Annotated in this window: 34 protein-coding genes and 1 pseudogene (1 of these 35 running past the window's edge); 12 read left to right on the plus strand and 23 right to left on the minus strand. The window is 69.0% G+C overall.

All coding sequences use genetic code 11. From position 1 onward, the window contains the following. The 7 genes from AC060K_RS09495 to AC060K_RS09525 form a co-directional block, all read right to left on the minus strand. Positions 1 to 1,529, minus strand: the 5' portion of a protein-coding gene (locus tag AC060K_RS09495) for an AAA family ATPase (RefSeq protein WP_483765190.1). The gene continues 1,954 nt to the left of window position 1, outside the view; 1,529 of the gene's 3,483 nt are visible here — the first part of the coding sequence; it begins with the start codon at positions 1,527 to 1,529; its stop codon lies beyond the left edge, outside the window. 700 nt (positions 1,530 to 2,229) lie between these two features. Then, positions 2,230 to 2,949 (minus strand): hypothetical protein, encoded by a 720-nt coding sequence (locus tag AC060K_RS09500; protein WP_483765191.1) that lies wholly within the window; start codon positions 2,947 to 2,949, stop codon positions 2,230 to 2,232. A gap of 3 nt (positions 2,950 to 2,952) precedes the next feature. Further along, complete coding sequence (locus tag AC060K_RS09505; protein WP_483765192.1) at positions 2,953 to 3,600, minus strand: hypothetical protein; 648 nt, start codon at positions 3,598 to 3,600, stop codon at positions 2,953 to 2,955. Continuing rightward, complete coding sequence (locus tag AC060K_RS09510) at positions 3,590 to 4,405, minus strand: TIGR04255 family protein (protein ID WP_483765193.1); 816 nt, start codon at positions 4,403 to 4,405, stop codon at positions 3,590 to 3,592. Before AC060K_RS09510 ends, AC060K_RS09505 begins: the two co-directional genes overlap by 11 nt. A 494-nt stretch (positions 4,406 to 4,899) precedes the next feature. Then, positions 4,900 to 6,315, minus strand: coding sequence for a hypothetical protein (locus tag AC060K_RS09515; RefSeq protein WP_483765194.1), 1,416 nt, complete (start codon positions 6,313 to 6,315; stop codon positions 4,900 to 4,902). Continuing rightward, the gene (locus AC060K_RS09520) at positions 6,315 to 8,390 is read right to left on the minus strand and encodes an ATP-binding protein (RefSeq protein WP_483765195.1); all 2,076 of its coding nucleotides are present in this window, start codon (positions 8,388 to 8,390) and stop codon (positions 6,315 to 6,317) included. The genes AC060K_RS09515 and AC060K_RS09520 overlap by 1 nt, the downstream gene beginning before the upstream one ends. Further along, complete coding sequence (locus AC060K_RS09525) at positions 8,387 to 9,559, minus strand: DNA adenine methylase (protein ID WP_483765196.1); 1,173 nt, start codon at positions 9,557 to 9,559, stop codon at positions 8,387 to 8,389. Before AC060K_RS09525 ends, AC060K_RS09520 begins: the two co-directional genes overlap by 4 nt. Positions 9,560 to 9,884: 325 nt before the next feature. Between AC060K_RS09525 and AC060K_RS09530 the strand changes: the two genes are divergently transcribed. The 11 genes from AC060K_RS09530 to AC060K_RS09580 all read left to right on the plus strand — a co-directional run bounded on the left by AC060K_RS09530 (position 9,885) and on the right by AC060K_RS09580 (position 23,332). After that, positions 9,885 to 11,015 (plus strand): HAD family hydrolase, encoded by a 1,131-nt coding sequence (locus AC060K_RS09530; RefSeq protein ID WP_483765197.1) that lies wholly within the window; start codon positions 9,885 to 9,887, stop codon positions 11,013 to 11,015. Between the two features lie 477 nt (positions 11,016 to 11,492). Continuing rightward, on the plus strand, positions 11,493 to 14,705 hold the full coding sequence (locus tag AC060K_RS09535; RefSeq protein ID WP_483765198.1) for an NB-ARC domain-containing protein: 3,213 nt from the start codon (positions 11,493 to 11,495) through the stop codon (positions 14,703 to 14,705). Next, complete coding sequence (locus AC060K_RS09540; protein ID WP_483765199.1) at positions 14,702 to 15,889, plus strand: damage-control phosphatase ARMT1 family protein; 1,188 nt, start codon at positions 14,702 to 14,704, stop codon at positions 15,887 to 15,889. The genes AC060K_RS09535 and AC060K_RS09540 overlap by 4 nt, the downstream gene beginning before the upstream one ends. Positions 15,890 to 16,099: 210 nt before the next feature. Then, positions 16,100 to 16,636, plus strand: coding sequence for a DUF4254 domain-containing protein (locus AC060K_RS09545; RefSeq protein WP_483765200.1), 537 nt, complete (start codon positions 16,100 to 16,102; stop codon positions 16,634 to 16,636). Further along, positions 16,633 to 18,498, plus strand: coding sequence for a hypothetical protein (locus tag AC060K_RS09550; protein WP_483765201.1), 1,866 nt, complete (start codon positions 16,633 to 16,635; stop codon positions 18,496 to 18,498). Before AC060K_RS09545 ends, AC060K_RS09550 begins: the two co-directional genes overlap by 4 nt. Further along, positions 18,495 to 19,055, plus strand: coding sequence for a phosphoribosyltransferase (locus AC060K_RS09555; RefSeq protein WP_483765202.1), 561 nt, complete (start codon positions 18,495 to 18,497; stop codon positions 19,053 to 19,055). The genes AC060K_RS09550 and AC060K_RS09555 overlap by 4 nt, the downstream gene beginning before the upstream one ends. A 125-nt stretch (positions 19,056 to 19,180) precedes the next feature. Beyond that, the gene (locus AC060K_RS09560) at positions 19,181 to 20,098 is read left to right on the plus strand and encodes a glycosyltransferase family 9 protein (protein ID WP_483765203.1); all 918 of its coding nucleotides are present in this window, start codon (positions 19,181 to 19,183) and stop codon (positions 20,096 to 20,098) included. Positions 20,099 to 20,104: 6 nt separating this feature from the next. Then, positions 20,105 to 21,229: a hypothetical protein gene (locus AC060K_RS09565; RefSeq protein WP_483765204.1), complete on the plus strand. Its 1,125-nt coding sequence runs from the start codon at positions 20,105 to 20,107 to the stop codon at positions 21,227 to 21,229. After that, positions 21,226 to 21,972 (plus strand): SDR family NAD(P)-dependent oxidoreductase, encoded by a 747-nt coding sequence (locus AC060K_RS09570; RefSeq protein WP_483765205.1) that lies wholly within the window; start codon positions 21,226 to 21,228, stop codon positions 21,970 to 21,972. The genes AC060K_RS09565 and AC060K_RS09570 overlap by 4 nt, the downstream gene beginning before the upstream one ends. Then, positions 21,969 to 22,574, plus strand: coding sequence for a phosphoglycerate mutase family protein (locus AC060K_RS09575; RefSeq protein WP_483765206.1), 606 nt, complete (start codon positions 21,969 to 21,971; stop codon positions 22,572 to 22,574). Before AC060K_RS09570 ends, AC060K_RS09575 begins: the two co-directional genes overlap by 4 nt. Continuing rightward, entirely contained in the window at positions 22,571 to 23,332 is a 762-nt protein-coding gene (locus AC060K_RS09580; protein ID WP_483765207.1) for a TylF/MycF/NovP-related O-methyltransferase, read from the plus strand. Before AC060K_RS09575 ends, AC060K_RS09580 begins: the two co-directional genes overlap by 4 nt. 11 nt (positions 23,333 to 23,343) lie before the next feature. On the opposite strand, the gene AC060K_RS09585 is transcribed toward AC060K_RS09580, so the two are convergent. The 16 genes and pseudogenes from AC060K_RS09585 to AC060K_RS09660 all read right to left on the minus strand — a co-directional run bounded on the left by AC060K_RS09585 (position 23,344) and on the right by AC060K_RS09660 (position 43,392). Then, positions 23,344 to 23,820, minus strand: a complete 477-nt coding sequence (locus AC060K_RS09585; RefSeq protein ID WP_483765208.1) for an NUDIX hydrolase — start codon at positions 23,818 to 23,820, stop codon at positions 23,344 to 23,346. A gap of 177 nt (positions 23,821 to 23,997) precedes the next feature. After that, positions 23,998 to 24,519: a hypothetical protein gene (locus AC060K_RS09590; RefSeq protein ID WP_483765227.1), complete on the minus strand. Its 522-nt coding sequence runs from the start codon at positions 24,517 to 24,519 to the stop codon at positions 23,998 to 24,000. Between the two features lie 138 nt (positions 24,520 to 24,657). Then, positions 24,658 to 24,903 (minus strand): annotated as a pseudogene (locus tag AC060K_RS09595) (competence protein CoiA family protein); the annotation flags it as partial. After that, entirely contained in the window at positions 24,900 to 25,574 is a 675-nt protein-coding gene (locus tag AC060K_RS09600) for a hypothetical protein (protein WP_483765209.1), read from the minus strand. The pseudogene AC060K_RS09595 and the gene AC060K_RS09600, both read right to left, overlap by 4 nt. 72 nt (positions 25,575 to 25,646) lie before the next feature. Further along, the gene (gene mobF, locus AC060K_RS09605; protein WP_483765210.1) at positions 25,647 to 29,339 is read right to left on the minus strand and encodes a MobF family relaxase; all 3,693 of its coding nucleotides are present in this window, start codon (positions 29,337 to 29,339) and stop codon (positions 25,647 to 25,649) included. Positions 29,340 to 29,356: 17 nt separating this feature from the next. Further along, positions 29,357 to 29,800, minus strand: coding sequence for a hypothetical protein (locus tag AC060K_RS09610; RefSeq protein ID WP_483765211.1), 444 nt, complete (start codon positions 29,798 to 29,800; stop codon positions 29,357 to 29,359). Between the two features lie 203 nt (positions 29,801 to 30,003). Continuing rightward, a complete protein-coding gene (locus AC060K_RS09615; RefSeq protein ID WP_483765212.1) occupies positions 30,004 to 30,231 on the minus strand; it encodes an excisionase family DNA-binding protein in 228 nt (75 codons plus the stop codon). A gap of 93 nt (positions 30,232 to 30,324) precedes the next feature. Beyond that, entirely contained in the window at positions 30,325 to 31,644 is a 1,320-nt protein-coding gene (locus tag AC060K_RS09620) for a tyrosine-type recombinase/integrase (protein ID WP_483765213.1), read from the minus strand. A 364-nt stretch (positions 31,645 to 32,008) separates the two neighbouring features. Then, positions 32,009 to 32,989, minus strand: a complete 981-nt coding sequence (nrdF, locus tag AC060K_RS09625; protein WP_483765214.1) for a class 1b ribonucleoside-diphosphate reductase subunit beta — start codon at positions 32,987 to 32,989, stop codon at positions 32,009 to 32,011. Between the two features lie 17 nt (positions 32,990 to 33,006). Continuing rightward, positions 33,007 to 35,127: a class 1b ribonucleoside-diphosphate reductase subunit alpha gene (gene nrdE / locus AC060K_RS09630; RefSeq protein WP_483765226.1), complete on the minus strand. Its 2,121-nt coding sequence runs from the start codon at positions 35,125 to 35,127 to the stop codon at positions 33,007 to 33,009. 38 nt (positions 35,128 to 35,165) lie between these two features. Continuing rightward, a complete protein-coding gene (nrdI, locus tag AC060K_RS09635; RefSeq protein ID WP_483765215.1) occupies positions 35,166 to 35,615 on the minus strand; it encodes a class Ib ribonucleoside-diphosphate reductase assembly flavoprotein NrdI in 450 nt (149 codons plus the stop codon). Between the two features lie 110 nt (positions 35,616 to 35,725). Next, complete coding sequence (gene nrdH / locus AC060K_RS09640; RefSeq protein ID WP_483765216.1) at positions 35,726 to 35,968, minus strand: glutaredoxin-like protein NrdH; 243 nt, start codon at positions 35,966 to 35,968, stop codon at positions 35,726 to 35,728. Positions 35,969 to 36,155: 187 nt separating this feature from the next. Next, positions 36,156 to 37,628 (minus strand): serine hydrolase domain-containing protein, encoded by a 1,473-nt coding sequence (locus AC060K_RS09645; RefSeq protein WP_483765217.1) that lies wholly within the window; start codon positions 37,626 to 37,628, stop codon positions 36,156 to 36,158. Next, positions 37,629 to 39,056 (minus strand): GH1 family beta-glucosidase, encoded by a 1,428-nt coding sequence (locus AC060K_RS09650; RefSeq protein WP_483765218.1) that lies wholly within the window; start codon positions 39,054 to 39,056, stop codon positions 37,629 to 37,631. Further along, entirely contained in the window at positions 39,053 to 41,392 is a 2,340-nt protein-coding gene (yicI, locus tag AC060K_RS09655; RefSeq protein WP_483765219.1) for an alpha-xylosidase, read from the minus strand. The genes AC060K_RS09650 and yicI overlap by 4 nt, the downstream gene beginning before the upstream one ends. Next, positions 41,389 to 43,392: a beta-galactosidase gene (locus tag AC060K_RS09660; RefSeq protein ID WP_483765220.1), complete on the minus strand. Its 2,004-nt coding sequence runs from the start codon at positions 43,390 to 43,392 to the stop codon at positions 41,389 to 41,391. Before AC060K_RS09660 ends, yicI begins: the two co-directional genes overlap by 4 nt. A gap of 256 nt (positions 43,393 to 43,648) precedes the next feature. Between AC060K_RS09660 and AC060K_RS09665 the strand changes: the two genes are divergently transcribed. After that, positions 43,649 to 44,606, plus strand: a 958-nt coding sequence (locus AC060K_RS09665) for a glycoside hydrolase N-terminal domain-containing protein (protein WP_483765221.1), incomplete at its 3' end; no start/stop codon positions are given.

Genomic DNA, 44,606 nt, shown 5'->3' on the forward strand with positions numbered 1-44,606 from the left:
GGCGCGTCGCGGATGTAGAGGAGCTCGGCGGCCAGGCACAGGACGCCGTCGGACGCCCCCTCGAGCTGGTGGCTCAGGCGCTCGGCAAACCCCTGGCCGCTCGGACCGCTGCGCAGCCGCGCAGCGAGGTCGCGCGCCGTCTCGACGGACCAGCTACGCACGCCGCTGACGACGGCCGAGGTCTCGCCACGCAGGCCTGCGCCGAGCACTTCCCATGCTGCCGCCTCCATGGTGGGGCAGGTGCCCTTGCCACGGTCGACGCGCACCTCGCCCTCTCGACCGTCGCGCCAGTGCCGAAGCTCCGCGCGCTTCATCGGTGACCAGCTGTCCGGCGGGGTCCACTTCATGACGAGCCACGCGAGGCCTTGCGCATCGAGCCTGTCGCGCAAGGCAGGTTCCTGGTCGTGCCATCGTTCGAGCAGCCCGTCGCAGAGCGAGAGCAGTGCAGCGTAGCGCTCGCGTGGGGTGCTCCCTGCGGGTTCTCCGACGCGTTCCGCCCACGTCTTGCCGAGGGCTGGGCGATACGGAACGAACGACGACGGGTTGGTTCCAAGCAACATGCACGACGCGAACACCGTTCGGTCGCCTGGGCTGACGTACTCGCCCCAGCTGCCCAACCGCTCGCCGAACGCCTCCACGGCCTGAACGGTCCCTGCCGTGTACAGGTCCCCGAAGGCCCCGCGCACCTCGTCCGGATGGTCGACGATCCGGTTGCGCAACCAGGTCTGGGCGAACGCGTCGACAAGGTTCCCCGCGCCGCTCGCCTGCTTGAGGCGCTCGCCCCAGTCCGGCGCTCCGGTCGCACACGCCTCCCCGGCAGCCGCCCACTTGTCCGCAGCCTTGAGCTTGTAGTCGCGCTCCTCCGCGTCAAGGTCCACGGACTGCACGAGTTCCTGGGCCCAGAGCAGGAAGGGGTCCCAGCCGACCGACTGCGACACCCCTTCGCGCCTGGTGGCGGTGTACCGGCGGGAGATCTCGAGCCAGAGGTCGTCGCCGGAGAGTTCCTCAAGCGCTTCCGCGCCACGGTCGGTGAGCGAGTACGCGCCACTGTCGTCCCGAGCGAGCCAGCCCGCGGACGTGGCACGGGACAATGCCGTGCTTGCCGCTGTTCGCCATCTCTCCTGGCCGCTCGCATTGGTGCTCAGCTCTTGATCGGTGAGCTGGAGCCGCTCCCGGATCCCGGCCAGGACGGTGCTCGACTGGAGCGGCGCGTTCCCCTCTGCCACCACCTTCAAGGCGGTACGGGTGAGCAGGCCGCGGCGAACGCCCTCGGCGTCAGCGGCTGGGTGAGCAGAACCCGAACGGGCTACCGGCAGGCGGTAGGCGCCATTGCCCAGAAACTCCACGAGCCCCTCGTCGCGCAGGTTCTGAAGGACCCTCTGTGCAGACTCCGCCAGCGTACGGTTCTCCGGAAATGCCCGCTCGAAGGCCGGCATGCTCACGCGCAGCCACTCACCACGGGTGAACACCTCACCCGGATGCCAACGGCGCCGGATCTCGGTGAGCACAAGGTCACGCCAGCTGGTCATCGCTACCCATCCTCGTCATGTCAATGCGGTGGCCGACGGCCGTCGCCACTGCGTCCTTGGCTCGCGGGAACGGGCTCAGTCGCGAGAGGCGGCCGCAGGCATCACCGTCACGGTAACCGGGGGACGCCGCGCAGGCGAGGACTCCGATGGCTGCAGGCTCACCGCTCGGAGCACCTCGCACGCCTCCGTAGCAACCGCGGTAGCGAGGCTGGCGGGCGCTCCGCCTGCAGGATGTGACTATGACGATCCCGACGAACCCGACACGGAGGCACGCAAAGAGGCCCGGAACCGCAGAATTCCGCGGTTCCGGGCCCCTCACCAGCCCTTACGGGCTACAAGCCTCCGACGAGAACTAGAAGTCCCAGTACTTGCCCGGAGGGGGCGGGAGGGACGGAATCCTGCGGATTCTAGGGTGGACGCCTGGCACCGTGCCCTCTGCGTGCCACTCGTGTTTGAGTACGGCCCGACAAGCCACCGCCGGCCTGAACTAGCAGGATAATGTTATCCCTCAGCGGCCATTGCCGCCTCATCCCAACCGCTATTCGGTTGGCCGCAAGGACGCAGGAATGGTGGCAGTTCTTGCGCCTCAGCTCTGCGGGCACTCCAGGTTGGGTAGCGCGCGTCCCTGCTGAGGCGCGGTGTGGGGTAAATGCCTGCGTCGCGCGAATCCGTGATACCAGTTGCTGGGATCCGCAACCTCCTAGTTGGGCTGGACAGCATCGCGGTTCTCAGCTGAGGGGGTACCAACGAGCTCGATCCAACCGGACACTTGCGCCCGAATAGCCCTTCGAATGGTGCTGCGGTGTTGCGGATCATGCAGAAGGTCCCGTCGCTTCTCTCCTCGCCGCCCCTCGTCCAGCCAGGCCTCCACCTTCGCATGAGCCAGCGCTGCGTCCATTCCGCGCTCAACGAGTTCGATAACAGCGTCGCCGAGCAAGTCTGCCTCATCGAACTGCCCTGAGATCATCTGATTGATACGAGATGTGGGAACCACCACGCGAGTTAGATGGAAGGTCCAGCGCTGGACCAGGATGTTGACGCCTGGCTGAGAGAGAATTGCCTCGCGCGTGGCAGACCTAGCTTCGTCAGACTCGACGAGTTCGATTTCGTCGAACTCGATGGTCCAGTTCCCTTGCCCATCGAGGTTCGGTAGGAACATGCGGCGCGGGTGCTTGGTCCAGTCTGAGGGCACGCCGGCGGTCCAAGACTTGACCTCGGCGGCTAGCAGTCTGGAAACAAGCTCAGGTCCACGCCGCATCGAGCAGGGATGCTGCACCAACGCGACCATACGGTCGCCTGTGAGGCGCAGAACGTCGCCCGTGAAGAGCGGTCGATGAACGAGGACGCCGACCTCGTCGCCGCGGGCCTGGAAGAGGTCGTCCGCGTCCTCTGGACCCTCCAACTTGTGCTCGACAGTCAACCGTCACGCCCTTACACGGATGGATGGGATGCCGTCGTCAGCAATGAAGACCTCGAACTGGTCGTCTACTCGGGTCGTATGCCAATCCGGATCGAACTCATCGAGGACTTGAGTGGTGGTCTCTACGGACGCATGCTCGTCGTTGCCGAGTTCGAGGACCAGGTCGTAGCGCCGGGCGATCAGGAGGTCCATGGCGGAGACGGCCACACCTTCCCTCAAAGGAACTTCAAGCCACGAAACCGGTTCGCTGATCATGTTGTCCTGCAGGTACTTAAGCAGCGCGACGATGCCAGCCAACTTCAACCGGTTCGCGCCGGTGATACCCTCCCCCCGACGCCACTTCTGCACCGCTGGCACGCTAACACCTACGAGCCGCGCGACGTCCCGCCAAGCAAGTCCCTGGTTGCCAAGCTCCTCAAGTAGGGAACGTCCATCTCGAGCAGCCTCCGTATGCTGGCGCTCCTCCCAGACACGCAGGAGCGTGTCTCTGCGGAGGCCAGCAGCGCGAGGGCCGAGATCGCGAACGGTCCTGTGGAGTTGCGTAACCTCCGCCAAAACAGCGGCGCTCTCAGTCCGGCGGATTCGAACGCCCGAGAACGTTGCGACGGCACCAGTCTGAACGTCACCGATCAGATTCGTGTCACTCTGCATTGAGCACCTCCCTGCGTAGACGTTCAGTGAGCGATGCCTCGAACAACTGCTTGACGTGATTGTGAAGCGTGTCAGCCTTGGTGAGTACCGTACCCGGTTCGAGTGCCGGAACCTCCGCGCCAGCATTAGGGCTCCACGCGGCGTCGCTGTCCACTAGAAAGAACGGCCCGGGCGAAGGGACGTCAGGCCTGGCTAAGGCTGACTCGCGGACCGAGGTCGGGCCGACGAGGGCACCGTAGCGATGCGTGACCAGGACTTCTGGGTCCTCGGTCGCATACTGGATTGTCGCCTGCTGCTGCTGTGCTCGGAGCCTCCCTCCCAGGCCTTCCAACATCGGGGGTGCCAACTTCGGCTCTACCCACCTCGACCAGTCCGGCACAGCGTCAGGCACCCGGACTTCATCGATGTACCTGAGACCGATCCGCTCGACACCGTCGACCGGCGAGATGTCCATGCGGGCAGCCAGCACAACTTCGGCCAAGGCCCGAAGCCCCTCCCAAGTGTCATACTTTGTGGTCTCTAGAGTTATCGAACTGGGTCCGAACGTGACACCAGTGCGCTTGTCGCGGGTAGTGAAGCGCAGGATCGGGTCTGAGCGCACCTGGGACGTTGGCTCTCCAACGCCGACAACCCCAACGACCTCGACGCGGTTGATGGCCTCCTTGAAGGTCAGTGGCAGGACCTTCACCAGCGCCGCCTTGAGCCCAGCCTCTTCACCACGGCTAAGGGGTGGTGCGACCGGATGCGAAACCTGGAGGATGACGAGCATCAGGGGGGGGTTCCGGTACTTCGTAGTCTCCGTCACACCCTCCACGATACCGAAACAACAACCAAAGTAAATACTTGAGGCCCGTGGCCGGTGGGCGGTCGGAGCGACGGGCCGGTGCATGCGATGGCAAACCGCGCCCTGCGGGGCTGTGCACGCGTTCTCACACGACAGGGCCATGCCAGAGGTCGTCTCCCGGTCGAGCGTTCGCCTGGCGGGGCATTGCAGCAGCAAGTGTCGTGCAAGGCACCTCCAAGGACGCGTCCCTGGCTAACGCGTCGCGTCGTCCCCGTGCCGGTGCAGGCGTGGTTGCGAGTCAACCGTGACAACGAACCGGCGAGCTTGCACATCCTGGGTGCCGGGGCCGACTTGGCCAGCCCGGAACGCCTCAAGGGCAGTCCGGAGCATGCCCGGGAGTCCTCTGCGAGTAGCGACGCATCCTGAAAGCGGGAAGATCCAGCCTGATCCTGGTCGCCTGGCCGGGTAGGTGGCCTCGCGCGCCTTGAGGAGTTTGGCCCATTGGCCTCTCCGGGTCAGCGTCGCGGCACCGTGAACACAGGCTCGGACCGGATGGTCCGGTGCGGCAGCTTTAGACGTTCCTGGGTCATCATCTGCAGGACCGAATGCCCCACGCCGAGCGGCAGTGACGCAGTCGAGTGCGCCAGCGCCAACGGCATCACAGCGTTCTCGTACATGCGCGTTCGCAGTCCGTCGAGGACCTCGCAAACAATCCGCAGGGTCGGGTACGCCTCGAACGACTCGGCCGCGCCCTTGGCCTCGTAGGGCTTGACGTCTGGTGCTGGCGGCACAGTGATGACCAGGGTGCTGCCAGTGGCGGTCTTGTAGACGAAGCGGCGGCCGTAGAACTCGTCGGTGCCGTACTGATGGGACTCGGGAAGGCCCTGGATCCGGTTGATGTACTGGTTGGTGAGCCGCATGACCGACCGGGCGGGCAGCGCGTCGGCGATCATCGCCGCGTGCTCGACGAACGCGCCTGACTTCTCGATCCCGACCAGGAACGGGCCGGCCTTGCCCTTCTCGGCCGCGGCCTGCGCGACGCCTGCGTGGTAGTCGATCAGGCTCCTGGACAGCGGGGCGGTGGTGCCGTGGATCGCCAGGGGGCCGTCAGTGACGAAGAGTGTCTGCTCCAGCACGTCGAACCGCCCCTTGGTGAAGAAGTGGTCCATATAGCACAGCGTCATGAGCCGTTCGGCCATGTTCATCAGCCGTGTCAGCGGGGTCGTGTTCGACCCTTCGGGCTTGTACTCGTCGTGGGTGCGCAGCACGTCGGCGAGGTAGAGCCGGGTCTGGCAGCGCGGGCAGGTGCCGCCCGCCTTAGTGACGAGCAGCTCGTCGCCCTTCTTCGTGGAAGCCTCGCAGTCGGGCGCCGGGCAGACACCCAGCCGCACGGGACGGACCGGCTGGCCCGCTCCGGCGATCATCTGGAGCAGCGCATCGGCGATGGTACGTGAGTCCTCGTCGTCGAACCGGGTCGTCTGCAGGAACGCGTCGACCTCCGAGCGCCAAGTGTCGACCCCGGTCATCCCCGGCTTGATCAGTCGGGCGCCGGGCAGGGCCGCGTCGAACGCGTAGGAGTTGTACGCGTTGCGCAGCCGTGCGGGGTCGACGAACCGTTCGGTGCTCAGGGACCGGTACTCCTCGAGGTTGACCATGGACCCAGCGACCCGCAGGTAGCCGACCTTGACCGACGGGTACTCCCGGGTCGCGACAACCTCGGTGTCCGAGCCATCGACTGTGATGGAGAACAGCACGTTGTCGATCGGCGCGACCAGGGGGAGGTCGTCCAGCGAGGTCACGAGCGGGTCGATGACCTCCGACGGAGGTGGGGCGACGGTGACTTCCCACCGTTCGAGGGCCTGGGCGACCTTCTCGTTATTGACGGTGGGGATGTGACCGATGCGTGAGGCGCGCTCGCCAGCGAACGGCATCAGGCCTCCTCGTCGAAGACGTGCTCAGGCAGCCCAGCCGCGACCCGCGCCTCGTTGACCATCGAGTGGTCGAACTTGGCGACCTGGACCGGCACGATGTACGGGCTGGAGTAGGTCTTCAGGCGCACGAAGCCGACATCCTCGACCTTGGTCAGCTGCCGGGCGAACGTGCCGAAGTCGTAGTAGTGCGACAGCTCCTTTGTCTCGATGTCGGAGTTCAGGTGCGCGATGAGCCAGTTCGACGTGTTCGACAGGATGCGCTTGTCGACCGAGGAGACCTCCTGGGTCGCATAGATCAGGCCCATCTTGTACTTCGCAGCTTCCTTGGACAGGCGGACCCACGGGTCGTCGGCGACGTTCTTTCCCGCGCTGCGCTCGAATAGGTTGTGCGCTTCCTCGACGATCACCTGCATGCGAACAGGGTCCTTGCCGTCACGGAACCGGCCTCCGGCACGCTCGAGCACCGCAAGCACGATCCGCTCGGACATGAGTTTGGCGACGCGGTCCGATCCCGACGACAGGTCGACGATCGACAGGCGACCGAGGCTCATGTCGTCCCAGACCTGCTCGATGATGTCACCGCTGGCCAGCGGGCTGTGGAACTCCCGGACAGCCTTTACAGCCGCGATCACGCCGGTGCCGCCGGTGCGACCCTTCAGAAGATCTGCGAACTGGACGTCGTCCACCCACTTCTGGAGCAGCTTCTCCGGCCGACCGGTCTCCTTGTCCTTCTTCGACGGGTGGTCCTGCCCGAGGTTCTCGACGATCCAGTCGAGCAGGTCTGAGGCGACCTTCGAGTCCGGGACGCGGACCTGCCACGACTTGGGCCCCTCGCCCAGACCTCGCACAGCGCTTCGTGCCATGGTCGCCGCCTCGTTGTTGAGCGTCACTACCAGTCCCCGCCAGCCCTTGCGGCTGTCGGTGATGGGACCGTCGACCGCGGCCTGGTGGAGCAGGCCGTAAACAAAGAGCTTGTACCGCTCGAGTTTGGCGATGCCGCTGTAGTCGCTCGGGTCGGGCTCCTCGACCGAGACGGTCTTGAATCCCTGGATGTAGTTAGCGTTGGAGGACACCCCTTCGAGGATCTGGCCCTGGACCAGGGACCAGACCATCTGGAAGACGGCCAGGTCGAAGAAGTTGATCTGCAGGGCGCGTTCCTGCGGCGTGTCCGGGTCCGGTCGCATCTTGTAGATCCGCACCGAGGTCTCGTCACCGAGGAGTCGCAGACCCGTACCGTCCTGCTCGTTGATGTTCGCGTACTCGCCCTGCGGGTCGAAGATCAACTGACCGATGCTCTGGCTGTTCTCTGAGGCGTACCGGTGCACGGCGGTCACGAGCGTCTTGATCGTGTTCGACTTACCGGTGCGGGTCATCCCGAACACGGCAGTCTTGCGTCCGATGAAGTCCGAAACGTGCACCCGAACCGGGGCCCGGTCGGTGCCGGCGAGCTGAGCCTTGCGCCGGGTGGAAGCGAAACGCACGGTGCCGATCGAGATGCGGTCGCGGTCGTCCTCCGGGTCGGGGTACGACGCGATCCGCGAGAGCGTGTCCTGGGAGGGCAGGAAGACCTGGTACTGCGCCGAGGCGACGACGTTGTCTATGTCGGCGCCGAACTTCACCGTGGCGTCCAGGTCGTCGGACTCGGTGTAGAACGTGCCCAGCACGTCGCATTTAAACGCCGACTGCTGCAAAGCGTTGCGAGTCCAGGTGTCCTCGCCGATGATCGCGTCGAACCCGACACCGTTGACCCCGGCGTCCCGCACGACCTCCAGGCGTGTCTGGGTCAGCTCGGACTCGTTTGGCAGCGGGGTCGTGTCGGCCACGCGCAGGAGGATGACCTCCTGGTCCTCCAGCACGTAGGTACCGTTGACGTGCTTGCACGCGGCAGCGAGCAGGAACCCGCCGCGGGGGATGCCGCCGGCCTGGGACTTCTTGTAGTCGTCGGTGAGCACGACGGCCGAGTCGTAGTCGAGGTGGTAGATGCCCCCGACGACGTGTGCGCCGTCGTTGATCAGCTTCGTCAGCGGCTTACGTGCCTCGGCGGAACTCGACACCAGGGAGGTAATGCTGGTCATGAAGGTGACTCCTCGCTCGCGGTGGTGCTGGGCGCTGGCAGGTTGGTGAACAAGACCTCACGGCCGGGCTGCGGCTCGGTGCGCCCGCCGCCCTTGGCGGTATAGGTGTGCAAGGGCCGGAACCAGCGCACACCCCGGTGGGCGCGGTAGACCGCGACGAACGCGGGCACCTCGTCGTACGACAAGATCCACCGGTGCTCCTTCTCCGAGCACAGGTATTTTGCAAGTTCCTGGTGGTCGTCCTTGGTGAACGCCAGGTTGTACAGCCGGTCCGCCTTCTCGAAGTACGGCGGGTCCAGATAGATCAACGTCGACTTCGCCGGGTACGCAGTCGCCGTTGTGTCGAGCTTCTCCAACGTCTCCTTCCAGCTCGCCTGCCAGACGTCCAGGATCTTGCCGGACTCGCGCAGGCTGCGGATTGACAACAGCTGACGCTCGAGCTGGTCCTTGTTGAACCGACAGTCGATCTTGTAGTTCGACGTCTGCGCCCGTCCGCCGATGGGGCCGGCGCGGCCGTGGAGGATGCCGGAGAACGTCGTGCGGTTCAGGAACAGGCACTTCAAGGCGTAGTCGCGCTCGTTGTCCGGTTCCGCAGCCCGCCAGTAGTCCCACCGCTCGACGCTGATCTCTTCGGCTTTCATGGCCTCGATCAGCCAGTCGGTGTCATCGGCCGCGACCTTCCAGAAGGACGCAATCAAGGGGTCAAGGTCTGCCAGGATGACGTTCGATACGACCCCGAGCTCCAGGAGGCGCAAGGAAACCGAGCCACCGCCGGTGAACGGCTCGACAAACAGGGAGGGAGAGGGGCTGCTCGCATTCATGAGTGCCTGCAGGGCGGGCACCATCCGTCGCTTGGAACCCGGATACCGCAGCGGGGACATCGCATCTCTGGACCTAGGTGCGGGTGGGGCCTCATCCAGGGGCTCTGGCTCATCCGTGAGTTGTGCAACGGGCACGCTTGAGTCCGTCGTCACTCGGATAAGCTCCTTCGCCGGTATACGGTCTCGGCTGTCTGCCTGAGACGTATCCGCGCAGGCCAGACGGGTAGGAGCCCATGCTAGTCGATCATTTGTGCTATGGCGCGCAGCCCACGCGCCCGACAGCCGATCCGCACCTTGACGGCGACCAACGCCTCGCTGACGCGACCGCATCGCACGCCCCAGTGACATGAGCCGCACAGTACTCGTAGAGACTGACACCGACGCCCGAAGTGGGCAAATCTCACCCTCCCGCGCCGAATTGGTTCCATTGATGACGTCGCGCTACCTCGTTCCTCCGTGGGCGTGACACCTCGCCCCGCGTCAACCACAGGTCCGCCGAGCTCTGACGGCTGCGATTCCACTGCCCTGCGCCCAGACGAGTCGATTCAGCACCCTGCCGACGGGCGTTCGACGCCCGGCCATTTCGAACCGCCTCCACACCAGTCCAGCCTGGGGAAGCCCAGCCGGACGGTACTGCTCCGACGGGCACGACCACCGGCACGGAGGCGACACCATGAACAGGACCAAAGCTCGCACGTCGACGAGGGCGCTCGTAGCTCTCGACATCGACGGCACCCTTGTCGATGGCCAGGGGCAGGCTTCCCCCGCGACATGCGGCGCTCTCGGCCTGGCACGCGCGTCCGGCCACGAACTTGTACTGGCGACGGGTCGGTCACTGGCAGGGCTTCTCCCCGTCGCGCGGCAGCTCGACCTCGCTGATGGCTGGGCCGTCGCATCGAACGGGGCCATCCTGGTGCGCTTGGACTCGAGAGCGCCTGGCGGTTACCTCCTCGAGGACGTCCACCTCTTCGATCCCCGCCGGCTCATCCGCCGCGCCCATGAACTCCTTCGCGGGGTCGTCGTCGCGGTGGAGGACGTCGGTGTCGGGTGGCGTGTCTCCAGGCGTCTACCGGACTGCGCGCTCAATGGCGAACAGCGCATGGCGTCGCTCGCCGAACTGTGCGCCGCACCCGCCTCACGGGTTGTTCTCGTCGCGCCCGGCATCCGCCGCTTCACGGACGCCCTTGCGGCAACCGGAGTGACCGTGACTCCGGCCGGCTCCGACTGGCTCGACGTCGGCGGGCCTGGGGTGTCCAAGGCGGCCACGCTCGAAGTCGTGCGTCAGCGTCTCGGTATAGCTGCCGCGGAGACCGTGGCCGTGGGCAACGGCGTGAACGACATGTCCATGCTGCGATGGGCGGCCACGTCGTACGCGATGGGAGACGCTCCCGCGATCGTGCGCCATTCCGCAGGTTCGATGTGCGGGACTCTGCAGCAGGACGGAGCAGCCGACGTCCTACGCGCCCTCGTCCCAACCGCAGCCCTGGAGCCGAACCTGTCTCCGCTGGCGGCGCAGCTTGTAGCAGCCGTCGATACGGCGCCCTCCGGTGTCACCTTGCGCGTGTGGCACGGTACAGGGGCCGCCCTGACCAGCGTCACCGCCTGGCTGCTCGACGATGGGCCCTGGCGCGTCCACACCGCCGTCCCGGCAGGCGTCGGCACCTCGATGCGAGACATCGAGAACGCAGCGCGCGACGCCGGGCTCGGGTACCCCTACGGCGATCTCGGCCTCAACGCGCGCTGGAGGCGCACCACCCTCACGGATGGACCGACGTCCTACGAACTGCCGGTCTGGCGCCCCTGACCGAGCACACGTCGGCGGCGAGTTCGACATCTGTTCGGCACCGAGGCGTTCCACTGCGCCCGTGTACCGTTTCATGATGGTGCCGCAGGTCATCAGCCTGATGACTCGACCACGTTGCCGAGACGTTCGGATGTTCCGTCATGGTTGTTCGCTGCAGGTTCGGTCAGACGCGCACCACCGCAAGGACGCGAGGCGTGAGGGGGACGCATGCCCGGGACTGTCCAGAGGTGGACAGGCAGAGAGTCGCGCGCGCTTCGCCAAGCCATGCGGCTGAGCGTGCGCGCGTTCGCGTCGCACCTCGGCGTCACCGACCGGGCAGTGTCGAAGTGGGAAGCGGGCAACCGTGATCGCGTCCCTGGCCCGGAATCCCAAGCGATCCTCGACACCGCATTCGATCACGCGGACGAGAACACTCGTGCTCGTTTCTGGGAGGAGCTCGGCCTCCGACCGTCGCAGCGTGGTCGTTGCATCGCCATCGTGCCCGACGTGGACCCGGCCATGATTGCCCGGCCCGACGACCTCGAAGCCATGATCGACGTCGTCCTCGAGGCCAGCAGGGCCGCAAGCGGCCAGCTCGTCGCGATCGCCGGCCCCGGCGGGTTCGGGAAAACGACTCTCGTCACCCAGGCGATCCACGACGAGCGCCTCACGGAGCTGTTTTCACAGATCCTCTGGGTCGAGACAGGTGAGGACTGCTCACCCGCGCGCGTTGCCCAGCTGATCTCCGACTTGTGCGTCCACCTCGACGGCACGAGGCCAGAGCTGACCGACCCCGACCAGGCGGGGTATCACCTCGCCCGGGTGATCGGCGACCGCAAGGTTCTCCTGGTCATCGACAATGTGTGGTCCGGAGCCGACCTCTCGCCGTTCCTGATGGGCGGACCGCACTGCCTGCGCATCGTGACCACCCGCAACGTGCGCGTCGCACCGAGCAGCGCTCGGGTGATCCGACTGGGCCCCATGCGCCACGACGAGGTCGCCGAGCTGCTGCGGCGAACCGTCCCCGAGGCGCCGCCGTCCATGCTCGGGCAGGTCGCAGCTATGTGCGGAGGCTGGCCACTGCTTGCCACCCTCGTCGGCGCGAGCGTCAACGGCGACGTCTCTGCGGGCGCGACAGCGCAGCAAGCCCTGGACATCGCGAGCCGCGCGCTCCGCTCCCACGGACCGCAGGCATTCGACGTCTGGGACACCGACCAGCGCAAAGTTGCGATCGGTCACGTCATCTCCACGACGCTTCGCGCTCTGGACGACAGCGTGCGGATCCCCGGCGCCGACAACCTCAGCGAGCGCTACCTGTCCCTGGCGGTCTTCCCGCCTACCACCCCGATCCCGCTGGACGTCCTGACTCAGTGGTGGGGCGCGACTCACGGCTGGAACGCGGTAACAGTTCGGCAGTTCTGCAAGGTACTGGCAGACCGGTCGCTCCTGACCGCCTATCGAGCCGACACCGACCTGATCGTCCTGCACGACGTGTTCCGCGCTTACCTCCGCACCCTGGTTGCCCACACCCTGCCCGAGCTCCACCGATCTCTGCTCGATGCGCTGCGCCCGGCCTCCGGATGGACGGAGCTCGCTCCGTCCCGGACCTTCGAGTGGACGCATCTCGCGTACCACCTCGCGGAGTCTGGAGACGTCCAGCAGCTGGCAGACGTCCTCGGCAATGCGCAATATGTCATCGGTAAGGCGACCGTCTGCGGGGCTCACACGCTGCGCGCCGACCGCGACCTGATCACCGCAGCCCGCGACACCGCGGCGAGCACCTCCGCCGTCTCCGCACTCGACCGGGCCTATCGGATGACGTCCCAGGGCTACCTCCTGCACGGTCAGCAGAACGCCCCGGACATGGCAGCCACACTCCAGATCGCCCTCGCTCGGGCGAGCAACGAGGACCCGGGGATCCTCGAGGGCATCACGGATCGCACTGGGATGGCCTACAGCTGGGTGCTCCCGGTCGACGACGCCGGGAGCGTCGGCCACGTCGGCACCGTCGTCTCTGTAGCGGCTCACGGGAATCTGCTCGTGTCCGGCGGCGAGGACGGTCTCGTCCGGCTCTGGGATCTGGGCACCCGGGAGCTCGTCCGATGGCTGCGCGGGCACACTGGATGGGTCCACGCGGTGGCGATCTCGCCGGACGGCGCCACGATCGCCTCCGCCGGTGAGGACAACGCGGTTCGCCTGTGGTCGGTGGAGGACGGGACACAGGTCGGAATCCTCGCCGGGCACGCGAAGCGCATCCGCGCCCTGGCGTTCCGCCGCCAGGCTGCCGAACTGGTCTCCGGGGCCGAGGACGGGCTGATCCGAACCTGGGACCTGCAGACACTGACACTCGCCCGAGAAGCGAGCACACGGGGTATCGGTATCTGGTCCGTCTCGCTCTCGGACGACGAGACCCTTGTCGCCGCGAGCGGTGAGGACGAGTACGTCCGGCTCCTCGACCTTCACACCGGCGACCTCCTCGACGAAGCCGCCCTGCATCGGAGCTGGGTCCGGTCGGTACGGTTCCTGCCCGACGGGCACCTGCTCGTCTCGGCGTCCGCGGACGGAACAGCCCGAACGTGGGACACCCGGGCTCGGCGGCTGGAGCCTCGATCCGTCCTCGATGCTGCTGGCGAGCGTCTTCGTGCACTCGCGTATCACGGTGGCCAGATTGTGACCGCCGGCGAGGACGCGGTTGTCCGCGCCCACGGGAACGGAGCGTCGCACGTCCGGATGCCGGTAGGGATCAACTGGGTCCGGACGGTCACTTCGACCACTCACGGGTTGGCTGTCGGGTGCGAGGACGGGAGCCTGCGGCTCTGGGACCCGCGGCGCCCGGAGTCTCTCGACGTCATCGCGGCGGGGCGCAACACGACGTGGTCTGCTGCGTTCACCGACCAAGGACGCCAGCTCGCCCTCGGACGGGCCGACGGGACCGTTCAGCTCCGCGAGACAACAACCGGAGCCCACGTGACGACGCTGGCAGCCGGGACGGGCCGAGCGTGGGCGCTCGCCTCGTCGGGGCCATACCTCGCCGCAGCATGCGGTGACGGCCTTGTCCGCGTGTGGCGGCACGAGGAATCGCTCGTGGAACTGAACGACGACGTCCTACTGACGTGGTCCGTCGCGATCTCGGAGGACGGCGGGCGCTTGGTCGCGAGCGATACGGACGGACACGTGCGGGTGTGGTCGCTTCCCGACGGGGCGCTCGTTTGGGACCAGGACGCCAAGGCAGGGCGTGTGCGCTCCCTTGCGGTCTCGTCCCAGGCAGGCATCGTCGCGGCGGCAGGGGGCGACGGAGTCGTCCGGACCTGGGACCTCACCACTGGCAACGAACGCCGGACAATCTCGGTCCCTGGCTGGGCCCGTGCTGTTGCTCTCGACCACGACGGTGCCCGGATCGCCGTCGGAGCAGGGACCGGCGACATCTTCGTGTACGACGACAGTGCGGGCGAGCCGAGCCTCACACTGACCGGCCATCGCGGGCGGGTACTGATGATCGGGTTCGCAGACAGAGGCACAACATTGGTGTCGACCGCAGCCGACGGAACGGTCCGGCGATGGGGTCTTGACGGCCAGCCAACCTCGCAGGTCAGGGTCGACGCCAGCGCGCAGTGCGCTGCGTTCGACCCGTCAACAGGGCACGTGGTCGTCGCCAGCTCGGCTGGTGCCGTGCTGCTCCGGATTGCCGATACGGAAGGAACAACCACGTGACCCAGGCCAGCGGCCTGCCGACGACTGCCACCGAGGCAGAGCCGATCCTCTCGAACGCGCCCGGCTCGTTCCCGGAAGGGGTCCTGCTGCGGCGGCATCCCGACATCATCGCGACCGTCCGCCGTCTCGTCCCCTATCCGCGCGCGAGCCAGGAAGCGCTCGACGGGCTGCTGGCCACGCTCGACGGAGCGATCCCGGAGCTGCCCGAGGACGCCCACGACGCGACGTTCTGGCGTGACTCCGCGGCCGGCTACGTCGGCCAACGGTGGGTGGACGTGCCGTTCCTGTGGGCGGAGTCGTACTTCTACCGGCTGCTGCTGGAGGCGACGGGCTACTTCCAGGACGGCCCGTGGCGCGGCGTAGACCCGTTCGCCCCGCAGAAGCTCGCCGAGCTCGATTCCCCCGAGCTGGCCCGTGACCTGAAGAACCTTGGCGCCCTCGTAGATGCGCCACCAGTTGAGGGACTACGCGCGGCGGTGTCGGCCTCCCTGTGGGGCAACCGGGCCGACCTCGGGTTCCGGCTCTCCGACCCGGCTTCGACCGACCGCGACCAGGTCGACGACCTCGTCGCCGACGACTCGGCCACCCTGTGGCGACTCCTGGGCTCCGGGCCGGGCGCAGTGCACCTGGTCGCCGACAACGCAGGCCGAGAGCTCACCTCCGACCTCGTCCTGATCGACCGCCTGCTGGCGACGGGCCGCGCAGCCACGGTGGTGCTCCACCTCAAGCCGCACCCCTACTACGTCTCGGACGCGAGCGTGTCCGACCTGCTGACCGTACTGCGGCGCCTCACCGCCACCGCCGGGGCGGCAGCCGGGATCGCGGACCGGCTGCGGACAGCGCTGGCGTCCGACCGGCTCCAGGTACGGGCGCACGAATTCTGGTGCACCCCCGGAACGTTCCACGAGCTGCCGACCGACCTGGTCGACGAGCTGTCCGGCGCGGCCGTCGTGATCGTCAAGGGCGACCTGAACTACCGCCGGCTCGTCGGCGACCTGCACTGGGACCCGACCACGCCCTTCGCCGACACGGCGGCGCACTTCCCGACCCCCGTCGCCGCCCTGCGCACCCTGAAGTCCGACGTCGCCGTCGGCGTCACACCCGACCGACTCGAACGGCTCGAGAACGCGACCCCCGGCTGGCGCACCGACGGCACCCACGCCGTGATCCACGTCAGAGACTGACCGCCCCAACGAAACGAAGCCCGCCCTCCGCCACGGAGGGCGGGCTTCGACGCGTTCCCCGGTCAACGGACCGAAAACGGGTTCGACATGGGTTCGGCGCCTGTGCACGGCTGGGACATTTCCTGTCGGGTGCGCAGGGAGGAGGCTCTTCACCAGGCACGACGCCGCAACTCCACATCGTGGGGTGACCACGAGCCGAAAGAGGACCACATGACGGACCACCCGCCAGTTGCAGACCTCCTAGCGCACGAGACGAGGCTGCCCAAGTCCGCATCGATCATCGAGGCGTTCCGCAGCGAGACCGAGCCGGCCGACGACGTGCTGCGCATGGCCGCACGCCTCGCCCACCAGCACCAGCTCCAGTGGGACGCCGAGACCATCAGCCGCGACCAGTCCGCGAGCGCCGAGGCGGTCGCGGTGTCGAAGCGGACCATCGACGCTCTCAACGCGGGACGGTCCGCGATGATCGAGCGCCTGGACACGGAGATCACCGCGCGCCTGTCGGCCGCTCCGGCGTCCGCGCCTCTCCACACGGAGACGCTCGGTTCGGTCATCGATCGGCTCGGGATCGCGTGGGTGCGCGCCAACAGCCTGATCGACAACGGCACGAAGGACCGCGCGCGGCAGGCTCTGGACCAGCTTCGTGAGCTGGCCACGGCCTACGACGACCTGCTGCGCGAGGTGACCTCGGGCGCCCGCCGGGTTCCCGACTGGCGCCTGCTGAAGCAGTACGAGGCGGCGTCATGACCACGCTCGCATCGCACCCGCTGACGATCACGATCAACGGCTCCGACAACGTCGGCAAGACCGCACAGCTCGCTTGGGTAGCCGGCGGGATTCCCGGAGCGCACCACGTCGGCAGCGTGAACCGCTGGGACAGCCGCTGGGCTCAGGTCGGTGGACCTGGGTTCTCGCAGTGGTGGTTCGAGGACTCGACGACGGAGGAGCACACGGAGCTCATGGTGAGCAGCCACGTCGCGCGCAGGGCGGGCAGCGGTCCCCTCGCGCTCGAAGATCGTGGTCTGCCGATGATCCTCGCGACCTGCGCGGCCACGGCGATGATCAAGGACGGCCTGGGCCCGGCGGAGGCCCTCGCCAAGGTGTCCGGTATCGCGGCACGGCTCGCCCAGCCGGCGCCGAGGCATGAGATTCACGTGCTGCTGCGTCGGCATGACGACCCGGCGCTGGAGGCGGAAGCTTCCGCTGCGCGGGAGGTCGAACCGGTCGGTGAGCGGTACCGGGCGTACCAGCATGCGCTGGCACTGGTCGTCGCGCTGCAGGCGGAGCGTGGGGCGTACGACATCGAGCTGTGCCTGGGCGACCTGCCGATCCTCGATGTCCAGCGCATGATCCGGCAGCGGCTGGCCGACGGTGGTGTGCCTGTCCGTCCGCTACCAAACCCGCCCATCGATCAGGTGTGGATCCTCGGCGGCATGTCGGAGTCCGGCAAGAGCACTGTCGGGGAGCTCCTGCGCGACGAGCACGGCGTGACACGGCTCAAGATCGGCTACATGCTCCAGCTCGCCGCGATGCGGGTCGGCGGCGCCGACCCGTACGAGTGGTCTGCGGCGGAGCAGGCCGGCCGCCTGACCGAGGAGATCCTCCTCTTCGCGGCGGCAAACAAGGCGACCACCATCAGCCTTGAGAGCGCGCACCAGCTCGAGCAGACGCGGCACCTGCGCTCCACATGGGGACCGCGGTGCCATGTCGTGTACGTCGACGTTCCGGGTGAGCAGCGCGTCGAGCGTGCCCTCGAGAGCAGGGCAGAGCTCCGCCAGCGCGATGTGATCAAGGCGTCCCGTGGCGCGGAAGAGATTCGCGATATCGCCGACCACGTGATTGACAACAGCGGGTCCCTCGCCGCGCTGAAGCTGAAGGTCGCCGCTCTCGTGACTGGGACCAGCGTGGCGCAGGTCATCCCGCCACCGTGGCGGCCGGTCAACGACGCCGAGTGGTTGCGCTCGGCCGCCGGAGATCTCACCGACCCGCTCACCGCGCTCGTGATGGCGACGGGATCGACGGGTAAGCGCACCTGGATCGACGGCTGGAGCGACGTCGACCTGCTCGTCGTCCGTGACGAGTTGCCCGCGGAGTGGCTCCAGGCAGCGACAGCCCGGGTCGCTCGCCCCGGCCACAAGGTTGGGCTGTCTGCCTTTACGACGGCTGACCTCGCTGCGCTTCGCCTTCCTCCACGACTGATCAGTGCGCTGCGGAAGGCGCAGGACGGCACCGGCGTCCTGTACCGGCGTGACGACGTCGCGCTGCCGATCGCGAGCGAACTCGTCGCGGACGCTGTCAGCCGTGGCGAGCTCGGGCTCGTCCTCCTCCACTCCCGTCGCCTGCTCGCCGCTCCGAACGTCGATGTGCGAGCCCTGTACAAGCACCTCGTCCACCTCGCCCGGATCCTGCTCGGCCCCGACGGTCTGGCGGCCGAGCCGTCCGAGGTCATCGAGATCCTTCTCCGTACCGAACCTGGGCTCTCATGCAGCCCCCCGAACCTCGACGACATCGTCAACCACGCCGAGGACCCGACCGTCCAGCGGCGGCTCATCGACGCCGTCGACGCCGTCCTTACCCACCTCGACACGATCGGCAGGGCTCCGCGATGAACAGCACCGACCTCTCCGCCCCGACCTTCAGCGCCCGACGCGTCCGCCGCCTCGGTGTCCCAGAGCACGCCCGCTCCGTACGCATCGTCCATGACCTCGATGGCATCCAGGAAGAGGTTGCCCCCGACCTGCTGATGAGCACGGGTGACGCTCTGTGGGCGCGATGGGTCCACAGTCCCGCGTTCACTCTGCCGGACCTGCTGATCGGGCTGGATGCCGGCGGAATCCTGCCGACAGTCGCGGTGTCGATGACTGCCGGTCTGCCGTACAAGCTCGCCTGGAAGCTCGACCTCGACCTGCCGGACAAGGCACGTTTCAGCGAGCCGCACGCCCGCAGGACCGACGTCTACACCTATGGCGACCTCGCTGGCCGCCGCGTCCTGATCGTCGACGACGAGGTCACCACGGGTCGCACTCTGGCCAACCTCATCCAGGTCCTGCGCGATGGTGGCGCCGAGGTGACCGGCATCGTCTGCCTGATCGAGGACAGCAGTGGCGATGCGCGCACGCTGATGGACACCCTCAAGGTGCCGCTGTGCACGCTCACCACGATCTGACCTGCGCTCCCGCGGGTACGACGACGGTGACCGGTGGTCCCGTCGTCGTACCCCGAGCACACACGCCGATCGGGCAGCTCCTCCCCTACCACCGAGCCGGCGGAGGCGCCCCGGAACCCCAAGCGGTGCCCGACGGCGGGTGGACCGTCGGTATGGGCGGCGGCGCCCTCGGCGACACGCTCCTCGCGCTCGGTGCCGTCGCGGCGCTCCATGACGCTCGACCCAACGACGACCTCCTCTACGAAGGCCCTCGGGCGAGCCTCTTCGCCCGTTCTAGTCTGCCGTTCACCATCCGATACCGGCCGGGCACCGAGCGGGTGCTGGTCGGCGGAGGTGCTGAGATGTTCACCGCCAACCCCGAGGGCCCACCCACGTGGCTCGATGTCATCGACGAGGACCGCGTCGAGGTTCACGCGGCTGTGCCGATGCGCTTCTATCTCCAGATCGAGCAGGAGCTGGGCCTGCGGCTCCCACAGAATTCGGCGCCGGCTCCCACGTTCCTCGGCCACGGTGACGTCGATCCATGGCACGTCGTGCTCGTCACCGCGACGAGCTGGCCCGGGCGCAAGGACTACGGGCTCGACGGCTTCGACGAGATCACCCAGTACCTCGCTGACGTCCGCCCGGGGCCTTGGCGGTTCACTGTCGTCACGGGCCAGGACGCATCCTTGGATGCCCCATCCGGCATGGCGGTCGCCAGCGGGTTCGACGCCGTCGAGTGCCTGGACCTCTTCGCGACCGCCGCGGCCGTAGTCGGCAACGACACCGGGCTGACTCACCTTGCTGCACTCACTGAGCGGCCGGACGGCACGTGCCCGCAGGTGGTCGGCCTCTACGCCCGGCACTCCTATGCAAAGTGGACCACCGGCAGGACGAACCATCACGCGGTCGCGGCGCCGTTCTCACGGATGCTCGCACTGGCCGACCGGTGCCCGGTCCGAGACCGGCTGGACGACTCCGTCTGGGGTCCTGCGGCGGACCTCCGCACGATCCCCGCTGCGACTGTTGCCCGCCTTGTCCTACATGTCCTCGACCGGTGGTGACGGCTCATGCTCAGGCTCTGGCGCCACCGCACCTACACACGCAACCACACGTGGTACCTCGACGTCGGTCGCCGCCGCTTCTTCCTCAAGGCCAATCCCAGCAGGGTTGAGGCCCGGCAGGAGCGTGCTGGCTATGTCGCGATCGCCGACCTGTACGAAACACCGCGCCTGCTCTGGGCCGGCGGCATCGGCACGTGGGCGCTGCACGTCTCCGAGCGGTCGCCCCACGTCGCCGACGGCCTGCTGCTCGTCGATGCAATCGCACGTGCCGAGGCGAGCCGGGAACTCGGCGACCTCGACCTGTTCCTCGACGCCGTCCTGACGCGCTACCGGACCACGATCCTTGCCACGGCTCGGCATGTCCCTGGCGACCAGACGGTCGGCAAGCTCTACCGGGACCGTGCCGCGCGGAGCGGACGCCTCGACGACTATTACTCCACACGGGAGCCCTGGGCACTTCCCACTGGGCCGTGGTGGCCCGACGGCAGAGAGCTCGTCGTCAACGGAACGCGCCGGCGCCCGGACCTGGCCGTCACCATCGATACGCTCCGCCGCCACCTGTGCACGGACGCACGAGTCTGGGGAGCTGTCACCCAGGGCGACCCAACGGACTTCAACCTCGCCTGGTCAAGGTCCGCAGGAGCGCTGTGGTTCGACTACGACACTGCCGGGCTCAACGCGATCGCCGGCGAGTTCGCCTGCTTCCTCGTCTACCAGCTGCTCCATGGGCCGTGGCTCACACCGCGCTACAACGTGGCGGCTTTCGACGACCACCCAGAGGCTCTCGCCCGCACTGCCTACGACCACCCCACCGTCCGAGCCGAACCGACCGGCGGAACGGTCGCCCTCTCTTACGGACTCGACCCGGGTCCCGTTCGGACGCACGTCGTACACCGCTACCTCACGGAGCTGGTGCTCCCAGTCGCTCAGACGCTCGGTATCCGAGACGTGGACACATGGCTGCGCCCTTACCTCCTCATGCGGCTGCTTGCCGTCTACGACATCGCGACCCTTCGGCCCGAGGACGCTGCGCTGATGCTCGCACTTGTCGCAGACCTGTCCGATGACACGGTCAGCGTCGCCGCAGTCTTTCCGACCCTGGGCACCAGACCGACAGGAGCGACCCGATGACCGACCGTCCCCTCGCCGTCGTCACCGGAGCCGGTACCGGGATCGGAGCCGCGATCACCGGACGCCTGGCAGTCGATCACGACCTCGTCCTTACACACCTGGACGACGACGCGAACATCGCCGACGTGGTCGCCCAGGCCGCCATCCACGGTGCGCACGTGAAAGCGATCATCGGGGATCTCACCGCGGTCGCGACGGTCGACGCACTTTGCGAGGCAGCCGGGAACAGTGAGGCACCGCTGCGCGCGCTCGTCTCGAACGCGGGCGCCTACCCACGAATCGCATGGGACGACTACGACCCGGAGACCTTCGCGCGGCAGATCGAGGTCAACCTGCTGACCCACGCGGCAGTCATGCACCGCCTCACACCGGGCCTCGCCGACGGACAGGGACGGATCGTCGCTGTCTCCTCGGTTCTGACGCAGGTGGGACGCGTCGACCTCGCCGGATACATCGCTGCCAAGTCGGGCCTCGAGGGCCTGGTCCGTGCGCTCGCCCGCGAGCTCGGAGCCGACGGCATCACCGTCAACTGTGTGCGTGCCGGATCCATCGAGGTCCCCGCCGAGCACGCTGTCGTCCCGGACCACCAGGCCATGGTCGGACGCCAGCTCGCACGCCAGGCGATCCAACGACGAGGTACCCCGGCGGACATCGCCGGTGTCGTCGCGTTCCTGCTGTCCGACGACGCATCGTTCATCACGGGTCAGTGCCTCACCGTCGACGGAGGGTGGCACCTGTCGTGACCGACAAGATCCTGTGGATGCGCCACGGTACTTGCGCCGACGGGTACCACCGGCCTGACGCGCACGCCCGGCCGGCCAGCCTGCTGACCCGTCTTGGCGCTCGGCAAGCCATCCGCGCCGCTGAGGCGGTCACCAGCACGGTCGACACCGCCGGCTTCACCGTGGTCTCCAGCACGCTCGTGCGCGCGCGCAGCACTGCGCGGATCGTCGCGGACCACGCACAGATCAGCCTGCTTCCCGCCGACCCCGTCTTCGACGAGTGGCGCGCCCCAGCCTGCGTGCTCGGTCGCGCGCCAGCACAGTACCCCGACGCGTACGTCGACTGGCGCAGACGACGATACGACCACCCCGATGAGGCGTTGCCCGGCGGTGAAAGCCTCACCGCCTTCCGCGACCGCGCCCTGCACGCGCTCCGCACCGCAACGGATCTCGCCACCACCCACGGCGGCGTCATCGTCGTCTCGCACCGTTTGCTCATCGGGGCCGTATCGGCACTACGCACGGGCGTTCGCCACCCCTCGGAGGTCTTCGAGGCTGCCCGCACCTTCACACTCAACCCTGCCGCGCTCCACCACCACGATCTGGAAGGAAGTCTGCGATGAGCACCATCGACGACCGTCGGACAGTCCCGCACGAGGCACCGCATGAGTCCGCGGTCCGTCATGAGCTGGCAAGACTCCTGACGACGACACCCATCCCGGCGGCAGAACTCGCGGACAATCTCGCGCTCTACGTGCACGGCAAGACGCTCAGCGACATCCTCGCGATGGAACAGCTCTACCGGAGGATCCGCAACGTCCCAGGCACCATCTTCGAGTTCGGTGTCCACCGCGGTCGTCACCTGGCCACGTTCACGGCGCTCCGGATGCACCACGAGCCGTACAACCCGCACCGAAGGATCGTCGGCTTCGATACGTTCACCGGCTTTCCCGATGTCAGCGAGAAGGACACAACGGGCAGTGCCGCCCCCGGCAGGTTCGCCGTCGAAGACGCATACACGGATCACTTGCGCGAGGTACTCGCCACGCACGAACGGCTGGAGCCGCTCGGTCACATCCAGCGCACACAGTTGGTGGAGGGCGATGTTCGCGAGACCTTGCCGCAGTACCTGGCGGACAACCCACACACCGTGGTCGCCCTCGCCTACCTCGATCTCGACCTCTACGAGCCCACGCGGGAGGTCCTTGAGCAGATCCGTCCGTACCTAACCAAGGGCAGCGTGGTCGCCTTCGACGAGCTTGGCCATGCCAAGTGGCCGGGAGAGACGTCCGCGCTGCGCGACACGCTCAGCACGGACGTCTCTCACCTGCGCCTTCTGCCAGGACACGCCACTCCGGCGTACCTGGTCTGGGAAGGCTGACCATTCCCGCGTCAGGCCCCGAAGCCGGCCTCCGCCAGCAGCGCATCCCGGTTGGCCAGTACGAACTTCTTGAGCTCGTCGGGCTTGAGGTCGATCGCCTCGAGGGAGTCGTCACTCAGCGGCACGCGATCAAGGTCGTAACTGCCACGCTCAGGCTTGCTGAACTCGGAACCGTACCGCTCCGTCAGGTTGAGGGAAGTAAGGCGGGCGACGAAGAAGTGCTGGATCGCAACGCCGTTCTCCGTTCGGTCCGACGACAGGAAGACCTGCTGGTAACCGTCCGCTGTGGCGCCGAGCTCTTCGGCGAGCTCGCGCCGGAGAGCTGCCTCGACGGAAGCGTCGGACTGCTCGACACCGCCCCCGGGCGAAGTCCAGTAGGGCTCTTGGCCGGGCTTGGTCCGCTTGATGAGTATCAGCCTGCCCTCGTCGTCGATCACGATGCCGCGTGCTCCTCTGCGCCCCACCGCGACAGCCTGCGCAACGCTCATGTGTTGTCCCCCGTCTCTCTGTCCGGGCGGCATCCACCGCCCGTGCCCGGCCTACAACGCTAATGACCACACCCGCATGGCGCGGCCATCGTGCGGTGTCAGTTCGACGCCTGTTCGACAGGTCGGACGCCGTTGCTCGAATCCCGGCGGGACGAGACCGATACGTGGCGACACAGGTCAGGCCGCGTCGGACACGAGGACCCGCGTCGGCAGCTCGACCGCCCGACACCAGTGCGTGGGGAACGGACGGTCTTCCATGATCGGAAGCCCGATCACCCCATCGAGGTAGTCCTCGTAGCGCGCGTCGGAGAACGCGCTCATCAGATGCATGTCGCCGAGAATCCCGCGGCACGCGTAGCACTGGAATGCGTCGTACGACCCACCAGCCGTGTGCGAGTACGTCATGGCCATAGGCGCCAGCTCAGCCCGTCCTCGGGCCCACGCCGTGACATGGGCAACGACGTCCAGGTCGCGTTGGGCACGCTTGTCGAAGAGCGGACCGCTGACCGACTCCTCGATGTGGAGACCGCAGCGCTGACAGTCGTGGGCTTCACGATCGACCTCCCACACCACGGAGACGGCGTCGCACTCGCGCTTCCAGCACGGGTACGCCAGCACGTCGATGAGGCGCACTACGGGTGCGGTCCCGGTGTGCAGCTTGAGCGCGCCACTCAGGAGGTCCTCGATCACCTCGGTCATCGGATGTTCCGTCCAGATGTACCTCTCGTCCCGCCACGACGGCTCAGTAAGGACGGACCACGACTCGTCCTTCGACCTGACGCGTATGACAGGGAGCCCAGTGTCGACACTGGGCGGCTTGTCGGGGGTGAACCAGAAGCTCTCGATCCCCATTGCGGCGTATCGGGCGACGCGGGCCCGGTACTGCCGGGGAGACTGGTGAGTGATCTGAGCCTCAAGCACCAGAAGTCTGCCGTCAGATTCGCAGAGCACATCGGCCCACGAGCCGTCCGGTAGAAGAGCTTCGGTCCGCGCCGTCCAGCCAGCAACTTCTGCCCCGTCGCGCAACGCGTGCTTCAGGCTGAGATGCGCGGGCGACTCCCGGTCCGACCCCGAGGCCTTCACGCGGGCCTGCCGGCCTTGAGACGCTCGGCCTGCCGCTCACGCCACTCACGGACCTCGGCCTCGTCCGCGGCTTCGTGCTCGGAGCATGCGGATTCGGGATCGGCAACGGACGCACGCGCGATTGTCGGAACCGGAACGGCTTGATCGTGAGTACCGACCGTCACGATCCCTGCCGACGGTGGCAATGTGACGTGGAGGTGCCCGTTCGGAAGGAGGTGAAGCGTGTATGAGCCGATCGTGACGACGTCGGTCTTTACAGCCTCTCTGAGCCAGGAGGTGTCGGCGGCCTTGATCGGCCAGCTCTCACCACGACGCCAAGAAAGTTCGGCAGGCAGGCGTAGACCAACCACGGCCCGGGCCCACTCGACAGCGGCAGTCTTGAAAGCGATCCGTCCATCGAAGGTTTCCTGATGGTGGATCGCGCGCACGTCTACCACGACGTTCGATGACACCGCGACGAGGTAGTCCGCGCTGCGCCGCAGCCTCGTCACGTCGTCGAGCATGACTTCGTTGTGAAGGTCGCCGACGATGTTCCTGACTCGCTCGTCGGACCATCCCTCCGCCGGGGGCAGGTGCGATCCGCGGATCGGCCAGCCTCCCTCGACCGCGTCGAGACGTTCCCGCTCGGACTGTGCCTTCGGCCACGACCGCCCCACGTTGACGATGATCATCGCCGCCTCTTCCGACTCGAAATGCATTCACTTCCGACTATAGACGATGCATTTGATGCACGGCGGGAGGAGCTACAGGCTCGGAAGGCCGGGGGTGCGTCGCCGGGCCTCCGGGTAGTTGTTTCGTCGTACCCGGCTCGCGATCTCTCGCAGCCACACGCCCAAACGCCGGGCGTCGTCGCGCTGGGTGAGGCGGGTGGGTGCGTCTCCGAGCGGGGTGTCGCTGGTGATGCCGTACTTGTCGCGGTAGGCAGCGACGGCGGTGACGAGCTGCTTCCAGTCCTGGTCGGCGGCGCCCGCCGGTCTTGACGGAAGGTGCCGTGTCCATGGTTCGCGGTCGCGGATCGCTCGCGCAGCCAGGGCCTGGGCGCGTTGTTCGATGAGCCGGGCGCGGGCCTCCAGCGCGTCGTTGACGTCGTCCGGGAGTGTGCCGAGTGCCTGGGGGATCAGTCCGGCGATCAGGTGTGGCCGGTGGGTTGCTGGGCGGGTTGTGGCGTGCTCGATCCGCTGGTGGAGGACTGCGGCGACGTCGTCCGCGTCATACAGCGTCCGGCCTCGGGCGAAGCGTGGGAGCAGGGTCTCGACGTGGTGGCCGTTGGCTTCGGCGCGGCGTAGCTGGGCGCACAGTGGTCCGAACGCGTCGGACTCCACCACCGCGGCGACCTCTACCCGTGTGAAGTCTTGCGCCCTGAGGGTGTGGGTGACGAGGTGTTCCCAGCGGGGGCGTTGGGCGAGGTTGGCGATGGTGTCGTACTCCGCGGCGAGCCTGGGGATCGAGGCGTACTGCTCGTGCTCGGCGTGTCGGGTCTCGTGGGCGGTCGGCTCGGCGCCGGGGCGGGCGAGGATGCCGGCCAGGACCGCTCGGGCTCGGGCGAGGTCGGGGACCTCGCGGTCGGAGTGCCCAACGGCGGGGGCGTGGTTGTGGTCGTGGTCCGGCTGGTCGACCGGAACGAACACGACGTTCGCGTCCCGGCCTCTGGTGAGCGGGACGTACAACGCCTCCCGCGTCATGGCGGGGGTGGCGACGGTGTAGGCGGTGTCGACGGTCAGGCCCTGGGCGCGGTGAGCGGTGATCGCGTAAGCCAGGTCGACATGCTCGGCGACATAGGAGGCGGGCAGCCGCACCGTCCCGCCCGGGTGCGCGTTTGCTCGCCGGGCGTGCGCGGTTTCCCCGATGCGGTTCATGCGGGACGTGTTTGTGCTGGTGGGCGTTTTACGGGCGACCTCGTCGGGGTCGATGCGGCGGGCGGTCACCGACCCGTCGCGGTGCACCTGGACGACCTCCCAGAGGTTGCCGTTGCGGACCCACCCGCCGTGGCCGTGGCGCAGGCGGCGGTCGTTGCGGCGCGTCACGATCACGTCCCCGGCCGACGCCTCGACATCGGCCGCGAGGCGGGCGGCGCGCCCGTCGTCCACGGTCCCGGTGAGGAGGCGTTCGGCGCGGGCGCGACGGTTCAGGTCGGTGACCATCTGCCCGTCTGCCGCGATCAGCACCGAGACCTTCCCGGCGTCGGTGTCGGTCTTGCACGCCTCGTACGCGGCCCGGACCATCTCCTCCGTCGTGCCGGCTCGGATCCGGTCATGCTCCTCGTAGAGTGCGAGCACCCCGGCATCCCCGTCACGCAGGCGCAGGCTCGCGGTCTTCTCCCAGTCGTGGGTGAAGCGGTGGACCTCGGTGAGCTCCGGCACGTCCCCGGTCGCGCGCTTGCGTTCGGTGATGAGGAGGTTGAATGCTCCGCCGGTCTCGACTGCGGAAAGCTGGGCCGGGTCACCGACGAGCAGCACCTTCGCCCCGGCCTCGGCCGTGTCGCGGGTAATCGCGTCGAGAGTGTGGGTGCCGGCCAGGGACGCCTCGTCCACGATGACAAGCTGACCCGGCAGGAACACGACGAGGCCGGCGGCGTGGTCGGTGAGCCACTTGGCGGTGTTCTCACACCCGATCCGCAGCTCCCCGGCGAGGACTTCCGCAGCAGCGGCCGAGGGAGCGAGACCGACGACCGAACCGGTGCCGTGAGCGTTCTCCCACGCGGCGCGCAGCAGCCGCATCGTGGTCGTCTTGCCCGTCCCGGCCGGACCCACCAGCACGTCGACCACCCGGCCGGACGTCGCGACCGACACCACAGCCTCACCCTGCAACGGGGACACGATCCCCTGGCCAGTCGCGTCCTGGACCACCCTCCGCAGGAGGCTCCCTGCCACGGCCGGGCCGGTCGTGTCGGCCGCCAGGGTCAGCAGCCGCTCCTCGGCCCGGAGGACGGCTTCGCTGGTGTAGACGGTCGCGTGACGGGGTCGCAGGGTACTGGTCCCGTCCGGGCGGAGCAGGAACTCCGGCGTCGGAGCCAGGTCCGGCGGGGTCAACGCGACGCTGGACCCCTCCGCAGCCGACACGATCCGGGCCACTACCTGCATGCGGTCTTCGGCGGTGGTGAACCGCCAGGTGTTGGTCTGGCGTTCGGCTTCTACCCACAGGTTCCAGTGCCGCCACGTCGCCCGCTTGTCCCCCACCACCACCAGCACCGCAGCGGCAGCCTTCTCGATCGCCTCGTCCGGGACCTGGCCCGCCGAGGCCAACCGCGCCGCACCGGTGCCCGCGTTCCGGGCCGCGCCGGCCAGCAGACCCCGGACCCACGCCCGCGAGTCGCCGCCCAGGACGCAGGTCGCGCGTTGGTGCCACCAGTTCGTGAGGTCGCCGAGTGACCGCAGCGTCTTCGGCGGCCGCGTCGCCAGCGCGGCCTGCGCCCTGAGTTTGACGATGGTCCGCCGGGACGGCTGGCGCCCGTGCTTCTCGCGGTACTCGCGGATCAGCGCGTCGGCGCAGTGCTCGATCTCCACCGACCGCGAGGAGAACTCCGCGAGGAGGTCATCAGGGATGCCGTCGATCTCCAGCACCGCCGACCTGTCGCGGCCGCGCTGACGCCGCGACCACGTCACCCCGAGGGTCGCGGTGAGGCGGTCGGCAAAGACCGCGTTGTAGAACTCGGAGAACGCGACGTTCGCGTTGAACAGGGCCCTCGAGTCCAGGGTCCGCCACTTGCCGTCCACCACCGCCCGCACCTTGTTCGCCACCACCAGATGGGTATGCAGCTGCGGGTCGTGCGAGCGGGAGTCCCAGTGGTCGAACCCCATGCCCACGAGCCCAGTGACATCCACGTGAGCGACGGACCCGTCCCCGGCGTCGGTGCCGACACGGGTGCTGGCGATGTGGGCTTCGATGAACCGGATGGTCTCGGCGACGGCCTGGTGGTGCGCCGCCAGGATCAACCCCTGCGTGGTCCTGTCCGACAGGCCCCACAACACGCTCACGGACTTCGGCGCGGAGAACGTCAGGTCGAACCCCGCCGTCGCCGTCCGGTCCCCCGCCGCAACCTCCTCCGCGGTGATCACCTCCACCGCCGCCGCCCGCTCCTGCGGCGACAGCTCCGGATCGAGCTGGGCGACGCGTTCCTCGACCCGCTCCCCCACCGGCCGGTAGACCGGGTACCGGCGCCCCAGCGGCTCCGCGGTGATCGGGTCGACGCCCGCGCCCAGCAGCCGCTGCAAGTGCGTCGTAGTCACCCCATCCCCGGGAGCCAGCTCCCCGTGACCGAGATCCCGGACGGCGGCCCCGAGCCAGAACCCGGGCGGGGTCCCCGCCTCGGCGTAGTACGCCGCCACCGGATCCACCCACGAACCCGCCAACCCGTCAGCGGAGGCCGGGGCGGGGGCGTCGAGGTCGGCGTTACGCACCGACTTCAACAGGTACTCATACCCGTTGCCCGCACTCATCTTTCGCACCGACACCGTCACCGCGAACCACCCCCGGGCCGGCGCCCGGCGCTGCCGAGGGCGGTGACATCCACTGCAACCGCAGCCCCGCCCTCAACTGCCTGAGGTGTGGCTGATGGGTTGGTGATGTTGAGGTTGGTGATGTTGAGGTTGGTGATGTTGAGGTTGGTGATGTTGAGGTTGGTGATGTTGAAGTAGGTGATGTTGAAGTAGGTGATGTTGAAGTAGATGTGGATGGTGATGGATGTAGTGGTGATGGCGATGTGGCTGGTGGTGGCGTGAGTCGCCGCGGTCGGCGGACCGGGCCGCCGCGCCGGCCCCTCAGCGAGCCGCCCGGCAGAGGGCCGAGCCGCGTCGCGGCGGCCGTCCGCCGCGACCGCGTAGGCGGCACGCCGCGCAATGTCAGCCCGCTCGGATCCGCGCGCTGCTACCTTGGAAACAGCGAAATCAGTGCCCGCCACCGCGCCACAGCACCGCCGCGATGGGCGTCGGGTCAGCCGGGGACCGGATGATACGGTCATCGTGGGAGCCGTTGAATCAACGGGACCGGAGGATCTGCGCGAAGCGGATTTCCGCGGTGCAGGACGCGGTCCGGCACCGAACGGGCCCCAGCACATTCCACTCGCCCCAGCCCCGCCGCGAGCGCAAGCCGGTCGGCACACGGTCAGCGCACCGTCGGAATGACCACGACCAGCGCCGCGCGGACTTCGTCGACGTCGACGCGCACGAGGCGCCCTACCCGGTAGCCGCGAACGGTGCCATCCGCGATCCGGCGACGCAGCGTCTTGACCGACACGCTCAACGTCTCAGCCGCCTCGTCGAGGGCAACGAGCCGCCCCGACGCGGGCGCGCCGTCATCGCCGCCTCGCGGCGTGTTCCTCCGAGCTGACATGTCGCACCTCCTGAGACCTGTCCTCAGGAACCAGGTGCGCACCGATCGCCAGAGCGGCGGCGCAGTGGATCACTGCGCCGCCGCCGTGCCCCCTCAGCCCTCGCCGCGCTCCTGCGCCGCCGCGGTCTTCGCCGCCGCCTCAGCTGCAGCGATCTTCGCCGCCGCCCACTCGCTCATCCGCTCAGCGAGCTCTCGGTCACGCTCCATCGTGGCGTGCTGATACCGGAGCACGACCTGGATGTCCGAGTGCCCGCCCCGGCGCATCAGTTCGGCGAGCGTCGCGCCCTCCTGCGCGAAGATCGTCAGCCCGGTGTGCCGCAGATCGTGGAACCGGAATCCTTTGGGCAGGCCGGAGACGGCGTCACGTGCGTCGCCCCACACGTAGCCCCACCGCGTGTTCGAGAGCGGCACGCTCCCCCGCGACGAGGTCGGGACGACGGGCGACTTCGCCTCGGGCGCCACATGGTCTCGCAGATGCTCCCTCAGTCGGTCACGCATGATCTTCGGCACGCTGAGCGAGCGGTTGCCCGCGTCGCTCTTCGGCCCGGTGTAGTCGCCCGTGTTCGCGTTGAGCTGGCGGCTCACGTGCAGGGTCGCCGTCCCGTCGTCGTGCCACTCGATGTCCCGGCGCTGCAGACCCAGGACCTCCCCACGCCGGAGCTGACACCACGCGGCCAGCAGGATCGCGATGGCGTGCGGAGCCGGCGTCGCCCGCCACAGTTCCTCTACCTGCTGCGGTTCCAGCACGTCCTCGCCGGAGCGATGACCGGGCCCGTGCCGCACGGGCTTCTGCTGCGGGATCGACACGTTCGGCACTGACGCGATGATCCCGTCGCGCGCGGCCTGCCGCAGGATCATCATGAGCACGATCAGCACCGGCCGGGTCACCCCGTTGTTCGGCGAACGGAGGTTCGCGACCGCCGGGATCGCGTCCAGCCGCATCTTCAGCTTCTGGATCCGGGCGTCGTCGATGTGCCGGACCGGCGTGTCCCCGAACTCGGGCTCGAGGTAACCGTCGACCTTGCTCCGGTAGGACCGGATCGTGCCAGCGGCCCGCATCTTCCCGCTGCGGTTCGGCTGGTCGCGCACCGTCGTGAGCCACCGCTCTGCGTACTCGCGGAAGCCGATCGCCCGAGCCTCCGCGGCGGCCTTCTCCGCACGACGCCGTTCGGCAGCGACAGCTGGCGGCTCCCACTCCCCACGAGCGATCTTCGTGTGCACCCCGGCGAGCCATGCCCGCGCGTCGGTCTTCGTCTGGAACGTCAGCGGCTTGTCGTCCTCGGTCCGCGCCGAGTACGTCTCGCCGTCCGGCGCCGTGTAGCGCGCCTGCCATCGGCCGGACGGGAGCTTGCGAAGTCTCCCCCACGCTTCCCGCCGGACGGCTGCCGTCTCCCGCTTCTCCGCGCTGCTCATCGTGACCTCCCGTGGACGCGGCGGGCCCCTCGTGGACCGTCGTGCCCCTCCGTGCCCCTGACCGGGCACGACCGGCAAGATCCGCAGAACTCCGCCGATCCTGAGCCCTTCGCGAGCCCGCATGGGGCACGAAAGGGCACGACCTCAGCACGACCAGGGACCCGGAATCGGGTCGGTGGCATGCCTCGCACTCGTCGTGAAGGTGTGCGCGTGCCCCCGGCGTGCCCCACCGAACGGCCATTCCTGTCCATCTCCGACCTCCCATGTCTGAAGGATGTCGGCACGCAAAGAGGCCCGGAACCGCAGAATTCCGCGGTTCCGGGCCCCTCACCAGCCCGTCCGGGCTCGGGCTCCGATCAGACGATCAGAAGTCCCAGTCGTCGTCCTCAGTCTCCACGGCCTTGCCGATCACGTACGACGAGCCCGACCCGGAGAAGAAGTCGTGGTTCTCGTCGGCGTTCGGCGACAGCGAGGCGAGGATCGCCGGGTTGACGTCCGTGTCCTCCTTGGGGAACAGCGCCTCGTAGCCCAGGTTCATCAGGGCCTTGTTGGCGTTGTACCGGAGGAACGCCTTGACGTCCTCGACGAGCCCGAGCTCCGAGTACAGGGACTCCGTGTAGGAGACCTCGTTCTCGTACAGCTCGAAGAGCAGGTCGAACGTGTACGCCTTGAGCTCCTCGCGCTCCGCCTCCGAGACGAGCTGCAGGCCCTTCTGGAACTTGTAGCCGATGTAGTACCCGTGCACGGCCTCGTCACGGATGATGAGGCGGATGAGGTCGGCCGTGTTCGTGAGCTTCGCCCGCGAGGACCAGTACATCGGCGCGTAGAAGCCCGAGTAGAAGAGGAACGACTCGAGCATGGTCGAGGCGACCTTGCGCTTGAGCGGGTCGTCACCCCGGTAGTACTCGAGGACGATCTCCGCCTTCTTCTGCAGGTACGGGTTCTCCTCCGACCAGGCGAACGCCTCGTCGATCTCCTTGGTGGAGATCAGCGTGGAGAAGATCGACGAGTAGCTCTTGGCGTGCACCGACTCCATGAACGCGATGTTGGTGTACACCGCCTCCTCGTGGGGCGTGAGCGCGTCCGGGATGAGCGACACGGCGCCGACGGTGCCCTGGATCGTGTCCAGGAGCGTCAGACCGGTGAACACCCGCGTGGTCATGACCTTCTCCGCCTCGGAGAGGGTGTTCCACGACTGGATGTCGTTGGAGACCGGAACCTTCTCGGGCAGCCAGAAGTTGCCGACCAGGCGGTCCCAGACCTCGACGTCCTTCTCGTCCTCGACGCGGTTCCAGTTGATCGCGCTGACGCGATCGATGAGCTTGAGCTTTCCTGTGGGTGACATCTTCTTCTCTCTCGCGCTCAGAGCATGCAGCTGACGCAGTTTTCCACTTCGGTTCCCTCCAGCGCCATCTGACGCAGGCGGATGTAGTACAGCGTCTTGATGCCCTTGCGCCAGGCGTAGATCTGCGCCTTGTTGACGTCGCGGGTCGTGACGGTGTCCGGGAAGAACAGCGTGAGGCTCAGGCCCTGGTCCACGTGCTGCGTCGCCGCGGCGTACGTGTCGATGATCTTCTCGTACCCGATCTCGTACGCGTCCTGGTAGTACTCCAGGTTGTCGTTCGTCATGTACGGAGCGGGGTAGTAGACGCGGCCGATCTTGCCTTCCTTGCGGATCTCGATCTTGGCCGGCACGGGGTGGATCGACGACGTCGAGTTGTTGATGTAGCTGATCGACCCGGTGGGCGGCACGGCCTGCAGGTTCTGGTTGTAGATGCCGTGCTTCATCACCGACGCCTTGAGCTGCTTCCAGTCCTCCTGCGTGGGGATCTGGACGCCCGACTCGGCGAAGAGCTGCCGCACGCGCTCCGTGGCGGGCTCCCACACCTGGTCGGTGTACTTGTCGAAGTAGGTGCCGCTCGCGTACGTCGACTTCTCGAACCCGCCGAACGCCCGGCCCCGCTCGATCGCGAGGCGGTTCGACGCCGCGATCGCGTGGAAGGCGACCGTGTAGAAGTAGATGTTCGTGAAGTCGATGCCCTCTTCGGACCCGTAGTAGATCCGCTCGCGGGCGAGGTAGCCGTGCAGGTTCATCTGGCCCAGGCCGATGGCGTGGCCCATCTCGTTGGCGAGCTTGATCGACGGGACGGACTCGATGCTCGTCTGGTCGGACACCGCCGTCAGGGCGCGGATGGCCGTGTCGATGGTGCGGGCGAAGTCCGGCGAGTCCATGGTGCGCGCGATGTTCAGCGAGCCCAGGTTGCAGGAGATGTCGCGGCCCACGGTCTCGTACGACAGGTCCTCGTTGAACGTGGACGGCGTCGACACCTGCAGGATCTCCGAGCACAGGTTCGAGTGCGTGATGCGGCCCTCGATCGGGTTGGCCCGGTTCACCGTGTCCTCGAACATGACGTACGGGTAGCCCGACTCGAACTGCAGCTCCGCGAGCGTCTGGAAGAAGTCGCGTGCGTTGATGGTCGTCTTGCGGATGCGGTCGTCGGCCACCAGCTCGTCGTACTTCTCGGTGATGCTGATGTCGGCGAACGGCACCCCGTACACCCGCTCCACGTCGTACGGCGAGAAGAGGTGCATCTCGGCGTTCTTCTTGGCCAGCTCGAACGTGACGTCCGGGATCACGACGCCCAGGGAGAGCGTCTTGATGCGGATCTTCTCGTCGGCGTTCTCGCGCTTGGTGTCGAGGAACCGCAGGATGTCCGGGTGGTGCGCGTGCAGGTACACCGCACCGGCGCCCTGGCGGGCGCCCAGCTGGTTCGCGTAGGAGAAGGAGTCCTCCAGCAGCTTCATCACGGGGATGACGCCGGACGACTGGTTCTCGATGTGCTTGATCGGCGCGCCGTGCTCGCGGATGTTCGACAGGAGCAGCGCCACGCCACCGCCGCGCTTCGACAGCTGCAAGGCGGAGTTGATGCCGCGCGCGATGGACTCCATGTTGTCCTCGATGCGCAGCAGGAAGCAGGACACGGGCTCGCCGCGCTGCGCCTTGCCGACGTTGAGGAACGTGGGGGTCGCCGGCTGGAACCGGCCGGAGATGACCTCCTCGACGATGTCGCGGGCCGTCTGCTCGTCGCCGTCCGCCAGGCCCAGCGCCACCATCGACACACGGTCCTCGAAGCGCTCCAGGTACTGCTTCCCGTCGAACGTCTTCAGCGTGTACGACGTGTAGTACTTGAACGCGCCGAGGAACGTGTCGAAGCGGAAGTCCTTCGAGTACGCGAGCTGGAAGAGCTCCTTGACGAACGCGCGCGAGTACTTCGCCAGCACGGTCGGGTCGTAGTACTTGTTCTCGACGAGGTAGTCCAGCTTGGCGTCGAGCGTCTCGAACTGGACGGTGTTCTTGTTGACGTGCTGCAGGAAGTACTGCCGCGCCGCCTCACGGTCCCGGTCGAACTGGATCTTGCCGTCGGGGCCGTACAGGTTGAGCATCGCGTTGAGCGCGTGGTAGTCGAGCTGGACCCCGCCCAGCTCGACCGGTGCGACGGGCGCCTGCGCGGCGTCCCCGCTCAGGCCGAGAGCCGGGTCAGTCCCGAGTTCTGTGACTGTCGTTGCCAAAATCGTCCCAATCCGTCGCGGACGCGCGTGACGTCCTCCGCTGTACCCAGGAGCTCGAAGGCGTACAGGTAGGGAACGCGGCACTTGGCAGCGACGATGTCCCCGGCGATGCAGTACGCCGCTCCGAAGTTGGTGTTCCCCGCGGCGATGACGCCGCGGATGAACGACCGGTTGTGCTCGTCGTTGAGGAACTTCCTCACCTGACGGGGCACGGCTCCGCCCTCGTTGCCCCCGCCATAGGTGGGGACCACGAGGACGTACGGCTCGTCCACCGTCAGAAATCCGTCGGCCGGCCGCAGCGGGATCCTGCGCACCGTCATGCCCAGCTCCTCGAGGCCGAGGCGCTGCACGAAGCGGTGCGTGTTCTCCGAGACGCTGGAGAAGTAGACGAGAGAACCCATCGCCCGACCTCCTTAGCCGTCGTTCCGGGGCCGCTGCCGGGAGCCCGTGCCGCCGGGCCGGAGCCCGGCGGCACGTCGCCGGCTGGTGGGCGCCTCGCGGCGCCGGCGCGTCAGGCGCGCGCGGTCTGCAGCGCGGCGAGCGCGCTGATCTGGTCCGGGCGGAAGCCCGACCAGTGGGTGTCACCGGCCACGACGACCGGCGCCTGCAGGTAGCCGAGGCCACGGACCATCTCGAGCGCCGCCGCGTCCTGCGTGATGTCGACGACCGTGTACTCGATACCCTTACGGTCCAGTGCCCGGTACGTCGCGTCGCACTGGACGCAAGCCGGCTTGCTGTACACCGTGACGCTCATGTCCCCGCCTCCCCTGTGTCCCCTCCACGGCGTCCCCGACGGCCTGTGACCTCGAAGAACACACGTGGAACTACGCCGATGTTCTTTGTTCCGGAGCCTGCGGCTCCTGATGCCTCAAACACTACACCTAGTGTCTGACGTCCGCTCACCCACGAGATGTAGTGGTCAACACGTTTCGGCGCCGACGTCAGGGAGCAGAGGGTAACCCCATCCAGGGCGTCCCGTCGAGCGCCCCCGGCACGCGTGTCGCGGGATCGTACGGGGTCCGCGTGAGGTGGAAGGTCCCGGCGTCCAGCGCCACCGCCCCGCCCTCCGAACGGACCACGCGCAGGCGCTCACCGAGCCAGTAGCCGCCCTCCACGCCCACCCAGACACCGTCGTGACCGGGCGCGAAGACCGACCCCCGCCCGCCGTCCGACGACGACCGCAGGACCACCCGCCCCGTGGCGTCCACGCTCACCGTGTACGGGCTCGGACCCCAGTACCAGGTGCCTGTGAGCGCGGGGGCCCAGGCCTCCCCCACGGGCTCCCGGAGCGCCGGGAGGGGCGGCTCCAGGTCCTGCAGGAGGCGCAGGAGCCCCGCCCCGTTGCCGAAGCCCCCGGTGGAGCTCCCGCAGACGGCGACGACGTCGCCCGTGGCCGCGTCCGCCCGCAGGTCAGCCGTGAAGCCGGGGACGGAGCCGCCGTGGCCCACGGTGCGCACCGGGCCGTCCTGCCGCACCCGGACACCGAGCCCGTGCGCCGTGGTCCACGGACCGCCCGCGGGCCCGTCGTCGTCCACCACGACCCGCGGCACCCCGAGGGACCGCCGGACGGCGCGGGACAGCACGCCGTCGGCCACCGCGGGGTCCACATCCTCGGGGCCCACGCCCACGAGCCAGGCGCCGAACCGCACCAGGTCCGACGGCGTGGACCACACCTCCCCCGCCGGCCCCAGCGCGAGGTAGCCAGGCACCGGCTCGCGGAGCACGAGGTCGGCGTGCGGGTGCACCGCGTAGCCCGTCGCGCGCGGCCCGACGGGCTCCCGCCCCGTGGACCGCAGGCCGAGGGGCGACCACAGGCGGTCCCTCAGCACCTCGTCCCACGGCCGGCCGTGGGCCCGCTCCACGAGCCGGCCCAGCACCGCGAACCCGGTGTTCGAGTAGTGGTACCGCTCGCCGGGCTCCCACAGCGCGGGCAGGTCCATGGCGACGAGCTCGTCCCAGGTGCAGCCGCCGTGCCGCTCCCACCAGGGGCCTGCCGGCTCAGCCGGCAGGCCGCTGGTGTGCGTCAGGAGGTGGTGGAGCGTCGCGCCGGGCACCGGCGCGTCGGGCAGGTGCCGGCCCACCGGGTCGGACAGCGCGACGCGCCCGGCCTCCACGAGCTGCAGCACAGCCACGGCGACCATGGGCTTGGTGATGGACCCGATCCGGAACGCGAGCTCCGGTCCGGGCGCGGGGGCACCGGCGGTGCCGTCCGCGACCGGCCCGCCCGCGCCGTCGTCGCCCACGACCGCTCCCTGCGCGGCGGCCACCGCCGACCACACGACCCGCCCGCCGCGGCCGACGGCCGCGGACAGGGCGGGTACGCGTGACCTGCGGCGCAGCGTGCCGAGGTGCTCGTGGAGGGCGTGGGCCGTCGCGTCACCGAGGTCGGGTTCGCGGCCCGACGCCGACCCCACCTACGCCTCGATGTCCGTGACCGCCGGCACCGAGTTCGTCGTGGCGAGCGTGCGGTACCAGTACGCGGAGTCCTTCCAGGTTCGCTCCTGCGTGTCGTAGTCCACGCGGATGATCCCGAAACGACGGTCGTACCCGTACGCCCACTCGAAGTTGTCCAGCAGGGACCACGCGAAGTAGCCGCGCACGTCGACGCCCTTGTCGAGGGCCTGGCCCAGCGCCTCGACGTGGTCGTGGAGGTAAGCCACCCGGCGGTCGTCGTGGACCCGGCCGTCGGCCGACACCTCGTCGTCGAACGCGGCGCCGTTCTCGGTGATCATGAGCGGCTGGTCCGGGTACGACTCGTGCAGCGAGAGCAGCAGGTCCGTGAGGCCCTGCGGCTCGATGTTCCAGCCCATCGCGGTGTACGGGCCGGGCTGCTGCAGGAACTCGACGTCGTCGGCCCCGATCCAGGGCGAGCCCTCGGAGTCCTTGTGCCCGTCGGCCTGCTGGCGCTCGCCCGAGCCGGCGTACCGGCGCACGCGGGCGGTGGAGTAGTAGTTCACGCCCAGCACGTCCAGCGGCTGGTTCGTGATCTCCAGGTCACCGTCCTCGACGAAGGACCAGTCGGTCAGACCGGAGGTGCGCTCGATCAGGCCCGCCGGGTAGGCGCCGTCGAGCACCGGGCCGAGGAACGCGCCGTTGGCGATCTCGTCGGCCTCGCGGACGGCCTGGACGTCGGCCTCCGACGACGGGTCGTCCGGCCGGATCACGTGCAGGTTCAGCGTGAGCGACGTCTTGGCCTGCTCGCCCAGCACGTCGCGGATCTCCTTCACCGCGAGGCCGTGGGCCAGGTTGAGGTGGTGGATGGCGCGCAGGGCCGTCACCTGGTCGGTCAGACCGGGCGCGTGCACGCCGGAGGCGTAGCCCAGCAGCGCCGAGCACCACGGCTCGTTGAGCGTGGTCCACGTGTCGACGCGCGTGCCGAGCTCCTCCGCCATGCGCCGGGCGTAGCGCGCGAACGCGTAGGCCGTCTCGCGGTTGGCCCACCCGCCCTGGTCCTCGAGCTCCTGCGGCAGGTCCCAGTGGTAGAGGGTGACGACCGGCTTGACGCCCGCCTCGATCAGCGCGTCGACCAGGCCGGAGTAGAACGCGATGCCCTCCGGGTTGAACTCGCCGCTGCCGCCCGGCTGGACCCGCGGCCAGGCGATCGAGAACCGGTAGGCGCCCAGGCCCAGGTTCTTGATGTGCTCCACGTCCTCCTGCCACCGGTGGTAGTGGTCGTCGGCGACGTCGCCGGTGTCGCCGTTCAGGGTCTTGCCCGGCGTGTGCGAGAAGGTGTCCCAGATCGAGGGGCCGCGGCCGCCCTCGGTGGCGCCCCCCTCGATCTGGTAGGAAGCGGTGGCCGAGCCCCAGACGAAGCCGTCGGGGAAGGTGCGTGGGGTGCTCATGCGGTCAGGTTAGCCGTCGACACCGACAGGGAGAGCGCTCCCGCGCCTTCTGTCCGCTTCGTGAGACCGTCTGCCTCGACCGCCCAGGGTCCCGGCGCGTCGTCCGACGACACGCGCACGACGTCGCCCTCGCGCCGCACCCGGAACGTCGCGGCGGCACCCTCGCCGCCGGGCACCGTCACGATCTGGTCGTAGCCGTCCGGCAGCCCGAACAGCCGCAGGGTGACGCCCTCCGCCCAGGCGTAGCCGGGGCGGTCGTCGCGCGCGCCGACAGGCAGGACGGTGCCCGGCCGTACCAGCAGCGGGAGCGAGTCGAAGCCGTGCTCCTCGGTGACCCACCGCGGGCCGGTGACGGTGCGCGGGAGGCGAGCGGCGCCGTCGTCGGGCAGCGTGCCCTCGGCGCCCTCCACGGACGACGGCAGGAGCCGCGTCCACGTGCCCTCCGGGACGTAGTACTCGACCCGGCCGTCCGCGCGGAAGACCGGCGCCACGAGCAGCGAGTCCCCCAGCAGATACTGGGTGTCCACCGTCGCGGCCGTGCGGTCGCCCGGGAACTCGAGCAGCATCGGCCGCATCACGGGCAGGCCGTGCGCGGTCGTCTCCGCGGCGAGCCGGCCCAGGTACGGCATGAGCCGCAGCTTCAGCCGGGTGAAGGTGCGCGTGACGTCCACCGCCTCCTCGTCGAAGGCCCACGGCACGCGGTACGAGCTCGACCCGTGCAGGCGCGAGTGCGACGAGAGCAGGCCGAAGGCCACCCACCGCTTGAACACCGCGGCGTCGGGCGTTCCCTCGAAGCCACCGATGTCGTGGCTCCAGTAGCCGAAGCCCGACAGCGCGAGCGACAGGCCACCCCGGAGGGACTCCGCCATGGCCGCGAACGTGGACTCGCAGTCGCCGCCCCAGTGCACGGGGAACTGCTGGGTGCCGGCCGTCGCCGCCCGGGCGAACACGACCGCCTCGCCCGCACCCCGCTCCGCCTCCAGCACCTCGAACACGGCCCGGTTGTACAGGTAGGCGTAGTAGTTGTGCATCCGCTGCGGGTCGGACCCGTCGTGCCAGACCACGTCGGTGGGGATCCGCTCACCGAAGTCCGTCTTGAAGCAGTCCACGCCCTGCCGGAGCAGCTCGCGCAGCTTGCCCTGGAACCAGGCCGTCGCGTCGGGGTTGGTGAAGTCGACCAGCCCCATGCCGGCCTGCCAGAGGTCCCACTGCCAGACGTCGCCCTCGCGGGTGCGGACCAGGTATCCGAGGCGCGCGCCCTCGTCGAACAGGTGCGAGCGCTGCGCGATGTACGGGTTGATCCAGGCGCTGACCCGCAGGCCGCGGTCGTGCAGCCGCGCGAGCATGCCCTCGGGGTCGGGGAAGGTGGCCGGGTCCCAGACGAAGTCGCACCAGTGGAACTGCCGCATCCAGAAGCAGTCGAAGTGGAAGACGCTCAGCGGGATGCCACGCTCGGCCATGCCGTCCACGAACGAGGTCACGGTCGCCTCGTCGTAGCTCGTGGTGAACGACGTCGAGAGCCACAGCCCGAACGACCACGCCGGGACCTGGGGCGGCCGGCCGGTGAGCGCCGTGTACCGGCGCAGGATGTCGGCCGGGGTGGGCCCGTGGATCACGTAGTACTGCAGGTGCTCGCCCGGGACGGAGAACTGCGTCCGCGACGCCACCTCGGTCCCCACCTCGAACGACACCCGCTCCGGGTGGGCCACGAACACGCCGTACCCGCGGTCGGTGAGGTAGAACGGCACGTTCTTGTACGCCAGGTCGCTGGCGGTGCCGCCGTCCTCGTTCCAGACGTCCACGCTCTGCCCGTTCTTGACGAACGCCCCGAAGCGCTCGCCCAGGCCGTACACGTGCTCCCCGACGTCGAGGCTGAGCTGCTCGTGGACGAACGTGCCCTCCGGGGTGGTGGCCACACCGACGCTCCGGTCCGACGACGACGTGAGCACCTGCCCGCCCGCCTCGAAGTCCACCCGCCAGGGCGCGTCGACCGACACGCGGGCCGTGAGACCGCCCGACGTGATCGACGCCGCCGCGTCGCCCGGGCCCGCCGCGACCACCTTGACGACGGCCGGCTCCCGCCGCACGGCGAAGTGCGGCCCGGGGTCCCGGCGTCCGCGGTGGTGCTCGATCCGGACGCCGATCACGTCGTCCATGGGCGCGTCGAACGTGACCGTGACGAGGGGACGGTTGAGGGTGTCGCCCCGGTCGTGGATCGGCGCCGTGGGCGCGTGCACCACGAGCCGGTCGCCGTCCGCGACCGCCTCGTCCACCCAGCGCGGCCGCAGCATCGCGACGCCGGGAAGGAGCTTCCAGTAGCCATCCGTGAACTTCATGCGTTCCTCTCCATCAGGACCACGGCCCCCCACGGGGCGAGCTCCACCGAGTCGTCGACGGCGACGCCGGTCAGCAGGTCGGTGTACCGCCCGGGCGCAGCGACCCGGGCCGGGGTCTGGGCGTGGTTCAGCAGGAACAGGGCGTCGCCCCGCCGCACCGCCTCCACGCCCGTGCCACGCAGCCCGGGCAGCGCCGGCTCGACACCCGCCCGCCGCACCGCCGCGCGGAGCACGGCGGCGAGCAGCCCGGGCGTCGGGACCGTGCCGAGGTACCAGGCGGTTCCGGCCCCCGTGGCGTACCGGGTGACGGCCGGCGCCCCGGCCAGGTGCCCCTCCGTGTAGCGCGCGAGGACGTCCGCCCCCTCCGCCCGCAGCAGCTCGCCCAGCACGGTCGCCCGCGAGCCTGGCGCACCGGGCTCGTCGAGGAGCACGCCGGCCACCGCGAGCGCCACGCCGTCGTCGGGCAGCGCCGCCCACTCCTCGCCGCTCACGCCGAGCACGTCGCGCAGGAGCGCGGGGAAGCGGCCGGGCTGCACCTGGGCGTCGTCGTCGGCCACGCCGGAGAAGGGGCCGACGACGAGCTGTGCGCCCTGCCGGACCGCGGCCTCCAGCTGCTCTGCGGCGTGCGGCGCCAGGAGGTAGAGGTTCGGCACGAGGACCACGTCGTAGCCGACGAGGTCGTCACCGGGCGGGGCGAGGTCGACGGCCACGCCGTCCTCCCACAGGGGGCGGTACCAGGCGCGGAGCTGGGCAAGGGCGTCGAACCGGTCGGTGGGCCCGCCCACCTCGCCGGACGCCCACCAGGACGACCAGTCGAACAGGGCGACCACCCTGGCCGAGACACGCGTGCCGGCGAGCGGGCGCAGCCGTGCCAGGTCGGCGCCGAGCGTCCTGACGCCCTGGTGCACCCGGGTGTCCGGGCCCGCGTGGGGCAGCATCGCGGAGTGGAAGCGCTCGGCACCCGCGCGCGAGGCGCGCCACTGGAAGTAGCAGATGCCGTCGGCCCCGCGGGCGACGGCCTGGAGCGACTCCAGCCGGGCGCGCTCAGGGCTCTTCGGCAGGTTGTGGCCGCGCCAGTTCACCGCGCCGGCGGCCTGCTCCATGAGCACCCAGGGGTCGCCGCCGCCGAGCGACCGCATGAGGTCCTGCGTCAGGGCGGCCGTGGACGGGGCGTGCGGGTCGGCCGGGTCGGGGTAGGCGTCGTCGGCGACCACGTCGAGGTCCGCCGCCCACGACCAGTAGTCGACGAGGGGGAAGAAGCCCATGAAGTTGGTGGTGACGGGGCGCTCGGTGTCGAAGGTGCGGATCACGTCGCGCTGCTCGCGGTAGAGGTCACGCAGCAGGTCGGACGAGTACCGGCGGAAGTCCAGGGTCTGGGTGGGGTTGACGTGGTACGGCGTGCGGCGCGGCGGCACGACCTCCTCGAACGAGGCGTAGTGCTGGGACCAGAACGCCGTGCCCCAGGCCTCGTTCAGCCGCTCGATCGTGCCGTACCGCGCGTGCAGCCACACACGGAACGATTCGGCCGACTCGTCGCCGTAGCAGACCTGCCCGAACTCGTTCCCCACGTGCCACATGCGGACGGCGGGGTGGGCGGCGAACCGCTCCACGAGGTCGTACGTGATGGCGAGGGCGTGCTCGCGGAACGTGCGCGACGCCGGGCTGAAGTGGTTGCGTGAGCCGGCCACGAGGCGCACGCCGTCCCGGTCCACCGGCAGCGTGTCGGGGTGGAGGATGCCGAGCCAGGCGGGCGGTGACGCCGTGGGCGTCGCCAGGTCGACGGCCACCCCGTACGCGTGGAGCAGGTCCAGGACCTCCTCGAGCCACGCGAAGTCGCGCACGCCAGGGCTGGGCTCGTAGCGCGCCCAGCTGAAGACGCCGACGGTCACCAGGTTGACGCCCGCCTCGCGCATCAGCCGCGCGTCCTCGCGCCAGACCTCCGGCGACCACTGCTCCGGGTTGTAGTCGCCGCCGAAGCACAGGCCCAGGTCGCGCGTCACCGCCGCGAACCGGCCCCGCCCTCCGGGCGCCGTACGGGAGGTGGCCGACGCCGACCACCCCACAGATGTCCCCCGCACCACCGTCGGCCTCCCTGCCCTGTCCCGCGGGCATCCTTGCCCGTCGGCTTCGTCGAAGCGTTTCAACAAGGTAGCCTGTGGCGGCCTGGGTGTCCAGCGTCCGCGACGACGTCGTCCGCTCGCAGCCCGCACCGTGGCCGCCGCCGCCGAGCCACCCCGCCGCGAGGAGAACACGTCGATGAATGCGCCGGAAGCCGGGCCCACGGGACCGGAGACGAACCGGGTTCGCTCTGCGGACGGGGCAGCAGCCGCCCACCGGCTGCAGTACGACCGGCCGGCCGGATCCTGGGTCGAAGCGCTTCCGGTAGGAAACGGGTTCCGCGCCGCGATGTGCGCCGGGCTCGTGGGCGGGGAGCACCTCTGGCTCAACGACCTCACCGCGTGGTCCGGGCCCGCCGCACCCCAGGATCCCCTGGCCGGCACACGAGCGCGCGGCCCGGCGCACCTCGCGGCGGTGCGGGAGGCGGTCGCGGCGGGGGACGTCCGGCGGTCCGAGGAGCTGCTGCACGACCTCCAGACGCCGTGGGTGCAGGCGTACCTACCCCTCGCGGAGCTGCGGGTCACGGTCGGCGAGGAGCCGTCCGACGCGCCGTCGCCGCCGGTGCCGGGGCCGGTACCGGGGGCGGCGGCTCTGCCGGGGGCGGGGGCGGGGGCGGGGGCGGGGGCGCTGCCGGCCTCGGGTGCGGAGGCGGGCGCGGGCGGGATCTCGGGGCCCGACGCAGCGTCGGCCGGCTATGCGCGCGGGCTCAGCCTGCGGGAGGCGGTGGCCTGGCACACGTACGACGACGCCATCGGCGGTCGGGTGCACCACGAGACCTGGGCCGACGCCGTGCTCGGCGTCGTCGTGCACACGATCCGCAGCGAGCGCCCCGTACCGCTCGCCCTCCGGGCATCGAGCGTGCTCCGGGAGGCGCCGGGCGGTGCCGGGCCGTCCGGAGCAGCGGATCGGGGCCGCGCCGGACAGGCTGCCGAGATCCCGGGCGGCGTGCTGGTGCACGAGGTCCTGCTGCCCGTCGACGTCGCCCCGGGCCACGAGGACGTGCCGGAGCCGGTCCGGTACGACGACGCCGTGGGCCGCCGGGGGGCGGTAGCGGTCGCCGTGGTCAGCGGCGCACATTGCTTCGGCACTTTGTCGT

Source organism: Antribacter sp. NEAU-D49 (assembly GCF_057158775.1).

Bases quoted from the DNA above. Each gene is read 5' to 3' on its own strand.
- AC060K_RS09505 (WP_483765192.1), bottom strand. From the start codon at position 3,600: ATGCAGAGTGACACGAATCTGATCGGTGACGTTCAGACTGGTGCCGTC.
- AC060K_RS09515 (WP_483765194.1), bottom strand. From the start codon at position 6,315: ATGCCGTTCGCTGGCGAGCGCGCCTCACGCATCGGTCACATCCCCACC.
- AC060K_RS09520 (WP_483765195.1), bottom strand. From the start codon at position 8,390: ATGACCAGCATTACCTCCCTGGTGTCGAGTTCCGCCGAGGCACGTAAG.
- AC060K_RS09525 (WP_483765196.1), bottom strand. From the start codon at position 9,559: ATGTCACTGGGGCGTGCGATGCGGTCGCGTCAGCGAGGCGTTGGTCGC.
- AC060K_RS09530 (WP_483765197.1), top strand. From the start codon at position 9,885: ATGAACAGGACCAAAGCTCGCACGTCGACGAGGGCGCTCGTAGCTCTC.
- AC060K_RS09545 (WP_483765200.1), top strand. From the start codon at position 16,100: ATGACGGACCACCCGCCAGTTGCAGACCTCCTAGCGCACGAGACGAGG.
- AC060K_RS09550 (WP_483765201.1), top strand. From the start codon at position 16,633: ATGACCACGCTCGCATCGCACCCGCTGACGATCACGATCAACGGCTCC.
- AC060K_RS09555 (WP_483765202.1), top strand. From the start codon at position 18,495: ATGAACAGCACCGACCTCTCCGCCCCGACCTTCAGCGCCCGACGCGTC.
- AC060K_RS09565 (WP_483765204.1), top strand. From the start codon at position 20,105: ATGCTCAGGCTCTGGCGCCACCGCACCTACACACGCAACCACACGTGG.
- AC060K_RS09570 (WP_483765205.1), top strand. From the start codon at position 21,226: ATGACCGACCGTCCCCTCGCCGTCGTCACCGGAGCCGGTACCGGGATC.
- AC060K_RS09580 (WP_483765207.1), top strand. From the start codon at position 22,571: ATGAGCACCATCGACGACCGTCGGACAGTCCCGCACGAGGCACCGCAT.
- AC060K_RS09585 (WP_483765208.1), bottom strand. From the start codon at position 23,820: ATGAGCGTTGCGCAGGCTGTCGCGGTGGGGCGCAGAGGAGCACGCGGC.
- AC060K_RS09590 (WP_483765227.1), bottom strand. From the start codon at position 24,519: ATGACCGAGGTGATCGAGGACCTCCTGAGTGGCGCGCTCAAGCTGCAC.
- AC060K_RS09600 (WP_483765209.1), bottom strand. From the start codon at position 25,574: ATGATCATCGTCAACGTGGGGCGGTCGTGGCCGAAGGCACAGTCCGAG.
- mobF (WP_483765210.1), bottom strand. From the start codon at position 29,339: ATGAGTGCGGGCAACGGGTATGAGTACCTGTTGAAGTCGGTGCGTAAC.
- AC060K_RS09615 (WP_483765212.1), bottom strand. From the start codon at position 30,231: ATGTCAGCTCGGAGGAACACGCCGCGAGGCGGCGATGACGGCGCGCCC.
- AC060K_RS09620 (WP_483765213.1), bottom strand. From the start codon at position 31,644: ATGAGCAGCGCGGAGAAGCGGGAGACGGCAGCCGTCCGGCGGGAAGCG.
- nrdF (WP_483765214.1), bottom strand. From the start codon at position 32,989: ATGTCACCCACAGGAAAGCTCAAGCTCATCGATCGCGTCAGCGCGATC.
- nrdI (WP_483765215.1), bottom strand. From the start codon at position 35,615: ATGGGTTCTCTCGTCTACTTCTCCAGCGTCTCGGAGAACACGCACCGC.
- nrdH (WP_483765216.1), bottom strand. From the start codon at position 35,968: ATGAGCGTCACGGTGTACAGCAAGCCGGCTTGCGTCCAGTGCGACGCG.
- AC060K_RS09650 (WP_483765218.1), bottom strand. From the start codon at position 39,056: ATGAGCACCCCACGCACCTTCCCCGACGGCTTCGTCTGGGGCTCGGCC.
- yicI (WP_483765219.1), bottom strand. From the start codon at position 41,392: ATGAAGTTCACGGATGGCTACTGGAAGCTCCTTCCCGGCGTCGCGATG.